This window comes from Rhodococcus sp. IEGM 1379, assembly GCF_030056815.1.
Taxonomy (GTDB): domain Bacteria; phylum Actinomycetota; class Actinomycetes; order Mycobacteriales; family Mycobacteriaceae; genus Rhodococcus_F.
Window position 1 is genome coordinate 1 of the sequence record NZ_JASHKR010000020.1, and the last position, 57,671, is coordinate 57,671.

Here is a 57,671-nt window from a genome sequence, read left to right on the forward strand (position 1 = left end):
AAGTAACTGTTCGACTCACGCTGCCCGAAAATCATGTGCGTTCCTTCCTCGAAGTGTTCGACGACGATGTGTTCACGAACCGCTGAACTGTTACCCGGCAAATTTCTTCCGGCGAATTTGTAACGCTTCGTTTGTCCCCGACGATTGACACGCTAACCCCCAGAAGCGCCGTTTGGGTTACCTCTGATGAAACGATTCGTCGAGAAATCCCGATCTGGGCAACTTTCCGTCATATCGACGACAATTATTGTCTCTCGCGCCAGTTCCCTGACCTGCAATATGTCGGCTTTCGTCCGATCCTCAGGTACGACTCACCGGTGGAGAAAAAAACTTTCTACCTGTTCTCACACTTTGGGATCATTACGGTAGCAAACAATGCGCAGCGACAGGTTTCGATTCCGCCAATGCGTGAAAAGCACTAGTACAGGCTATTTTCCCAACCCTCGAACGCGTACAGCAGAACCTTTGAACAGATGTCCAAATTGGTTTGTAGCAATCAGACAAATCAGCGCGAGTCCGGCACTGGTTCCAGGTTTGACTCCGAGTACCGTTTCGGGCAGAGCACAGACTGGGCAGATCACATGCTGCCCCGAGGGAACTGGAGTCACTCATGACCGACAAAGTCGTCCACAATGTCGAAGAAAGTCGCTTCGACGTCTACTCCGATAACGAACTCGCAGGGTTTGCCGAGTACAGCGAGTCGAACGGTGTGCGCGACTTCCATCACACCGTGACCTACCCAGAGTTCCGGGGTCGCGGCCTCGCAGCCGTCGTTGTGCGCGAGGCACTCCACCAAACACAAGCCGACCAGAAGAAAATCGTCCCCTCCTGCTCCTACGTCGAGAAGTTTGTCGCACAAAATCCGGAATTTCAGGCACTACTACAGGACTGAGGTTGTCCCAGAGGTAACCAGGACAGTCATCTGCCTGAAACGGAAGGAATGCCCGTGCCCGTCACACCTCGTCGACGGCCCACGGGCGCACCGGGCCGCGCTCGCTACCTTCCGCTGGTTTTGATCAACCTCGCGACGCTGTTCTCCGGGATCGGAAACGGCATCTCCATCGTGGTGATCCCGTGGTTGGTCCTCGAACGCACCGGACGCGCCTCCGACGCAGCCATCGTTGCCGGGGCGGCAGCTGTGCCCCTACTCGTCGCGAGCCTGTTCTCCGGAACCTTTGTCGACAGATTCGGCCGACGACGCACCTCGATGGTCTCCGACGCATTGTCCGCGGTATCGGCGTCGGCAATTCCACTCTTCGCCGTTACCACCGGCCTGAGCGTTCCGTTGATTGCCGCCCTGGCTGCTCTCGGGGCCACGTTCGATCCGGCAGGCATGGCGGCCCGAGAATCGATGTTGCCGGCGGCTACTCGCGCGGCCGGCTGGAAACTCGATCGGACCAACAGCCTCTACGAGGCCAACTACAACGTCGCCTATCTGATCGGGCCCGGAGTCGGCGGAGTCCTGATCGCGATGATCGGCGCTGTCACGACACTCTGGATCACTGCCGCCGGATTTGTGTTCTCGATAGTGGTCGTTGCCTTCATCCGCCTGGCCGACGCCGGAACACCCGAGCAGGACGCGCGCCCGGCGTCGATCTGGCACGGCACACTCGACGGCCTGAAGTTCGTGTGGAACAACAAGATTCTGCGAACCCTGGCCCTGGTCGACATGGCGGTAGTGGCGCTGTACATGCCCGTGGAAAGCGTCGTCTTTCCGGTCTACTTCACCGAACTCGATCAACCCGCGCAACTCGGTTCGGTTCTGATGGCTTTGGCTGTCGGTGGGATTGTGGGAGCCCTCGCCTACGCTCCGCTCGCACCCCTGATGTCTCGTCGTTTGATCATGATCTGTGCCATCGGAGTACTCGGTATCGCGATGCTGGCGATGGCGCTGCTGCCTCCACTCTGGGTGATCCTGGTGCTGGCAGGCCTGCAAGGCCTGGTGTACGGCCCGGTGGGCCCGATCGCGAACTACGCCATGCAATCGCGAAGCCCGGAGCACATGCGCGGACGTGTTGTCGGCGTGATGACGTCGACGGCCTACGCCGCCGGACCGCTCGGATACTTGCTGGTCGGCCCGTTTCTCGATCAGTTCGGCATCTCGGCAACCTTTGTCGCTCTGTCAATTCCGATTGTTGTCATCGCCATGGTGTGCACTGCCCTTCCGGTGCTGCGCGAACTCGATCGCTAGTGAAATCCCATCACGTCATTGCCCCAGGCCGTGCGCAAGCCCTGATCCGGATCGTGGACAAGCGAATCCGTCGTATCGATCAACAAAGTCGATCGCTTCTCTTCCTCGTACGGCGCCCAATGTTTGGAGCCGTCGAGTGCCGCCGGAACGGCGTGTCTGGCAAATGCGAGCCACCGACGCTGGATGCGGCCGGCAACCTCCAGAGCAGCCTTGCGGCCACCCAACCAGAATGTCGGGTCGACATTCAAAGTACCGAAATTGCCGAATACATACGGTAATTCGGTAGCATGCCCCGCACCGATCCGAGCAGCCTTCAGCATCGGAGTTGCATGATCGAACCGATACACCCACGTCGGCGAGTGTCGGCAGTGCGCGTCGGCAATCCACAGCGTCGGCATCCGAAACGCCGCGTCACGCGAAAGCGCCAGCGCACCACTCGGTTTGGTGTGATCCGGGTATACCGACATGATCTCGGCCAATCGCGTCGGCGAGATGTCCGGATGATCGTCGGCCAACGCTTGGAGCATCGCCTCCACCGACTGCGCACTCACCGGCATCAGCGGCGACTTCATGAACTTGAAGATCGACGCCTCGTCCTTGTTGGAGCCGATGATCAACGGAATCCTATGGGCGTACCCCTTCTGAAACGCTGCAACGGGATAGTGCGGCACCAGATCCCGATCCACCACCGGCGCCATCGCCAGGGTTCCCGGCATCCGAGTCGGGACTTCGTTGACCAACTCGTCGCCGGCCTTGATGATCAAATCGAGGTCCGCCGTGATGAGCGCGCCGACGTCGTCGACAGGTGTCGACATCAGCTCGAGAAAGCGACTCGCCACCGACTTTGCACGCTCGCGGCCGTAAACCGATGTGGCCGGAGGACTTTGCGCGATTGCCCGATGAAACAGCCCTTCGGCACTCGGGCACGTCATCAGCGTCGTGATCGAACCCGCGCCCGAGGACTCACCGAATACCGTCACCTCATCCGCATCTCCACCGAACGCGTCGATGTGATCACGAACCCACCGAAGCGCCGCAATCTGGTCTCGCAAACCACAATTCGACTCGAACACCACATCGGGCGTCGAAAAGGAAGACAGATCCAGAAATCCGAGCGCGCCGACGCGATAGTTGAACGAGACGATGACAACGTCGCCCGTCTCCGCCAGGTGCCGTCCGTCGTAAATCGTCTGGGCTGCCGAACCCAGGCAGTACGCACCCCCGTGTATCCACACCATCACCGGCCGCGGTGTGCCGTCAGGGCGTGGGGCCCACACATTGATCGACAGGCAGTCCTCGTCGACGACAAAGGCGCGATCGATCGGAACCGCCGGGCTTTGCCCTTGCGGCGCGATCGGGCCGAATGCATGGCAATCTCGGATGCCATCCCACGGTTGCGGTGGGCGTGGCGCCCGGAAGCGGTGCTCACCGGTCGGAGCGGCCGCGTAAGGCATTCCCTTCCACACAAAAACCGAACCATCGGCATATCCCCGGACGTCACCGTCCGGCGTTCGCACGACCACGGTGTTGTCGTCTGTCTGCTCCGGTCGAATATCAGTCTCCATGCCGCAGTCTCCTCACGACCTCACCTGAGAACAAACTGCTCCAAATCTACCAATTTCCGGCAGGTGGGGACGGACCAACAGTTCCGACGGTGTTATGGTCGCCTTGTTCTGACACGGGGTGCTCCGCATGGGCGGGGCTGAGAACACACCCGGGAACCTGATCAGGTAATGCTGACGAAGGGATGTCATGGCTACTACACAGCCTGCATACAGTTCTGCCGAAAACACGGCGTCGCTCGACGATTCGGGTCGTTTCACCGACAAACTCTGGGTTGAAATCACGACACTGCGCGCATCGATCGACTCACTCGAGTTCCTGCGTCGACTCGGCGACGGAACCCTCCCGCTCGACGCTTTCCGACGGTACATCGAGCAAGACCAGCTCTACCTCGACGGATATTCCAAGGCGCTGTCCCTGGTTTCTGCTCATGCACCGGATGCGCAGGCCGCCGGATTCTGGGCCAACTCGGCGTCCACCGCCGTCTCCATCGAAGCGGCGCTACACGAGGGCATGCTCACTGGTGGCGTCCTACCGGAATCAACCGGTCGGTCCGAGCATTCGCAAGCCTGCTTGGGATATGTGTCTTATCTGATCGCGACTGCAGCCACGGCGCCCTATCCGGTCTCCGCGGCAGCGGTACTCCCCTGCTTCTGGATCTACGCCGAAGTCGGGCGCGCTCTGGCTGCGTCGGCACGAGAGGTACTCGACGCCGATCCGTCACATCCGTACGCGCAGTGGGTCACCACCTACGACGCTCCGGAGTTCCACGAGTCCGTCGCACAAGCTCGGGCGCTCGTGGACGCAGCCGCTGAATCCTCTACCGAAGCCGATCGCGCCGCGATGAGCGAAGCGTTCCGCATCGCGAGCCGGTACGAGTTGATGTTCTGGGATTCGGCGCTGAATCAACAGCACTGGCCCGCGTCATGAGGTTGTTGCGCCGCGCACTGGCAACAACAGCCGCGATCGCCGCCGCAATGACTGTGATCAGCGGATGTTCCAGTGGCACAGAATCATCCGACGGCATTCGGTTTGCGCTCGACTGGACGCCCAACACCAACCACACCGGACTGTACGTCGCGATCCAGGAAGGTTACTTTGCGGACGCCGGCCTCGACGTGTCGATTCTCCCGTACAACAACACCTCCCCCGATACCTTGGTGGATGCCGGCAATGCCGAGTTCGGGATAAGTACCCAGAGCCAAGCCACGTTCGCACACGCGGCCGGTGCCGAAACTACCGCTGTCATCGCACCACTTCAGCACCGCGCCACCGGAATCGGCGTCAAAGCCGATCGCACGGACATCACTCGTCCGCGTGATCTCGACGGAAAGATCTACGCCGGTTTCGGCGATCCCGGCGAGGTCGAGACACTGCAGCAGGTGATTCGCAACGACGGCGGCACCGGTAACTTCACAACGGTCGCATTAGGAACATCTGCCTACGAAGCGGTGTACTCCGGAAAGGCCGATTTCACGGTGTCATATTTCGCCTGGGAAGGCCTCGAGGCCGAACGCAACGGAACTCCGATGCGCTACTTCCAGTACACGGATTACGGATTCCCCGACGCGTATTCCATTGTGATCAACGGTAATCAGAAGTGGCTGAAAGATCACCCTGACGAGGCCGCCAAGTTCGTCCAGGCTGTTCAGCGTGGATATCAAACGGCCGCCGACGATCCCGATCGCGCTGCCCAGGATCTGATCGACGCCAACCCCGGCGCCTTCACCGACGAGGACCTCGTGCGGGACAGTCAGCGGATGCTGGCGGCAGACTTCATGAAGGACGCCGACGGTGTTGTCGGGCGGCAGAACCTCGAAACCTGGTCCGGTTACTCGGGTTTCCTCTTCGACAACGGACTTCTGGCGGGCCCGGATGGCAAAAAGCTGACCCAGGAGCCGAGTTGGTCGGAGTATTTCACCAATGAGTATCTCGCCGCGCCCTGATATGGCCGGCCGAGTGGGATCCGTCGTACGGCGAGCGCTACCCGCGCTCGCCGTCGTTATCCTGCTTGTCGCGGCTTGGCAGATCTATGTCGACGTCAGTGACATTCGGCCACAGGTTCTGCCATCGCCATGGCGAGTGTTGTCGCAGGGCTGGGACCACCGTGAGGTGATATCCGGCCATGCATTGTCGACGCTTCAGGTGACCCTCATCGGGTTCACCGTCTCATTGGTACTTGCGTGGATTCTGGCTGTGGTCGTGGACTTTTCGCCGTGGCTTTCCCGCGCACTGGTGCCGTTGTTCGTCGTCTCACAGACCTTACCGATCATCGCCATCGCTCCCCTGATGATCATCTGGTTCGGTTTCGGTCTGCTGCCGAAGATTCTGGTGATCGCCTTGGCAACGTTCTTTCCCATGACGATCGGACTTATCGAGGGCTTTGCTGCCGCCGATCGAGACGCCGGCGCACTGCTACGAAGCATGGGCGCATCGCGGTGGCAGGAGTTTCGGTACGTCCGCCTGCCCTCGGCGATTCCTCGCTTCTTCACTGCTTTGCGCATCGGCATCACCTACGCCGTCGTGGGTGCGGTGTTCTCCGAATACGTCGGAGCCACCTCCGGTTTGGGCATCTATATGAGTACGCAGAAGAATTCGTTCCGTACAGATCTGGTATTAGCCGCGGTACTGGTGACTGCGCTCATCAGCGTCACTCTGTACTTGTTGACCTTCGCTGTAGAGCGACTGGTTGCGCCGTGGGCGCTGAGTGAAAGGGCGCGCGCATGAGTCCCGAACGCATTGTCGACGTCGCCTCGCTCAGCAAGGAATTCCCCACTCGTGGGAAGTCTCGACAGGTTCTCGATGCCGTGTCCTTCCATGCTGGTCCCGGCGAATTCGTCTCCGTCATCGGACCGAGCGGCTGCGGCAAGAGCACAATCTTCAATGTCCTCGCCGGTCTCGAAACACCGACCTCGGGAACAGTCACCGTCGGCGCAGCAGATTCCGGATCGGAAGTTCTGACCGCATACATGCCACAGAAGGACCTACTGTTTCCCTGGCGGACGGTACTCGACAACACAACGCTCGGCCTCGAAGTACAGGGCGTATCCAAGAAGATTGCCCGGAGCATGGCTCGTGAACTGTTCTCCGCCTTCGGCTTGTCGGGCTTCGAAAACGCAACTCCGTCACAACTGTCGGGCGGAATGCGTCAGCGTGCTGCCATGTTGCGCACCGTCGTGCAGGGCAAGCCGGTGCTTCTGCTGGACGAACCTTTCGGGGCTCTCGACTCGTTAACCCGTACCGAGATGCAGTCCTGGTTACAGGGCGTGTGGCAGCAGTATCGGTGGACTGTCCTGATGATCACCCACGACATCCGTGAGGCGATCTATCTCTCCGACCGCGTTGTTGTTCTATCGGCCAGACCGGCGACGGTCAAGCGCGTCGTCGACGTTGCACTTCCACGCCCTCGTGAGTTGGACATGATCACCTCGCCGGAATTTGCGGCTATCGAACGCGAACTCCTCCAGGTGTTGCACAGCGAGACCCTGGCCTCGCTGTCCGATCAGACCTCCTCAAAAGATTACTGAGAATGAACTGAGAGTGCGGGAGTTCACCGCGCGTTCATGTCAACAGATACCGGCCTTCCCCTCGCCACCCCGCCTTGGCCAGCCAAAACCAGGAAATTTCAGCAAGATTGGCTAGAGAAATGCGAATTACTGCCCGTTGTGCACACCACCGAACTCTCCAGTAACGTAGTGTGGACCGCCTACGCAGCCACTCACCAGAAGGTAACTGATAGGTAAAGTGCAGCGTGGCAGTACCAAAACCGCAACAGATTTGGAAAGGGACAGCGTGAGCACACTGCAGTCAGGTCAGAGTCTCGGAGTCGGCCAGGAACTCAAGTCCGACAACGGTTCCTACGCCCTCACCTTGCAGGACGACGGCAACCTTGTTCTCTCCGAGAACGGCCAGGCCGTCTGGGCCGCCGGCACCAACGGATCGGGCGGCAACCGCGCGGACGTGCAGGCCGACGGCAACTTCGTCATCTACAAGGACGCGGATGCAGTCTGGGCATCGCAGACCTCAGGCAACGAGGGCGCTTCACTCTCCGTCCAGGACGACCGCAATGTCGTTCTGTCGGCCGGCGGACGCGTCCTGTGGTCCACGGACACCGCTGTGGCAGCTCCGGTTACCGAGCCGACGCCCGAGCCTGCGGCCGCACCGGAGCCCGAGCCGGCTCCCGCCGCTCCGGCAGCGCAGACGTACACCGTCGAGGGTGGGGACACCCTCTGGGCAATCGCCGAGCGCTTCTACGGCGACGGCAACCAGTACCAGCGCATCGCGGATGCAAACGGCATTTCCAACCCGGATCTCATCAACGCCGGCCAGGTTTTGACCATCCCCGCCTAGGTCTCACCGGCTCATCTGCCCCGGGTATCGACGTTCGCCGATGCCCGGGGTTCTGCATTTCCCGGCAATTTTGTGTTGCACGACACACTTATCGGTATCCCGATAAGCCGCTTTCGCTGTTCCGCCTGTGTCCGGTTTCGCCTACAGTACTCACGTACTGCTCCCGAAGGTCAGGTGAACATGAAAGACAGAACAGTCATGATCGGCACTCTCACGGTGGCCGGTGTTTCTGTAGCTTCAGGTCTCGTCTTCGGAGGAGCAGCAGGCGCTTTTGGCGCCAGTGGCCCCGTCGTCACACCGCCCGCGCTGGTTTCGACGGTCACTGCCGATTCGCTCGCAGACTTCGAACCTGCAGCGTTCTACAGTTCCATCGCCGTGTCGACCATCGCGATCCCTCCGACGCCGACATGGGCCGTTGCAGCTGAGACCACCGCACCACGCAACCAGCCCTTGAACGTGGACGTTGCGCCCCCCGCACCAGCAGACCCGACTCCCACGACAGCACCTCCTGTCACCAGTGCCGTTGCACCTGCGACCAGCACCGTTGCACCTGTGACCAGCACCGTTGTGTCGACGACTCGAACGACCACCAAATCCACAGTGGCTCCGACAACAACGACGCCGAAAGTCACACCCGTCACGACTACCTCGAAAATCCCGGTCGTGACTATCGAATTGTCACCCGAAGACTGACCGGCTATTCATCACGAGCCGCGCCAGCGACAAGCAGACCGGCCGTGATCGGCGTTACACCGCCGACCTGCGAACACCGACATTGTCGGCCCCTCGCGTTACCGTATAGGTCTCAGCGTTGTGGAAGGAGGTGACTGATGGCCGTGCACGGATTCGATCTCGATCTCAGTGTTAACCGAGCTTGGACGGAGTTTCAAGCCCGCCTTGCCGATCACATCTCGATCATGGCCGACGGCGATGTCCTCGCTGTCGAGTCTGCGGTCGCTGCCTTCGACCCCGCTGAGGGCGGCGCTCCCTGTGTTCAGTTCTTGATCTGGGACAACAACATGGTGCGGTGCGAGGTTCCCTCCAACAACTTCCTGCACCCCAAGTTCGCACTCGACGACGCCGGCCTCCAAGCACTCGTCGACCTCGGCTGGGCTCCGCCCTCCGAGAATCCCGAAACCGACAACAGTTCACCGGCCTTCTGCGTCGATAAACGACAAAGCTGGGCAGACCAGTTAGCCTCGATGACCGTCGCGGCGTTCCGCACGGTGTTCGGAGTCCAGCACCCGGCATTCCTGTCCAGTGATCTCACCGGCAATCAGCAGACACCGGATTTTGATCCGTCGATCACCACCGTCGACGCAATGCCGATCCTCGATCCCACCGCGGCCTACACGCCACACGACGTCGACCACCTCAAAGAGCTGGTCACACTTGCCCTCATTCCCATGCTCGGCAATCTTCCGGAGCGTGACGGCGACGGCGACATACCGATTCGTGTCGGATCAACCGTCATGTTCATCGGCCCACTCGCGGATTCCCTTGACGTTCAACTGTTCTCACCCCTCGTCCAGGACATCAGCAACCGCACACGGGCCGCCGAGGTCATCGCGGATCTCAACCGAAAATGGTCCCGCATCAAGTTCGTCTTGATCGACGACAGATTGTCGGTGTTCCTCGAAGTCGCCGGCTCACCGTTTGTTCCTAAACACCTCACCGATACGTGCGCGTCGTTGACGTCGTTCCTGCGGAGCGTCGACGACGAATTTGCGGCGCGGATCGGTGGAGAACTGTTCTTCGCGAACAAGAACGGCGAAGTAGGCGCGCTGCAGCCAGAACTTTCCTTCGAGGATTTGCCGCCAGAGCTCGAGACTCTGCTTCACCTCGACCTTGATGTCGCCGACGATCTCGAAGCCGTCGCCGATGTCTGTGGCCGCGACCGCGACCTGATCCTGCAGTTGCTCCATGTCAGCAACGAATGGCAGATTCAGTTGCGAGGCCAAGCCGCCGATGCACAAAGTCGTGATGATGCCGAAGAAGCCGCAGGATTCTCAGCTCAGGTGACTATGTGGGAACGCATGGTCGACCGCCTACGCGGCGCACTGCGCCTGACTGTGCTGCCCAACGCCAAGACGGATCCGCCGGCAAAACCGCAGCCTGAGCAGATGGAACTGTTCGCCGATCCCAGCCAGCAAACGCTGTTCGACGATCCGTCCTGACGCTGCAGACGCCCTATTCGAAGTGTGACTTGAAAATTTGGCCGTGAACGCCGACGGTTCGGTCTACCACCTGCGAGACAGTGAAATCGGCTGCGGCAGAAAGATATGCGTACGCTGTTGCTCGATCCATTCCACGGTCATGCTCGAGGAAGTCGAGTGCGTTGACCACCGCGCGGCGCATCGCGCCGTTCAAATCGCTGTTCTGACCGTCGACCGAACCGTTGGGATCGGATAGTCCGATCGGAATCCAGGCCTCGTCGGTTTCGGCAAACGGATAGTTGTAGGCCACTGATGGTGCGTCGCCGGAACCCTTCTTGCACACGCTCAGTCGGAAGGTTCCGCGCAGTGAGCCCTCCATTGCCGTCAGTGCGGCCTCACCGTCACCCATCGACATGTGCGGATCACCGACGTAGAACAGTGCACCTTCGGCAAAGACCGGGAGGTAGAAGGTCGACCCGACGCCGAGGTGCCTGATGTCGATGTTGCCGCCGCCCAATGTCGGTGGGATGGAGTTGGACGTCGGCGATGTCGGGTCTTCGTCCGAGGAGTAGGCCACTCCCATCATGCCCATGAACGGGCGGAGCGGAAAGCGAACCTTTGTGTCGCCGAAGGGCATAACACCGTTGCCGTCTTCGATTGCGGTGAAGGTGGAGACGCCCCCGTATTGCATCGGATCTTTTGTTGCCCGCCCGTCGGTGGCGACAGGTGGCATGACCTCGTCCAAAGTGATTCCGGCAGGGGCTTTTCCGTCGGCGGTAATAGCGAGCGCGCCCTTGCCATGCCGGCTCGAGACAACACCGTACGGCACACGTGGAGTTGCTTCGAGTGTCTCGATCTTGAGTACGTCGCCGGGCATCGCACCTTCGACGAATACGGGACCGGTGACAACGTGCGGACCGTCTTTGTCGAAGTTTCGCTCGGTGCGGTTGTATTCGGCAGCAACGGCTATCGCGTCTTCGAGCACGTCCTTCTCGGAAACGCCTTTCCCACCGAAGTATTCGAGCGGATTACGTCCCTGATCCTCGAGAATCCCTTCATGCGACAACGCGTCGATAGTGACGGTTTGTCCCGATCGCATCCGCATCACTTCACGGGAGTGAATGTTGGGCACGTATCCCCAGAGCACGTCGGCGGGATCAGAACTCAGATAGTGATCGCCACTGATCGTTCCGCCTCCGGGTTGCAGGATCGGCACTCCACCGGCGAACGGCATTGCCGAGGAAGACGATCCGAGTGGGGCCGCATTGGAATGCGAGCAGGCGGATGCAACCCCGGCCACCCCGACACCGGCACCCAACGCCGCGACGGCGCGCATGAATCCGCGCCGCCCGAGCCCCTTGGTCAGATCCTGAGCTGCTGTACGGGCGAGAGTGTTGTCCATCGAGAATCCTCCGACTTGCGTGGCGATGTGTGGCTGCGGAGAAAACTAGACGGGCTTTGTTACTCGTTTATTACCATTTCGTGGCGAAGAGATGCCTTGGTTCGGAGCGAACCTCAGCGTCGACGAAGTCGCCACAGCGAGGTAGTTTCGCGCGCGCGAGCCGCATGGAGGGCGTCAGTTCGATCACTCACTTTGGCATGGGTCGGTTTGACGTCGACGCGGTCGATCACCGTCAATCCGCCCGCAGCGATCATCGCGTGCAGTTCCGCCCGCGTCCGCAGTCCGAGATGTTCGGCGATGTCGGAGAGAATCAACCACGCCTCACCGCCGTCTTCCAGATGATCGCCGACGCCGGCCAGGAAACCGTTCAGCATTGCGCCGGCTGGATCGTAAATCGCGTATTCGATCGGTGACGTAGCCTTGGCCGGAATCCAAGGAGGATTGCAGACCACCAGTGGCGCAACACCTTCCGGAAACAGGTCAGCTTCCACTACCGCCACCTGATCGTTGTACCCAAGTCGGTCGATGTTGGTGCGTGCGCATTGCAGGGCGCGCGGATCCTGATCTGTCGCAACTATTGCTTTGACACCGCGGCGGGCGAGCACGGCCGCCAGCACCCCGGTGCCGGTTCCGATATCGAAAGCCAACTCGGTGGACGGTAGTGGCGCAGCTGCCACCAGATCGATGTACTCACCGCGTACCGGCGAGAACACTCCGAACGCCGGGTGAATCCGCGCATCCAATGCGGGAATCAGTACGCCTTTGCGATTCCACTCGTGGGCACCGATTGCGCCCAGCAGATCGCGCAGTGAGCGGACCGACGGTTGACCCGTGACCCCGAACGCCTCCGTGAATGCCTCTTTCGCATCCGGCGCGCGCCGAAGCGGAATCATAAGGTCCGTGTCGAGAGGAATCAACAGCATGCCGAGAATCTGGGCGCGACGCCCCTGCCCCTGGCGGTGAAGGTGAAATGCTTGCGCAGGATCATCCGATCCGCGACGCGGTTTGCGATCGATCCGCGACGCAATCGCCTGAGACAGTTGGCGCGCGTTGTGGAAATCGCCACGCCAGAGGAGAGCTGTTCCCTCACAAGCCAATCGATAGGCGTCGTCGGCCTTCATGGTGTCGTTGGCGACCATCACCCGCTTGGGTGCGGGAGCCCCACTGGTGGAACCCCAGAGCGCACGGTGCTCGGTGTCATTCTCGGTCCACACAACATATTGTTCGGTCATCAAAGCCCTTCCGGCGTCGGACATGGAGCGGATAGGGCGTTCGACGCACTACGGCCGGTCTACCGGCTCGTGTGTTCCAGTTCTGCACATCTGCTTGTCTGGTGTCCACACTAGCTGGGACCGGCCGAGTTTCCGACGTTGCGCGCGCGGAATCAGTTCTGCTTGTGCAACGCAACAGCCCGTGCAATACGGGCCTCGGCGACGGCATCTGCTGCGTCGCCGGCCAGAATTCCGTCGGCTTTCGCCTTAGCGAAGATCTCTGTAACCGTGTCGAAAATCTTCTCGACCTGATCCTTGACCTGCTGCGCTGTAAGGTCTTTCAGCTCACCCGCTACCTGAATGAGGCCGCCACCGTTTGCCACATAATCGGGAACCCACGTGATGCCACGCTCGCTCAGAATTGCCTCAACCTCGGGTACTGTGAGCTGGTTGTTGGCTGCGCCGCAGATCACGTCGGCGGTGATTGCGCGGGCCGAGGCGTCGGTGAGCGTCGCCCCCATCGCACACGGTGCGTACACGTCGAGATCAGCGTCGATGACGCTGCCCACGATCGTCACCTGCGGGAAGTCATTCTTCACACGGTCCAGTGCTGCCGCGTTCACATCTGTTGCCAGTACTGCCGCGCCGTCGGCCAGGAGGAGTTTGATGAGCTCGTAGCCGACCTTGCCGGTGCCCTCGACTCCCACGGTCTTGCCCGCGAGACTCCGCGAACCCCAGTGCGCCTGCGCTGCCGCCACCATGGACTGGAAGACGCCCAGCGCGGTCATCGGGGCACTGTCGCCCGAGCCGCCGACCTTCGCATTGCGGCCCACCACAAAGTCGGTTCCACGACCGATGATGTCGAGATCGTCCGAGTTGGTTCCGACGTCGCCTGCCGTGATGTACCGGCCGCCCAGAGTCTGAACGAACTTTGCGTAGGCGCCGAGCAATTTTTCGGACTTCACCGCTGCCGGGTCGCCGATGATGACGGCCTTTCCGCCGCCAAGATCGACGCCCGCAATGGCCGCCTTGTAGGTCATACCGCGCGAGAGCCTCAAAACATCTGTGACAGCCGCGGATTCGTCTGCGTACGGGTAGAAACGAGTTCCGCCGAGGGCCGGACCCAGCGTCGTGGAGTGAATCGCAACGATCGCCTTGAGCCCACTCTCCGGATCCTGGAAGAAGCTCACCTGCTCATGCGGATAGTTGCGCAAGTAGTCTGCGCGGTCGAATACGCCGGCACTGTCGTCAGAATTGTGGGTAGCAACAGAGTTCACAGGCTCGGCGGTGAGAGTCATTGTGGGATAGACCTTTCCGAAGGATATTCGTGGCGCAGACATAAGATCGAGTGCGAATCACCGCAGGTACAGTGATAATCGAAAACCAAAGAAGGTTCCGCTGAGCGATTCGTGAAACCAATGCTCTTCCTGAGGTACGATTTGGTCAATACAAATCTCTTGAACTAATCAATTCGATCATTCAGTGACCGTCATCACTAAGAAGAGGTTCGCAAAGTGCTCAGCATCGACAAGCTCGACGTCCAGTTGCTCGGATTGCTCAGCAAGGACTCGAGGATGAGTGTGGCCGAGTTGGCCAACTCTCTGGGCGTAGCCCGAAACACCGTGCAAGCGCGAATGAAGCGCATGGAATCCAGCGGGATTCTCACCGGATTCCGCCCGAATCTCGATCTCCCCGAAGTGGGCATTCCCATCCAGGCGTTTGTGGGCCTCGAACTGGAACAGGGCAAGATCAGCGCGATCGCGAAGAGCCTTGCCGAGTTGCCCGAGGTCATCGAAATTCACGCCACAACCGGACGTGAAGATCTCCTGGTGCGCGTCGCTACCTCCACCCACGCTGCCCTGCAGAAGTTGGCGGAGCAGATCGTCAGCCTGCCGGGCGTTACGCATTCCACCACCACCATCGCGCTCACCAACCCACTTCCCTACCGGATTCAGCCACTACTCGAACACCTCACCAATGACGCCGGTTGGGGTCGTTCCACAGCCTTCCCTCGACAGCAGGACTGAGACGAACTGTCGCGACGACGCGCGGCAGTGCAGTAGTTTTGTCGTTATGAGTGAAATTCAGGGACAGCGCATCGCGTTCATTCAGGCGACGTGGCATCGCAACATCGTCGACCGTGCACGCGATGGATTCACCGACGAGATCGTAGGTTTGGGTTACGCCCGCGATTCTGTCGATTTCTTTGAGGTTCCCGGAGCATTCGAGATCCCGCTGCACGCTCGCCGTTTGGCACAGACAGGCCGCTACCAGGCCATTGTTGCTGCAGGCCTCGTCGTTGACGGTGGAATTTACCGCCACGATTTTGTTGCGACGGCCGTCATCGACGGTTTGATGCGCGTGCAGTTGGACACCGATGTTCCGGTCTTCTCTGTCGTCCTGACGCCGCACAATTTCCACGAGCACGCTGAGCATGTCGACTACTTCAGCACCCATTTCGTGAAGAAGGGTGCCGAAGCCGCTCGCGCTGTAGACGCCACGGTCAAGTCTTTGAAGGCCCTGCCCACCATCTAATCGTTCCAAGGTCTCGCTGAGTCGGATGCCGTCCGACTCAGCGAGATTTTTTGTGCCTACTTGGGAGTCTCAGCCGTTCTCAGGGTCGTTGCATTCGATGCGTCGACGGACTCGTAGCGGTCGACGCATTTCTGGAAGAAGTCACGCATCTCGGTGACGACTGCGATGTGGCTGTCCAATGACTTCTCGAGAGAGTCGCACCCGCCGACTGCCTTCAATGAAAACTTCCTCCCCAAGTCGATCCCCGATTGCAAGGTTCCCATCCCTGAGACATCCGTCAGATCACTCAATCCCAATTTCATAGATTTGAACTCCCCCAGCAGAGCGTCGCATGCGCCTGTCACATCTCGTGCGACGTTGGAATCAACAGCCAACCGCGGATCTTCAACGTTTTCAGCCCACTGCGACCAACTCATCTTTTCCCCTCGTTCGCATTCTCAATCGTGAAGTTTGATCTCTACTACTCGACGGACCGCACTGATATCAACGCGGCAAGTAACTTTCGAGATCGGCGGAAGACCTCATTGCCACTACACACGCCGATTCTTGCGGCCTCGACTCTATCGTTTGAACACGTATCCAGACTGATCCTTGATCAGCTGGGAAGACTACGTAGCACCCTTCGTCTACAGCGTCCGACGCTTTCCGGTACTGGATGGCCTTCCGGTCTCCGATTTCTACATCAGCTATGTCGACATATTCCGGATTCTTCTGTATGTCTTCGATCGTGTATAGCGTCGAAAGTATGGACAGTCCATACCAAGAAGCGCTCCATCTGCAGATCTTCCACCCAGGCTGCTCAATACCGAAGACATCAGCCTCCTCTGTCGCCGGATCAAGCCCAACACCCCCGATCACTGAATCCGGAATGTCCGTACACGGATTGAACAGTCCTTCTTGACCGGATGCGGGCTCAGCTACCCCCTCCATAGCTGAGCCGCACCCTGCCAGGGCCCATACCGACATCCCCGCTACCAGCAGTCGAAGTACCCCCCTCGATGCTCGCATCGCTCCCCCTTCGATATGGACTCACTATATTTGATGCGCCGACAACCCGATCGGTTCCCGCAACCGACAAAATCGCAGGTCCCGTGGGCCTGTTCACTTCCAGCGCACCTACAGCGATTGACGATGCTCACGGCAGTCGCATACTGGAGTGGTTGACCACAACTTCGGGAGGGCACCGAGTGAGCACACCGAAAGCACCGGCCAAACCAGCGATCCTCAGTGTCGACGACGATCCTGGGGTTTCCCGCGCTGTTGTCCGCGACCTTCGCAAGCGGTACGGCGAGAAATACCGGATCATTCGTGCCGAATCAGGCGATCAAGATCTCGAAACGCTTCGAGAAATGAAACTGCGCGGGGATGCAGTCGCTGTCATCGTTGCGGACTACCGTATGCCCGGTTTGAGCGGAATCGAATTCCTTGAACAGGCAATGGATCTCTACCCCGTCGCCAGACGCGTCCTACTCACTGCCTACGCAGATACCGATGCCGCGATCGACGCCATCAACGTCGTCGATCTCGACCACTACCTCCTCAAACCGTGGGATCCGCCGGAAGAGAAGCTCTATCCGGTCATCGACGCTCTCCTCGATGCTTGGGCCAGTTCCAGTCACCATCCTGCGGAAGAAACGAAAGTCGTCGGCCATCGCTGGTCCGGACGATCCTCCGATGTTCGAGAGTTCTTGGCGCGCAATCAACTTGCGTATCGGTGGTACATGTCGGACGAGCCCGAAGGGCAACGCCTTCTCTCCGCCGCCGGTGTCGACGCATTGAGCCTTCCTATCGTCATCGCACCCAATGGGGATGTTCTCGTCGAGCCGACAGACGCCGAACTCGCCGACAAACTCGGACTGAGCACCACCTTGTCCGAAGATTTCTACGATTTGGTTGTCATCGGCGGTGGGCCAGCCGGACTAGGTGCTGCGCTGTACGGAGCATCAGAAGGACTACGAACAGTTCTCATCGAACGACGTGCCACCGGCGGTCAGGCCGGCCAGAGCTCTCGCATCGAGAACTATCTAGGATTCCCCGACGGCGTATCGGGAGCTCAGTTGGCCGATCGCGCACGTAGGCAGGCAACAAAGTTCGGCGCCGAAGTCATCACTGCCCGCGATGTCACGGGTCTCGAAATCAACGGCTCTGCCCGCACGGTTCGTTTCGACGACGGCACGTCCGTCGACGCGCATTCGGTCATCTTGGCGACGGGTGTTTCCTACCGCCAACTTTCGGCCCCGGGACTCGATACGTTCACCGGTAGGGGCGTGTACTACGGATCCGCCGTCACCGAAGCCGCTCGGTGCAGTGAACAAGACGTCTACATCGTGGGCGGAGCCAACTCGGCAGGTCAAGCAGCCGTCTATCTTTCACGCGGTGCTCGCTCGGTCACCATTCTCATTCGAGGTACGTCCCTCGAAGCATCCATGTCGTACTACCTTATTCAGCAGATCGAAAAGAATCCGAAGATCTCCGTCCGCGCCTGCACCGAAGTCGTCGGAGCTGAAGGCGACGATCACCTCGAACGAATCACCCTGTTGAACAGAGCAACTAGCGAAGAATCGACCGTCGACGCACAATGGCTGTTCATCTTCATCGGCGCTGCCCCACTGACGGATTGGTTGGAGGACGTAGTCGTGAGAGACCGTAACGGATTCATCGTCGCCGGCCCCGACCTTGCCGCCGATGGCGTCACGCCACAAGGTTGGCCACTCGACCGCGCACCCCACCACCTCGAAACCAGTGTCCCCGGAGTCTTTGTCGCCGGCGACGTCCATGCCGAATCAGCCAAGCGGGTCGCGTCGGCTGTCGGCGAAGGAGCGATGGCCGTGATGTTCGTCCACCGCTATCTCGCTCAACAATAGGGAGATTCGATGTCTGTTCCACCGTGCAGCCCAGAGCTACTTCGCACACTGTTCTTGTTCGAGGAACTTACCGACGAACAGCTCGAAACACTCTGCCGGAGCGGTCATATCATTGAGATTGAGCGCGGTCAGGTCTATCTCGAGGGCGAGCCTGCATCATGCTTTTACGTTCTCATCGAGGGCGAGCTGATCATGTCGAAGCTCTCCGGCGGCGAAGACATCGAGATGGTGCGGACGTCACAACGAGGCGTCTACTCCGGCGGTTGGACGTCATATCTCGGAGACCTTGTGCCACAGATCTATTCAGCGTCACTGCGCGTAACCAAACCGTCGACGTTCTTCGTTCTGGATGCCGACAAGTTCGGAGAGGTGGTGCGCAAGTGGTTTCCGATGGCAGTTCATCTACTGGAAGGTGTGTTCTTCGGCAATCAGAACGCCCGCCAGATCATGGATCAACGCGAACGGCTTCTCGCACTCGGATCCCTCTCCGCGGGCTTGACCCACGAACTCAACAATCCTGCCGCTGCAGCAGTTCGGGCAACTGCATCTCTGCGTGAACGCGTCGCTGGAATGCGTCGCAAACTTGGCATGATTGCCACCGGCGCCTATGACCACGAATCGCTCGTCACACTCATGCATATGCAGGACGAAGTCGCTGAAGTAGTCGCCAAGGCTCCGACGCTCACACCCCTCGAGGCGTCGGATCGCGAAGACTCCCTGGGCGAATGGTTCGAGGAGCATTCAATCCGGGAGGGTTGGGATCTTGCGCCGACCTTCGTACAAGCTGGCTTGGACACAGACTGGCTGGAGAATGTTGCTGCGGCAGTCGATGAATCGGTTCTCGAGGGCGCGATTCGCTGGCTGAACTACACGATAGAATCCGAACTTCTCATGAACGAGATCGCTGATTCCACCACGCGAATTTCCACGCTTGTCGGTGCCGCCAAACAGTATTCGCAGATGGACCGTGCCCCTTTCCAGACCATCGACGTCCACGAATTGCTCGACAGCACCCTGATCATGTTGGGCCAGAAGATCGGGGATATTACCGTCGTCAAAGAGTACGACCGGACTCTGCCTCCGATCGACGCGTATGCAGGTGAACTCAATCAAGTGTGGACCAACCTGATCGACAACGCTGTTTCCGCGATGGACGGGTCCGGAACACTCACTATTCGCACAAGTCGGGACGGCGATCGAGTGTGTATCGAAATCTGCGATACCGGATCGGGAATCCCCGACGACGTCATCGACAGAATCTTTCAGCCGTTTTTCACTACCAAACCTGTCGGTGAGGGAACCGGTCTGGGCCTTGATATTTCGTGGCGAATTGTGGTCGGCAAGCACCACGGAGAGCTTCGGGTCACCTCTGAGCCTGGGGATACCCGATTCCGTGTTCTGCTGCCCATCTCCGGGCCTGAGCGCGATCCTCTCGACGACGCCGAGTAGCGCGAGCAAGTCTGGGCGCGCACGATGGATGACGCAACGTCAATGCAACGAAGGGCTGAACCATGACCGACGGACTTCCAGTAGGTATCGAGCCGAGCGTGCCGCCCAGCGGTACAGGGTGCGTCGAATGTGACGCTGTAGACGGGTGGTGGGTTCACTTGCGCCGCTGCGCGCAGTGCGGTCATATTGGATGTTGCGACTCGTCCCCTGCTCAGCATGCGAGCACTCACGCCGCAGCGACCAAGCATCCATTTATGCAGAGTTTCGAGCCTGGCGAGGATTGGTTCTGGAGCTTCGAAACCCAAGAGGCCTACGCCGGCCCCGAATTAGCATCGCCCACTTCACATCCCCTGGAGCAGCCGGTTCCAGGACCGGCCGGCCGAGTCCCCGCTGATTGGCAGGATCACATCCACTGACTCAGGTCGGTGGACCAGCATTTCTGAGCGAGTCAGCATTCGCCTGCTCTTGCGCCACCGCGTCGTCGATGCACTTCTGGAAATACGCCCGCATGCCATCGACTGCCGCAATATGACTCTCCAGTGCATTCACCAGCGAGTCAGTACCGCCAAAGGCCTTGTCCTGAAACTTCTTCTGGAGTGCGGGGCCTGAAGCCAACGTGCCGAAACCGTCAAACTGGTTAAGGTGCCTCGCATCATTGGCCAATAATTGGTACTCACCGATCAAAATCTCGCAAGCCTTCACAATCGGTCGAGCCACATCTGGATCTAGCCCGAATTCGCCCCCAGGATTTTGCACTGGCTCCTCTTTCTCTCAATCAAACGCTCTGACAGTGTGTCGGTTCAGCCCGACTTTGGAATCAATGGAACGATCACTTTCGCTGCTCGCTCAACCAGGGCGCAGGGCGTTTCAGGCCTGACTTCACCAAATTTTGCTCCAACACGGATCATCGCTGTGGCTGCAGAAGTCGCGAAGGCAACGTTGCACGCCGAGTCCCCGTCGTCGTTACGTTCCTGATAGATCATGAGCTCCCGCCCGCCTGCTTCGCCTCGACGCATATCTCTGATCGCCGTATTGCTCTTTACATCTTCGAGTGAATGCTTGGTTGACGTGAGGCCGAGAAAGAACCATGAGCCGTCCCAACTGCAGACATTGAATCCATCAATGTGAGTGTCTACGAGGTCAACCCTCTGAGTTCCCGGATCGACACCAACCGTCCGTAGGTCGTCGTCACTCAGAACTGCACAAGGATCGAACATTCCGATCGTGTCGACCGGGAACGCTTCACCCTCAACCGTCGAGGAACAACCCCCAACTAGCGCGGCTACGGCGGCCACTCCAAACGCAGTCCGACAAGCGCCCAACAACCCCACGGAATTCCCCCTGTCGACAAACCTCACAGTCTTGGACGTTGAACAGACGCGCCTGGTTCCCTCTCATTGCAATCCATTGCAACCCTTCACGCCGAGCCACAACTGCCCTAGCGTTGATCTACCAGCGGATTCACAATGAAGTGAGGTGCGGATTAATGAAGGCAGCACGGTTCCACGGGCAGAAAGACATCCGAATCGAAGACATTCCCGAGCCCGAAGTTCGGCCTGGGACTGTCAAACTGAAGGTTGCGTGGTGCGGGATCTGCGGCACCGACCTCCATGAGTATCTAGAGGGTCCGATCTTCATTTCAGCGCCCGGGCACCCTCATCCCCTCTCTCATGAGAATGCGCCAGTCACGATGGGACACGAATTCTCGGGCACCGTCGAAGAAATCGGTGAAGGTGTCACAGATGTCGAAGTCGGTGAGAACGTCGTCGTCGAACCGTATTTCGTGTGTAATGAGTGCGCTCCCTGCAAAGCAGGGAACTACCACCTGTGCACACAGATGGGTTTCATCGGTTTGGCCGGCGGGGGTGGCGGACTCAGCGAGAAGGTTGTCGTCGACCGGCGTTGGATCCACAAGATTGGCAACATCCCTCTCGACGAAGCCGCATTGATTGAACCGTTGAGCGTTGCCCACCATGCCGTCGTTCGGAGTGGTGCGAAAAGTGGCGACACCGCGATAGTCGGTGGCGCCGGACCGATCGGACTCCTCGTTGCGGCAGTTCTCAAGGGACTCGGTGTAACTACGATCGTCACGGAACTCAGCGATGCGCGCAAAGACAAGGCGCTGTCCAGCGGTGTGGCGGACTACGTTATTGACCCGAGCACTGAAGACGTCAAAGCACGCGTACTCGAAATCAGCGATGGCATCGGCGCCGATATCGGATTCGAATGCGCGGGGGTCAACGCAGTCCTCGATACGATGCTCGATACCGTCAGACCCGCGGGAGTTGTTGTCAACGTATCAATTTGGGGTAAGCCCGCAACCATCGACATGCAGAAGCTCGTACTCAAAGAGATCGATCTACGCGGAACCATCGCCTATGTCCGCGACCACGAGGCTGTCATCAAGATGGTTCAAGACGGGGTTGTCGATCTGGCACCGTTTATCACCGGCCGAATTCAGCTCGAAGATTTGATCTCGGAAGGTTTCACAACGCTGATCGAACACAACGACACAGCCGTCAAGATCCTGGTTCGTTCATAGCCAAATGAAGGCACGGAAGCGGTGAGCTCCCCTGTTACTCACCGCTTCCGCCTTTACGACGCTTCCCGCTCCTCGCTGACACACAGCGCGGAGTACTTCGCGAACGCGTCTTGCAAGGTCAAGGACTTCCGCCTGGCTGCGATATCGCGAGGCTTGGCCTGCGCAGCACATCGTCGGGCATGCTCGATCACAGCTTCACGTACGACGCTGGATATGTCCGCGCCGGTGAGCTCCTGGAGGGTCTCGAGCGCCCTCAGTTCCTCTTCGTTAAATCTCACAGTTACCGATCGTCTAGCCACAATCAGGATGCTACTTCGAGTCACAGCCAAATTGGTGAGCTACGTTCCGATGAAGCCTGAAAATGCACCACTCCAGGCGAATTGAGTTCCAATCACGCTGGCCAGAAAGCTCCGAGCGCCAGAGCTGTCGACGGGACCTGTGTCGTCACCCGACGGTCTCTTGCCACCGAATGCATGGAATAGCAAGCATAGGAGATGGATATCCTTGCCCTCGGCGCTCTAATCGATCTATGCTTGCAAAATAAAGCATAGGAGCCAGGATGGGCCACCCACGCAGGAGCGCACCAAATCGAAGTAGCCCTATGCCTGAAATTGCACGCATAGGTGAGAAGTTTGCCGAACGCCGAGTCCAGCTACGCCTCACTCAGCAAACACTTGCTGATTTGGCCGGCGTCTCTCGATCCAGCGTTCAGGCTCTCGAATACGGTACCGGTTCCGTAAAATTGGCGTCGGTCGTCGAGATCGCCGACGTACTTGGCCTGCGCCTACAACCGATGACAATCGCAGAAACCGAGTCGCATCGATGAAACGACCTCCCGCTGACTCACTACGCGAAGTCGAGAACGCAGACGTTTATATCAACGACACGCCCGTTGCGACACTAACGCGAAACACTGACGACTCCATCCAGTTCGACTACAACGCAGCAACGCCCACAAACTCCTCGATCCGCTCCCACTCCGTCTCATGGTCATTGCTCATCGACGGACACTATCCCGTGGTCACGACCGCGGGTGCAGTTCCTCCGTTCTTTGCCGGCCTACTACCCGAGGGCGTTCGACTCGGCGCAGTGGTGTCATCGACCAAGACATCTGTCGACGACCATCTGACACTGTTACTCGCCGTCGGCGCCGACATGATCGGCAACGTGCGGGTCGTGCCCACCGGCACTACCCCGCCGGAACGACTACCGATGTTCTCCCCTGAACGAGACACCGACTTCCGCAACATCTTTGGCCGCCTTGCTGGTTCCGTCGACGAGGACCCAGTTGCACTTGCCGGCGTCCAACCCAAGGTGAGTGCCAACATGTGGTCGGTACCGACGAGCACTGCCTCCGGTCCCGCGATCCTCAAACTCACTCCACCCACAGGGTTCCCGTCCCTGTCGGAGAACGAACACTTCTTCATGGAGATGGCAGCGGCATGTGGGCTTCGCGTACCACGCACTCGACTTCTGCACGATGCCGTTGGTCGAAGCGCCCTCTTGGTCGAGCGATTTGACCGAGTCAACGGTCGCCGCATCGCACAGGAAGACGCCTGCCAAGTTTCCGGTCTGTATCCGGCCTCGAAATACCGGCTGAAGACTGAAACTGCAATCACTACTTTGACCGACGCTTGCACGGACGGCGGCGGTTCCAAAGCTGCTGCAACACTGGAACTACTTCGTACAGTGGCTTTTTCATGGCTAATCGGAAACGGTGATCTACATGGAAAGAATCTGTCGATCTACGCACCAGATGAAATCTGGCAACCGAGTCCGGCATACGACCTACTCAGCACTCAGCCGTACACAGGCTGGAACGACCCCATGGCAATGAATCTGTACGGACGCGCAAATCGTTTGACACGCAGCAACTTCATCGATGCCGGGCACAAGCTCGGACTTCGCGAACGCGCGGTCACCCGAATGCTCGACGCCCTTGTCAACGCTGCGCAAGGCTGGCCTGAGCGTTGTACCGAAATCGGATTCGATCGCAGGACAACAGAACTCTTGACCGACCTCCTTCGCCACCGCATGACAACTCTGACGTGACCACCACTTCGATCGGAACCCGACATGAGCATTGACCACATCGTTTCAGCCGTCGGCAGCACAGCCGCAGACAAGATCAAGGCCGGCCTGGCGGCTATCGCTCAAACATCGAGCAACGCAACAACTCTGACCATAGATGGCGTCACAATTGACGTTCCGCCATCCGTCGGCGATGCAGTTGTTCAGCTTCTGACCTACCTCGCTAAGGGTGACAGCGTCGCGCTCGGCCCCGTCGCCGAACTACTCACTACATCGCAAGCTGCCGAAATCCTCGGCGTCTCAGACACATACGTCCGCAAGCTCGCCGACGCGGGGAAACTCCCGATCGAGCTGCGCGGAACCCACCGTCGGTTCCGACTCGATGACGTGATGGCCTACCGGGAGCAGTTCCCCAAGCGTTCCTAGCTCTTGGCGTACATTCCTTCGATCTCTTTGGAGAAGCGGTCGACGACGACGTTGCGCTTGATCTTGAGCGTTGCTGTCATTTCGCCGTCTTCTTCGGTGAGATCGCGATCGAGGATGACAAACTTCTTGATCGACTCGGCATGCGAGACAGCCGAATTGGCATCATCGATGGCCTTCTGCAGTTCGGCGCGAAGATCTTTGTCGTCACGCAGTTCAGCAACGGTGGCGTCGACAGGCTTGCCGTTCTCGGCCTTCCACTTCTCGAACACCTCAGGATCAACCGTCAACAGCGCCGTGATGTATGTCTTTCCGTCACCGACGACCACGGCCTGCGAGACGATGGAATGTGAGCGGATGCGATCTTCCATCGGGCCGGGTGAGACGTTTTTGCCACCGGCCGTCACCAGCAGATCCTTCTTGCGACCGGTGATGGAAAGGTAACCGTCACTGTCGAGTTCACCGAGATCTCCGGTTCGCAACCAACCGTTGTCAAAGGTATCTGCGGTTGCCTTCTCGTTCTTCCAGTAGCCCTTGAATACCACTCCCCCGTTGAGCTCGATCTCACCGTCCTCGGCGATACGAACTCCGTTGCCGCCCATGGACCGTCCGACGGTTCCGATCTTCTGAGCACCGGGGATGTTGACGCAGTGGGCTGCCGTGGTTTCGGTGAGACCGTAGCCTTCGTAGATCGGGACTCCGAGACCGCGGAAGAAGTGGCCGAGTTCCGATGTGAGTGCGCCGCCGCCCGAGATGGCGAACCAACATTCGCCGCCGAGAGCTGCGCGGAGCTTCGAGTACACAAGCTTGTCCGCGAGAGCGTGCTTTGCCTTCAGAATCAGCGAAGGACCACCCTTGTCGAGTGCTTGGCTATATTCCTTGGCAGTTGCTTCTGCGAAGGCAAAGATCGCGCCGGGCACCTTGCCGCCCGACTCCGCTTTGCGGGCCGCGCCGTCGCGAACCTTCTCGAAGACACGGGGAACGCCGAGAATCGTGTTGGGCTTGTATCGCTCGAATTGCGTCGTGATGGTACCAAAATCGGACCAGTGGGCCTGCGAAGCGCCGGCTTCGAAAGTGGCCAACGACACGGCGCGCGCAAGAACGTGCGCAAGGGGCAGGAAGGTGAGGACTCGGTTGCCGGGAACGGCAACCTTGCCGATCGAGGCGGTGAGAATGCCGCGCACCTCGGACAAGAAGTTGCGGTGAGTGAGGACGCACCCCTTCGGGCGTCCCGTCGTCCCGGAGGTATAGACGAGCGATGCCAGATCGTCAGCCTTGATTCCGTCGAGTCGCTTCTTCAGTTCTGTACCGTCGACGTCGACGCCGCCTCTAGTCAGCGTCTCGACTGCGCCGGCGTCGATCTGCATGACAGCCTTGAGGGTGCTCGGCGCATCCTGAAACAGTTTTTCGTGAGTCCCGGTCTCGACGACAGCCATGACAGCTTCGGAGTCTTCGAGGATCCAGCTGACCTGCCCCTGCGAGGACGAATCGTAAATCGGGACTGTCGCAGCGCCGACCGCCCAAATGGCGAAGTCGAAGAGTGTCCACTCGTACCGCGTCGCCGACAGCAATGCGACGCGGTCACCGGACTGGACTCCGGCAGCGATCAGGCCATTCGCGACGCCCGTGACCTGCTCGGCAAACTCCTCAGCCGAAACGTCGATCCACGTGTCGCCGTTGGGCCGCGAGAACACCGTGAGGTTCGGGGTTCGCTCGGCGTGTGTGAAAACCGTGTGCACCACGGACTCGTTATCGGAGATGACGAACTGGGCTTTAGCGCTGTAGTCACTCACAGGTTTTCATCTCCGTTGGTCTGCGATTCGGTACTGATTCTGAAACGGTGAAGGGCGCGGGCAAATTCTGCGATCTCGGACTCCGACCAATCCTGCAGCCTGCTGGTGACTTGGTCGAGTCGACGCGCGTCGGCGGCATCAAGATAGGTGCGGCCTGCGTCCGTGAGGTGCAGTGGGTTGCCCTGGCGAACAGGTCCGGGGTCGGCAAACACCCAGCCTGCGTCGATACATCCGCGTACTTGCCGCGAGATGGTGGAGCGGTTGACGCCGAAGACGTCGGAAATCTCGGTAGCTCGGCAGCCGTCGTTGCGGCCGATAAACGAGAGGAAGGAATGTTGCGCGATGGACGGCTGATCATCGGATTGGCGATCGCCTGTCATCAGCTGACGCGTCAGGTGCACCAGCTCGTCATGGACGGCTGGTGGGCCGGTGAGCGATTTTGCCCCTGTGTGTTGCACTGAGCAACTATAACGCCAGTCCCTACGCCCAACGCAAGGTGACCGCCACCACCGACAGCAAAAAGCCTCGGTGATGGCGGTCAGCGCTTACACCAGATCTTCGCCGTTGCGGCGAGCTTCCATCCAGTCCTTGATGAATCCCCGACTGATGACCGCCAGGACAACAGCGACCAACACAGGCCAGATCAGGACGTAGATGGTCAGTAGAGCTGTACTCATTCGTACTCCTTCAGTTTTGAGGCGACAGCTATCTGCCGGACACACCCAGCTCGGAAACATCGTCACGCGGATCCGTCTCGGGATCCTCCTCGTCGAAGTCACCTGTCCGCTGCTTGATCAACTCGAAATCGAATGTCTCGCTCTGGTTCACCGACATCGCGAAACACACGACGGTACTGACGGCATAGGCGACCAAAGATCCACTGAGCGTGGGGTAATCGTGGAGGAAGCCGATCGCGAACGGCGCCGAGATCAGGATCGCCAGCCCGCCGACGATCTGCGCAACCTTCAGCCCGAAGAATCCGAAGGCCATGAGCCCCAGCACCACTCCGATACCGATCACGGAGACGATGTCGAAGAGGATTCCAATCACACCGTCCATCGGCACCCAACTGAAACGCACCGGCAAGAACGCCGCGAGCGCTACGAGGACCGACACGGTGAAGGCCTTGTTGGTCACCTTGCCCCAGTAGAAACTCGCGATGACGGGGAATACGAGCGCACCCCAGAGAGCTCCGACAAATACCAGTAGATCCAGAATGCTCAATTGCAGACTTGCCAATGCAATCGCGACAGCCGTCGCGACGATCATTGTCACTCGACCGATGAGCAGCATCCGTCGCGGATTGGCCTTACCGGCGACGGTCTGGCCGTATACATCGGTCATCATGATCGACGAGAGTGCCGCCAGATCCGAGTCCGCCGTTGAGGACAGTGCTCCGATGATCATGACAAAGAAAACAGCCAGCAAGATTCCCGGCAAGTACGACGCCGCCATCTGCGGAATCAAGTTGTTGACGTCGCCGCCCATCGGCTCGACGCCGAGGTACAACGCGAGAACACCGAGCATGCCGACGCCGATTACCGTTGCGCCGTAGCCCACTGTGGCGGTGATGAAGGTGGGCTTGATCAGGTCTTCGCGGACCGCGAACAATCGCTGCGCGATGGTCTGGTTTCCGATTGCGTACGCAAGTACAGCAGCGATGTACGGCGCGCCTTGCTCGAAGAAGGCGACACTCGAGAAGAAGTTGCCCTGCTCAGCAGTGAGGTTGCCGGCGCCGCTCTCGAAGGCTGTAGGGAATCCTGCCGCGAAGAAGATGAACGGCACCAAAACGACTACCGCGCCGAGCATTCCGATCAATTGCACAAAGTCGGTCAGTACCGAAGCACGGAATCCCGACCACAGTGTGTACAGCAGAACACCCAGCGCAACGATGAAGACGCCCTGGATGAAGTTGAACGGGGACAGCAACGAAATCAGCAGACCACCAGCGAGGAAGTTCGACATCAAACTGATGACACTGCCGACGATATTGGATCCCGCAAGCATGAGCTGGCTGGAGCGGCCGTGGCGCGCATACATAACTTCGGCCAAGGTGTGGGCCTTCGGCGCTACTTTACGAATTCGCTGCCCGAACGGATAGATGAAAAGAATCATCAACGCGCCCCACAGTCCGTAATGAATCGGACCTGAGATTCCGTAGGTATATCCGGAGGTGGCGGATGCATACATCGACGACGCCCAAATCCACGTGGCCGTCATACTGGCAGCCGAAACACCGAATCCCAATTTATTGCCGGCGGTCATAAACTCGTCGGCATTTTCCTGCTTCTTACTGATACGAAGAGAAATGAGAAAAGTTCCACCGTAAAAAGCCACCAGTAGTGAAACAATTACCAACGTACTGAACTGGACCATATCGGATCCTGTCACGTCACATCCTTCGTTAATAATCGACAGAACAATGCGTAAAGATCCCAGTTTCGAATCCTTACGCTCTGTTGCTGCACGTCCGAGGAGTAACCGTCATACCAAAACCGGTCACATATTCAATTGACTAACAACACACAATCGTCGAACGAAAACCTATACCTCCATTGAGCGAATGCCAGAGAGCCGAGCCGACGCATAAGGTCAATGCGTCGAACATTGGGGCGGATTCAAGCTTTTGGCTCGACCATCCAAATTCAGCAACTGGAAATTGACCATAGCATGACCCTAGTTTTACGACACAAAATCCAAATTTGCCAATCCCTCGAAATTCGAGCATTTCACTGCCCAAAAAGTGCTTTCTTCCAGCGCATATAACAAATCCATATCGAATGAATCAGTCCACGATCCGATCCGTTTGACCTCGAATTTTTCAGCTACATCGACAGGACTATTCGCGCGAACCCGCGGCCCCATTCCGGATCACACGGAACGTCTCGATCGAGCGGGTTCGCGGCGATAGCGCCCATCATTCGCAGATACAACAGGGTGCCCCTCGCGACCGACGTCCAGTCATCGTCCTTGAGTTTGGTTCCACTCACCGTACGCCAACCCAGCGCAGCCAATCCCTCGATCATCACTTCATTCCGCTCGGCCTCCGATAGGCCAGCGGCCAATGTGAGTAACAGGATTCGGCCAGCCTCCTGCGCAAGCTCACCCTTCCCCAACGGCAGCACCGCGACGATATGCCTCCACAACTCACCTTGGTACGCGATCATCGATGTACCGAGTCTGATGAGAATCAATGTGCCTCTGTGCTTTCGGACCAACTTGAGTATCTTCGCGACTTCCAATAACTCCGAGAGCTGTGCACTACTACCGGAAGTGGTATCGATCCACTCACTGCCCCAATCGAGTTCGTCGCGAGCTGACGCAACCTCTTCCGGCGGAAAGCATCCGGATGCAGTCAACCTAATGCCGTCTCCGTTGGCGTGATTCAGCAACCAATACAGATGGGTCAGCGCACCCCAACCATGGTGTCCACTGCCGTGTTGACCTCGTCCAAGACGAAGCGCTCGGAATCGAAACCTGAGTCGTTCGTCTGCGCTTCCAGGAACTCTCGATAGCCAATCGGACCGCCACAGTCCTCGGGAGGGCACGCCCGTGCTCCGCCGAAGCAATACGGTGCAGAAAGAGGACCTCGTTTGACGATCTCCCCGAGAACCAGCATGTGGCTCCACCGCGCCTCAAAGTTGTACTCGTACCGCAGGTGGACCCCCACCTCGAACAGCACCTCGTCGAGACGCACTTCGTCCTCGCCGAACTCGTCTTCGCTGTCTATCCCATCGCACTCGATCACATCCCGCATGAGGTACCGGTCGGGGCCGACGCTCGATGTGCGTTTCATACCTACCCACTGATGTTTGTGTTGGTCGCCTCACCCCATCAGTGCCTGCACAGCCGAATGCAGTTCGTCGAGTTGGATATTCGACGGCACTGAGAATCGCCGCCAGATGGGCGGCGTGACACCGTCGAGTTCGATCGTCACCAAGTAGTTGACAACCGTCCGGCCACCCGACTCTCCGGGCGCCGGCCGCTCCTCGTTGGAGGTCGGCACCAACTGCAGGTGTGATGATTTTCGAACTCGTCGAATCGTCATTGATGGAGACTAGGACAGCCCTCCGACACGTTCGAGATCATCTCTGCTGCAACGATGTCGGCTTTGTCGGGCTCTGACTCACCCTGACAATCTCGCCTGCTCGGCCCGCACAAAATCTTGCTCAGTTGGCGCCGCGGCCGACTCCCATCCGGTTTCAACGGATCCTGCGTCGGACTCTTTGGCATGACTGCGCCTCGCGTACTCGTCGAATAGGTCTGACTTCTTCGCGAGCGTCGCGCGCATCATGACGTCGACGCTGTCCTTGGCCAGTAGTCGGTGCACCTGCACCGTCCGCACCTGCCCCATCCGGTGAGCCCGCGCAATGGCCTGCGCTTCCGTGCTCGGTTTCCATTGCGGCTCAGCCAGAATGACGACGGACGCGGCCTGGATGTTCAATCCGACTCCCCCGGCTTCGATCTGCGACAGCAACACAGCATGCCCCGCGTGGGCCGTAAACTCGTCCACCAGTCGCTGCCGCTCAGCTGTTGCGGTTGCGCCGGTGATCGGTCCGAACACCTTACCCGGCAGCGAGTCTCGAATGATGTCGAGGACTCCACGAAAGCACGAGAACACCAATACCTTCGCCTCGTTCTCCGCAGCTTCCTCCACGATCTCGACCATCCGCTCGAGCTTCGCGGACCCTGAGCGCGCTGCGGGCGCGTAAGCCGCTTGACGCATCGCCATGAAGTTGCCGCTGTGCACCGCAGACCGGTACGCCGACGCATCCTTCGCTCCGAGTAGCACCCAGTCCTCGACCTCGATCAATTCGGGAAGTTCGGTCAGTACGTCAATCTGGTTGCGGCGCAGATATACCGGAGCAACGATCTTTCGAAATCCCGTCGCACCGGAGAGACCGTCACGGACGTGGATTTTCCCTGCGACAGCCGGCTGAACGTAGCTCACGAGGTTCTTGAATTCCTCGACTCGATTTTCCATCGGTGTACCGCTGAGAAACACTGCCCATTCGCAAGAATCGAGCACAGTCCGCACTGCGCGGGCACGTTGGGTAGCGGGGTTCTTGATGAAGTGCGCTTCGTCGACGATCAACATGTTCGGGGTAATGGTCAGCGTCAGCGCTTTGAGCGTATCGAAGGTGGTTATGGCGACGCCGCCCCATCGCGCCCACTCTCCGAGATCGGCGTCCCGCTCGCTACCGTGAATCTGCCACGGCCGCAGTGTGGTGTGCTTGGCCGTCTCGTTCATCCAGTTGCTGACAACACTCGCCGGACACACAACCAAGACGTGACGCTTGTCCTGCGTCGCCAAATGCGCCGCGACAGCGAGGGCTTGAACTGTTTTGCCGAGGCCCATCTCGTCGCCGAGAATCGCCTTGCGTCGGGACAGTAGGTACTGCGCGCCGAACGCCTGATATCCGCGCAGAAACGATCTCAGGTGTGTCCGATCGAGCGTGACGCGGTCTGCCGCATTCACCAGGTCGCGGGAAATGAAGCCGTGCGTCGCCTGTGCTTCCTCGACTGTGCCGACTGCGACGAACTGACTCAGCAGTGCGTTGATTGTCGCCGCATCGCGCTCGTATTCGATCCACTGGTCGTCATAGCTCGGTGGCGGGTGAACGATTGCGAGTAGCTGCGCCCGTAAATCCTCGAGCCCAGGGGCCGACGCAATGGCGATGATCTGCTGAAGTGCTGCTTGTGCTTCTGCTCGCTTGGCTTTGCCCGAGAAGAATCGCGACAACCTGCTGCCCGCGCGCTGCGCCGGCACCCGCAGCGGATCAACCTGCTCTTTCAGAGACGTGATCGGACCACGCACTTGCTCAACTGCAGGTTCTGCATGCCGCAGTGTGAGCAACAGTCGCAGAATCTCGGTGTCTGTCTTCGACTTGCTATCCGGGTTCAACCGGAATCGCGTCTCCGAACGCACCCGCTTCTGCTGTGCGAGTGCTTCGGTGTGGATAGCCGACGCAGATTGGGGCCCGATGCCGGGCACCGTCCCCAGTGTCGCCGCCGACGAGTTCGCGACATCAGCCACCGTCCGGAACCGTGACTGCGCCAGACCGCCCATCCGGGTGCCCTTAGGTAGGGCGTCCTTGAGGGATTCCGCGGGGATCGCGCGCAGCGCGGCATCGATCTGGGCATCAAGCGCCCGAGTGACGGCGCTCGCAATCGATGCACGCACCGTGCGCGGCGTGTCGAGTGCCTGCTGCACGAGAGCGAAGAGCGCGTCGAGTGAGTTCAAAGTCTCATCCACATCGGACATGATCCACTAGCACGTTTTCAGTGCGCGCCGACTACCGTGGACCTGACATTCAACGCATAAAAATAGTGTCCAGCCCATGCTCGGGACTGGCACGGAACTGAGGATCCATGAGCGAGAACGACACCACCGCCGACCAGCCCCTTCACATCGACGGCGCTATGGCCATCGCAACGGACGAGCGTGACGAGTTGATTCGCTTGTGCGTCAAGTCCCTCGCCGAGATGTTCGGCAGCGAGCCCGCAACCGACGACGACGGCGACATTGTGGTGCCCGTGCATGGCTTCGTCGTCTACGTGACCGTCGCTGACGACGGCCCGCAGATCAATGTGTGGTCCTCGATCGTCACCGGCCTCGGCAACCCGGCCCATGCTGCAACGCAGCTGATCGAACTCGCCCAGGAATGGCCGCGCCTGCGCTTCGCATTCAGTGGCGACCACCTCCTGGTCTCGACCATCCTCGACGCGGACCCATTTGCCCCGCAGCATCTGATCAACCTGGTCGACGAGGTTCACGAGTTCACCCACGAACTTGACGACGATTTCGCAGCATCCTTCGGCGGCGCCCTCGACTGCGATGAGGATGACGACAGCTACGCGGGCGAATGCAACGTCGGCGGCTGTGGCGACGACTGTGACTGTGCATGTGGAGATGACGCCGACGCAGTCGACGGCGAGATTGGCATTACGGCAGTCACGCCGACTAGCAAGTAGCGCAACCGATCTTGACTACCGAGATGCATGCGCGTTGCGAATTATGCAGCGCGCGTGCATCTCTGCGAACGTTTGGATCACGCAGGGACTGGTTGTGGTAACCGCAGCATCGAGAACACCAACCTGCCGTCATCCATCCAGATCAGCTCCGACGACCAAGACCAACAACTCGACCCGAGCACTCCGTTGGATCGCTTGCGCCGTTACTACAAAGACCCGCCAAGGCCACCGAAAGCTGTATTCGCGCAGTAATTTCGACGTAGATTTTCGACACGATTTATCAGCAGACTCGACCGACTTCAGCCGGCAGACTGAAACTTCTGATAGCTCAACGCGAGCAACTCTGGATCCGGCCGCTCTGTCCGCGAGGACGGAATCATCATCAATTTCTGCCCGTGCCGTTCCTTGAGGCCATATTCAAGCATCGGACCGTCGATCTCGACGAGAAGATCCTGCCTGATCTCGACCACAAGATCGGGACTAATGCCGAGAATGTGTACATCGAAAGCAGCGTGATGGATCTTGCACATTGCTAAACCATTTCGTACCGAAGCGACACCAGCCTCATCCGAATCAGGTACGATATGTGCCGCGTCAAGCAACGAGCTGTGCCCCAAAGCGCAAACAGCACAGCGTGTTTCGTAGGCTCGCATCACTGTCGCACGGAAGACAGGCTGGTGCAGTCGTCGCTTCGTTTCGGAAATCAAGTATCGGCGCAGATGGGATTCAATCGGCGAATCCGTCATGTGAAGATCACGTGCAAATTCGGTTGCAACCACGAACTGGTGAAGAGATACTTCTTCTGCGACAAGAAATACGGGAAAGATCGGTTGGAACTGTCCCGGCCCGACACCGAAGAACCAGATCAGCGGCACCTTCTGCTCCATCGCCGCACGCAGCCCGCGATTGTCCTGGTGATCCGGGTCCACACCGCTCCACTTGTACCGGAGAAAGCCATCGGCTCCGACTGCGTCCTCATATGGTCGATCGGCACCTTCGCGACGATAAACTGTGCTGATCGAAAGAGCGGACGATAGTTGGCGTGGCTTGCGGATGCCGCGTTGGGGATCCATCAATCTGAACATTTCGCCGTCGATTGTGAAATCAAGCAGCTCTTGCTTGCTGATGGAGTCGAGTCCATCGTTGGTCCGCACAGTGAGGAACTGCATCGCTTCGCGACGCAGGCGCGTATCGAAAGCCTCAGGGCCATGCGCGATGCTCACAATGTCAGTCACGCAGGCGTCCTCTCCCCCGTATGCTCGTGCATACGCAGCGGCGTTCACGCTATCGGAGGTCATGAACACGATCCCAGTCACCACGCCGGACAACAGGAAATATGTCGCCGAGACGGGCGGATGTCAGCCGAGGCTGTTCGACACCTAGCGAACCTTCCGACTGTTATTCGACCGGTTCCTGGTGGCACCTATACGACCAGCCCATATCTTGCGGGGTTCCCGTCAAGTAGGACCTGCGTCACGCACCAAACAAGCGCACGGTAAACATGAAGGACATAGAAACAAATTCCCTTATCGGTAAACGAGGTACGACAGATGAACGGTGCAGTTGCCATCGGTGATGGCATATTCCAGATTCCAGTCCCCATCACAAATAACCCGCTGGGCAATACGCTTGTCTACGCGATGGAATCTCCCAACGGTTTGATCCTCGTCGACGCTGGTTGGGGCGATGACAACGGCTGGCAAGGCCTCAACGCCGGCTTGGCGGAGATCGGTCATTCGGTCACCGATATCGAGGGCGTTGTGGTGACGCATTTCCATCCTGACCACACGGGACTGTGTGGCCGGGTACGCGAGGCGTCGGGCGCTTGGATCGCCATGCACGAGGACGATCACGACCTCTTCAACAAGATGGCTACCACTCGCGATGACGACTGGATGGCACATCAACTCGGCAACATGACCAAGGCTGGAGCCCCGGAAGCCGATCGCGAAGCTTTCCGGCATTCAGCCGCCGAAGGAGATTCTCCGGTCGGCATCGAGTCTGCTCCCGACCGCATTCTCTCGGACAACGAGATCATCGCTCTGACCGGCCGCGGACTCCGCGTCGTCTACACCCCCGGACACACGCCGGGCCACGTCTGCTTCTACTTGGACGACGCGAATGTCATGTTCACCGGCGACCATGTCTTGCAGAAGACGACCCCGCACGTCGGAAACTTCACGTATCCCCTCGAAGAACGTGACGGACTGGCCGATTTCTTCGCTTCACTGCGACGCGTCCAGACCATGGACATCACACGCGGACTTGGCGCTCACGGTATTCCGATCGACAGTGTCGGTGGCCGCGCGGGCGAACTGATCGAGCACCACGAGGAACGCCTCGAACACCTACTCGAGGCTTTCGCGGATCAGAAGCTGACAGTGTGGGAGGTTGCGGCTCACATGAAGTGGTACAAGCCGTGGTCGGAGATTTCTCCGATGGGCAAGACCATGGCGTTGTCCGAAGGTGCTGCGCATCTGCGCCATCTGGTTGCGCGCGAGCAGGTTTCGCAGGTTCCGGATACGGACCCGGCGCTGTTCGTTCGTACGTACTAGAGACACGTCAGGGCCGACAAAACTTGTCGGCCCTGACTTTTACTCGGATTCTGCCCGGTCGATGATTCGCGTCGCCGCAGACCGCGGAACTACAACCACCGGAACCGGCGAGTAGCGCACGATTTTCGCGGCGCGCGATCCGAGGAACACCCGGGCGATGGGGCCGGCTTGACTTGAGCCGACGGTCAATACGTCGCCGCGATCCCAGTCGATGTCGTCCAGCACCTCGTCCCAGTTGCGGCCATGACCCACTACGGCTTCCATGGTGTCGGGCGTCTGCGGCAAAGCTCTAACGCGTTCGAATGCTGCGCTCGTTTCCCGCTCGACAACGTCCACCCATTCCTGGACCACCTGCCAATCGCCTTCGGTACCGAGTGTGGTCGGGTATTGGGCGGAGGAACGAACAGCGAAGGACGCCAATCGAAGTCCGGCATTGACCCGGGCGGCAACTGTCGCGGCAGCGAGTACCAGATCGTCTTGATCGGGAGTGCCGGCATAGGCCGCAGTGACTCGTCGCACCACGTCGCCGTCTTCGGCCCGAAAACCTTTCGGCGCCAGCGCAACCGGGACGTCGGAACTGTGAAGCAATCGAGATGTCACACTGCCGAGTGCGACGCGACCGAAAACGCCGGCGGACGACGAGTCCAGAATGATCATCTTCGCGTCGTGCTCGTGAACGACATCGAGTAGACCCCCGGCGGTGGAGTGCGCTTCTCGAACGACGTATCGCGCGTCGATGTCAGCGGGAACTGTGGCACGTGCCTGTGTCAGTGCTTCTTCGGCGTCGACGCGCGTCATTCCCGACTGCGGCGACAACGAAATCACCGAGCAGACGACCAACGGTTCACCGAATGATCGCGCCAACAGCGTTGCCAGTTGGATGGTTCCGATACTGCTGCTATCCGGTGCGTAACCGGCGACGACAGTCATGACTCGACCTCGAATCCCTTTTGCTCACCCAACTTGGAGTGCTTCATGGAGTAGGCGAAGTACCAGATGATCGCGACGGAAACCCAAACCAGGAACACGTAGATCGTGACCGTGCGGAGGTCCTTGATGATCCACAGGCAACCCAAAATCGACAGAATCGGCGTCACCGGGTAGCCGGGAACCTTGAAGCTACGAGGCAGATCCGGATCGCTGCGCCGCAACAGAATGACGCCCACCGAGACGACGAGGAACGCCACCAGCGTACCGATACTCGTCATCTCGGCAAGGAAACTGATGGGGATGAATCCGGCCAGAATACTGATGACGATACAGACGATGATGGTGTTGGGGACCGGCGTGAGCGTCCGCGGGTTGACCTTGTGGAAGACGGACGGAATCATGCCGTCGCGGGACATCGCGAACAAGATTCGAGTCTGACCATAGATGACGACGAGCGTGACACTGCAGATCGAGACCACCGCTCCGGCGGCCAACAATGTTCCCGGCCAGGTCGATCCGGTGACATCCTCGAGGATCGCGGCCAGTCCGGCTTCCTGTCCCTCGAATTCGTCGGAACTCTGTGCGCCGATCGCCACGACCACCACTGCGACGTACACCGCGGTGACCGCGACCAAAGCGATGAGAATTGCCAACGGCAGATTACGACGCGGATTCTTGACCTCTTCACCGGCCGTCGACACGGCGTCGAGGCCGATGTACGAGAAGAAGATGATGCCCGCAGCAGACATGACGCCGCTGAATCCGAACGGAGCGAAGTCCGCGAAGTGGTTGCTGTTCCAACCCGCGATACCGACGACGATGAAGAGAAGCAGAATTCCGAGTTTGATCGACACCATGATCGCGTTGGCCTTGGCCGATTCACTCGCACCGCGAATGAGCAGGACTCCACACAGTCCCACGAGGATAACGGCCGGCAGGTTGATGATGCCGCCCTGCTCAGGAGCTTGGGACAGAGCTTCGGGGATCCGAAATCCGAAGAGATTACCGAGCAACTGATTGAGATACTGCGACCATCCAACCGAGACAGCAGCAGCGGAGACCCCGTATTCGAGGAGCAGACAGGCGCCGACCGCCATGGCCGGTAGCTCTCCGAGCGTCGTGTAGGCGTAGGAGTACGACGAACCCGACGCTGGGACAGCTCCGGCCAACTCGGCATAACAGATTGCCGTGAGTCCGGCGACAACACCGGCAACGATGAAGGAAATGATCACTGCTGGTCCCGCGACCGGAACGGCCTGGGACAGGACGAAGAAGATGCCCGTACCGATAGTGGCGCCGATTCCGAACATCGACAGCTGCACCAGCCCGATACTGCGAGTCAGCTCACCGCCTTCGGTGTCGGCGCCGGTCTCCTTGTCGATCTGTATAGCAGGCTTACGCCGAAATATGTTTTCGACGACGGTAGCCATCGACGCTCCTCTCGAGTGACTCGTAGGAAACTGATCTATCTCCTAGAGCACCCGTAAGCGTTCCACTCCACAACCACCGATGCAAAGTGGTCAAGCACGGACGTTGTCGGTAGCCGGTGCGAGTATCAATTGATGACAACTTGTGGCCCCGATCAGCATGTATTTATCGCGCTCGGTACGCCGTGGCTGGACGCGGCGGTAGCGTTTCTCGAGCCCGAAGCTGACGTCAATCCTTGGAGCGTCCACGGCGACATGGCCGCGGGCGACATCCTGATCACCCTCCTCGATACCGAACCCCAGACGGTGCTCTGTGTCGAAACCTTGACCGCTCCGTTCTCTGACGGCATGGCACGTGTCGAGGTCGACTCGTTCAGCCTTCCGCTTGTTCTCCACATCGAGAAACGGCTCGCCATCGCGTTCCCCGTGGAGACGGGACAGATCGACGACGCAATGGGCGATGAAATTCTTCAGTCGCTCGAGTCCGACCGCTACTCCCCGTTCGGGGAATTCGACGCTCTGGATCCGACTTCGACGGCGGCGCATGCCCGCACACTCATGGAGGACCGCGGAAGGTGCACGGCCTGCTACGAACCGCTGCAGTTGAAAAAGTACCGATCCGGCGACATCGTCCATTTCCATTCAGCGACGCGTGTCTTCCGGCTGCACCAACTTTGTCGAATTCATGGTCACGAAAAACCCGCCGTGCCCGGAAGGCAGGGCCAATCGCACTGCCAGATGTTCCCCCGGAATGCCTGCTTACCCCTTCGCTCTCCATCCCTGGACATCCAATACCGGCTGTGTCGTCGGTCCGGACACCCCGAAATGGCGTTGCCTCGCCTGCAACCAGTCGTGGGGGCAGATGTTCACGTACCCAGAATCCAGCGAGGTCACCTAGCTCCACGCCTGGCGGCCCAACGTCAGATATGAACGGCCGCCAGGCCTGAAATTATCGATCAGTTCGCGGCAAACCCTGGCAGCCGCTCAACGTCCTCGATGATCGAGAACTCGGACGCGTCGCCCTTGATGATGCGACTGGACTCACCCCGGACGTCGACGGGTACATCGCCGGCCAGTGTCACGCGGTGAACACTGCGCGCCTGGGTTCCGTAATCGGAGACGCCGTAGTGCTGGGTGGCCTGGTTGTCCCAGATCGCCAGATCACCCGGAGCCCACGACCACCGAACAGTGTTTTCCAACTTGATGATCCGTGCCTGCAGCAGCTGGTAGAGAGCTACCGATTCCGACGGCTTGAGTCCGACGAACTCCTTGACGAAATGCCCCAGAAGTAGAGTCTTCTCCCCCGTCACCGGGTGGATGCGGACCACCGGATGCTCCGTCTCGTAGATCTCCCGCGTGAATTCACCGTAGTTGGTCACGCGCTGAGAGTTACCCTGCTGCACCTTGTCCACGATCTCGGCGTAGTCATAGGCATTGGTATGCACCGCCCGCAGGTTCTCGACCAACACCTTGAGCGAGTGCGGCAGCTGGTTGTACGCAGCGGTCGTGGACGCCCACGTGGTGGCTCCGCCGTACTCGGGAATGGTGGTGGGGCGCAAGATCGACGCCTTCGGGATGCGGTCGATGAACGTGACATCGGTATGCCAACTGCTGGCGGCGCCGTCGAGTACCAACAGCTTGTTGTCCTTGGACGTGAGCGTGGGGTGCGTGGTGGTCTGGGTGCCGAGGGTTCCGGCAAATTCGTACTGAGACACGTCGTCGAGGTGCTGCTGGCCGCGGAAGAACACAACCTTGTGCGCCGCCAAGGCATATCGAATTGCGTAGGCCGTCTCTTCGGAGAGATCACCGGAGAGGTGAACTCCGTCGATCCGGGCTCCGATCAGCTCTCCGACCTTGTGGACGGTGATGCCGCCGGCGGCGTAAATCTCTTCGGGTGTAAGGGTGACGCGCTCGAGTTCACTGATGGACATGAAATTCTCCTTGGGGAATCTAAAGTGAAAGAAGTTGGTGTCGAACGTGCGGATAGGTCAAACCGCAACAGTCAGGTCGAGCGCCGCAAGTGCACGTTCCCGTCCTTCGCGCTGACGTCGCGGATCCGGAATCGGAACCGCCGCAACCAATTGCCGGGTGTAGTCCTGACGCGGTGAGCGAAATACCTCTGCAGCGGGGCCCTCTTCGATCAATTCCCCGCTGCGAAGTACCGCTACCCGATCGGCTACCTGATGGACAACGGCCAGATCGTGGCTGATGAACAGGCATGCGAAGTTGTATTCCTCTCGTAGATCGGCAAAGAGCGACAAAACATCGGCTTGAACGGATACGTCCAGCGCACTGGTCGGCTCGTCCGCCACCAGCAGTCGTGGCCCCAGCGCCAGAGCGCGAGCGAGTGCAACCCGCTGGCGTTGTCCACCGGAAAGCTCACTCGGTGCCCGCTGCGCAAAAGACCTTGGTAGACGCACTGATTCGAGCAACTCCCCCACCCTGTTTCGCAGCAAAGCGCCGGTTGCAAAGCGATGAACCTCGAGGGGCTCTCCGATGCTCTGTCCCACCGAACGTCGTGGATCAAGCGATGCCGCCGGATCCTGGTGGATGAGGGCCATGCCCTTACGCAGGCCTCGCAGGTTGGTCGCCGAGATCGTCCCGAGATCCGTGCCGTCGAAGCTCACACTGCCACTGCTGGCCCGGATAACCCCGAGAGCTGATCGTCCGAGAGTTGTTTTTCCCGAACCTGATTCGCCGACCAACCCGACAACCTCACCGGGACGCACACTCAGGCTCACACCGTCGACGGCCCGAAACTCCTTGTTACCCAACCTCGACGGGTAGACGATGGATACGTCGTCGAAACGCAGGATCGGAGCGGCAAGCGAGTCTTCCAACCCTTCGACCAGAGCGACGGCCGGCCTTACGTGCCCAGCCTCCGGCAACCGCGGAACAGCGGCCAGCAGAGCCTTCGTATACGGCTCAGTCGGTGCCGCAAAGAGATCGAAGACCGACTGCTCCTCCACCACCTGCCCCGACTTCAACACAAGCACGCGGTCAGCGATATCTGCCACGACGCCCATGTTGTGCGTGATGAGCAGAATTGCGGTTCCCGATCGATCTCGCAAATCTCGCAGCAGTTCCAGAATCTCAGCCTGCACCGTCACGTCGAGAGCTGTGGTGGGCTCGTCGGCAATGAGAAGATCCGGTGAACCCGACAGCGCCAGAGCAATGACTACCCGTTGCTTCTGACCACCCGAAAGTTGATGCGGATACCAGTCGACTCGTCTCTCCGGATCCGGAATCTCGACCATCTTCAGTAGTTCGATCGCTCGGGAACGTGCTGCAGCCCGGGAGATCTTGCCGTGGGCCCGCAGCACCTGGGCGATCTGCCACCCCACCTTCTGAACCGGATTGAGTGCAGTCTGTGGTTCTTGGAAGACCATCGCAGCCTTGATACCTCGCACCTGATTCAACGTTGCCTCGTCGGCTCCAAGCACCTCCTCACCATCGAGTTCGATCGACCCACTCGCCTGCGCACCATCCGGAAGCAGCCCGAGAACGGCCCGCGCGGTCAGCGACTTCCCGGAACCGGACTCGCCGACCAGCGCGAGGATTTCTCCTTGCCTCACTTCGAGATTCACGTGATCTACGACGGTGGTCGATGGGCGTCGGGAATCGTCGGCGCCGAACGTGATCAACAGGTCCTTGATAGAGAGGACCGCTTGTTTCACAGCTGTACTCATCGCTAGTCCTTTTCAGTGTCGTAGAAGTTCAGCGTCGTGGAGTCAGATACGGCGGGCCCGGCCGAGAGACTGGGCAATAAGTAGGAAGCTCAGGACCAACGCAGACACGATCACCAGCGGTCCGACGGCGTAGGCCGGATTGGCATCAAGATTGGGGATAGCGCCGGCGATTATGGATCCCAACGACGGGTCCGGCGGGCGAACACCGATGCCCAGGAAACTCATCGCGCTTTCCGCAAAGACAGCAACGGACATCGAGAGGGCAATCTGCACTCCCAGCGGTTCGATGGCGTTGGGCAACACATGCTTACGGAGCACCCACCATCGACCCGCGCCGATTACCTCGGCCGATTCCACGAACGGCAACTCCCGCACCTTGAGAACTGTCGTGCGCACCAGACGCCCGAACAACGGTATTTCTGCAGCCACGATCACGGCAATGACCGGGCCGACCCCAGGGCCGGTGATCGCGACCAACGTAATCGCCAGAATCAATAGTGGGAAAGCAAGAATCACGTCGAAGATGCGCTGTGCGATGACGTCGGCGACGGGATTGATACTCGACACCAGGCCGGCCAGTGAGCCGATGATCGCACCCAGTGGAACCGCGACCAGCACGATGACGAGGTTGATCCGGATGCCGTAGAGAGAACGAGTGAAGACGTCACGGTTCACCTGATCAGTTCCGAACCAGTGCTGGGCACTGGCGCCCAAGAGATTTGCGCCCTCGATCTGCTCGTTGGGTCCGTAGTGGGTCAGCAGTGGTGCTGCAATTCCCGCTGCCGCGATAACCAGCAGAATCACGACGCCGGCCAAACCCTGACCGTGTGTCAGCGCCGCAAGCACCGGCCGCGATCGACGAACCTCAAGGTCGACGGGATGGTCGACAACAGTCATGATTGCCCTCCGATTCGGATCCGTGGGTCGAGGTAGGCGTGCACGATGTCCGTCACAAGCTGAATCAAGACAAATATCGTGACCGATAGCAGGAGAAGCACCTGCACCACCGGGTAGTCGCGTCGGCCGATTCCCTGCTCGATCAACTGACCGATTCCCGGCCAGGCAAAGATTGCTTCCACCAGAACTGCACCGCCGAGAAGGTGGCCAGTCTGGATTCCGAGCACGGTGAGCATGGTCGGCAGTGCGTTACGTAACGCACTGCGCGTGACCAGGTTCCATCGAGACACACCCGCAGCCTGGGCAGTGATCACGTACTGCTGCGCCATCTCGGTACGCAGGGCTTCCGAGAGAAATCTGGTCAGGGCGGCCGCGACCGGAAGTGCCAGGCACAATGACGGCAGCACCAGATACTGAAGCGTGATGTCGGGATGGGCGAGGTACCCGCCTGGTGGAACGCCACCGGACGGCAGCACCGGAATCACTACGGCAAAGATGAGGACCAGCAGAACACCGGTCACAAAATTTGGCAATGCCACCGACAGAGTATTGAGAACGTTCACCGCCGATGTGAGCCACTTCTTCGGCCACACAACCACCGCCACACTCAGGATCAGGCTCAGCACCACCGCTACCAGCAATGCACTGCCGGCGAGAACTGCCGTATTGCCCAAACCTGCCAGCACCAGATCCGAAATCTGACCGCCGAGGACAAACGAACGTCCCAGATCCAGGGTCAGCACGTCACCGATCCACGAAATGTACTGCGCCGGAATCGACTTGTCGAGGCCGAGCGAATGGCGAATGGCTGTAATCGCTTCGGGCGTTGCATCCGGGCCGGCCAGCGCCAACGCCGGATCACCGGGCACGAGTCGCATCACCGAAAAGATCAGAAGTGACGCAAGAAAGAGAACCACCACCGCCGACGGTAATCGGCCGGCAACATAGCGAATCATGTTCTCCCCTAGGCCAGGAAGGTGTTGGCGAACTGCGGCTGACGGCCCTTTGTCCACGCAAGATCACGAACGGTGGATGCGGCTGATACCTGCGGGACCACCACACCGATCTCGATCAGGAACAACTCGTCGAGTAGTTGCGTTCCCAGATCGGCGTACAGCTTCTTGGCCGCGTCACTCGAACCGTCCGGCACCTGCCACGCCGCCTCGGCCGCAGCAGAGTACGCCGGCGAACTGAACTTGGACGCATTGTGCGCGGCGTTGAAGGGATAAGCACTGACAGTCAACGTCGACGGAACATATTGGGCAAACGTGTGATTGGTCAACCACAGACCCTTGAACTCGGCGCCGATCAACTGTTTGAAGAAGACCGTTGCCTCGACGGGATCCAGCTCGACGGTGATTCCAGCCTCGGCAAGATTGGCCTGCACTATCTGTGCTGCTGCCTCGAAATCCGGGCTGGCGCCGGCGTACGTCAACGGAATCGTCGGCAGCGCGCCGACCTCACTCACCAACCCGCGGGCCTTCGCAACGTCACGGGTGTACGTCGAGTTCTTGGCAGCGTCGTACGCCGGCGACGATTTCGGCCACGGCAGATTCACGGCGTAACCCGTGTCGCGATAGACCTCCGTCATGATGCGGTCACGATCGATCGCATAGGCCAAGGCTTTTCGCGTCCGGACGTCGGTCAACCCCTCGGCGGTCACGTTGGCGCCGAGATAGACCTGCAACTCGGCCCCGTCGAGCGAGGTCGTCTCGAAGCCGCTGGTCTTGGCCAGCGTCTGCGAGTCCCGGAAAGTCAACGACGCCGGAGAAACCAGCGCGACCTGGCCGGATTTCAGTGAAGTCAGACGTGCCTGCGAATCGGGAACGATGCGCGCTTCCACCCGGTCGAGGTACGGCCGTTCCGCAATCCAGTAGTTCGGGTTGCGCCCGAACGAGATTGCACTGTTCGGCGTCCGTGATACGAAAACGAACGGGCCTGTACCGATGAAAGATTCACCGGCTACTGCTTTGTCAAAAGTCTGCGAGTCGAAAATGGGTGCCAGGTCGAGCAAGTCGAAGATATTGCCGGTTCTGTGCGCCAGGGTGATGACCAGGGTGCGTGGGTCCGAGGAATCAAACCCGGTGATAGCAGCGGCGGTACTTCTGAGCTGGGCGGAGAACTTGGGATCGGCGTAGGTGCGAAGCGAAAACTCCGCGTCGGCCGCGGTGAACGGTCGACCGCTGTGGAACGTGACGTCGTCACGCAGATTCAGCGTCAAGGTGAGACCGTCGTCGGAAAGCTTCCAGTCCTTGGCCAGAACAGGTTGCGGCACTACGGAATCGAGCGGATAGCGAGTCAATGTCTCGTACACGAGACCTGAAAGGGTGACACCCGCCGTGGTGGTACTGGTAAGCAATGCTGATGGGCTGATGTCGTCCGGGATTGCCAGCGTCAGCGTGCCGCCGCGAACCGGATTCACGGATTCTTCGGCCCCGGAGCGCTGTTCGCCGACCGCCGACGAGCACGCCGCGAGCGAACCGCTACCGAAGATTGCAAGGGCAGCGATAGCACTGCCACGGAAAAAGGCACGGCGGTCGAGGCCGGCCGTCGAAAGAGTCGAGTTCACGACAGTTATGGTCCTTCGTACGAGGGTCCGCAGCAGCGCACTCGAGGTGCGGGCATGCGAGACGGAGTGTGTATCGTCCTGGCGGCCTCGAACACCCCGGTAAAGGGGAAGTGAGGGCTACACCAGCCGGTGTGGCGCTGAAAAGATCAGCGCAGACATCGCAGAGGGACGGACACGGTAAACCTTCCGGTCAGATTCAAGGCGCCTGCCTTGATAAACACACTTAATCATTTCCCTCGATACTGAGGACATAGTTGAACTCACCGTGATCTGAACTCATGAGTCTGCTTACCGCTCAACGGGACAGCACCCCCGGTGCCGCAAACCATCGCGATAGCGTCCGAGAAACCCAACGCGATACCTGAGGAGACCCATGGCGCCCGAAAGCCCGGCCGAGCAGATCCGAACCACCCTCGCGCGGATCGCACACCTCGCTGATACCGGAACCGTCGAGGACTACGTCGAACAGTTCACTCACCAGGCCGAATGGACGATGCCCGCCAACCCGGACCGCGGATTGCCCACACAGGTACGACGCGGCCGCGAAGAAATCGCGGCCGGCGTGCGTGAGCGTCGTAGCGCCGGAATTCAGGGTCCGGGCACGTTCACGCGCCACATCACCACCGCTATCGCCGTAGATGTCACCTCGGAGACAACTGCGCGCGCCGAGGCTGTGTGGACGTTCTACGTCGATACCGCTACTGCACCTCGCCTGAGCGGCGTCGGGAGTTACGCCGACGAGTTCGAACTCGAGGACGGCCGCTGGCGACTGTCGAAGCGAGTGATCTCGCGCGGCTGACCAGAGCTGCCGCGGACTCCCGAAGATCATCCCCAGTGCCTGATCCACCCCGAACTTCGGCGTCCGCGGCAGCCATAGCGTCGTTGATCACCGAAGTCAGACCCTCCCAGTCAACCTGTTCCAGAGCCACTCCTGCCGCCCCGAACTGCGGAAGATCCGGCAGCGGCGGCAACTGCGGTGATGCTACGGCGTCGAAACCACCACCCAGCCAGGTAAATTCGACACCTTCCAGAACCGTGTCCGATAGGGCCGCCGAATCGATCCCGGTCATGGCCTGTGCGACGCCACCCAACTCGGGAACTTCGACGAAGCGCACGCCAGGCGGATCGAACGCGTACACGATGGCGCTAGACCGCTCGGTGGTGCCATGCGGATTGGATGCGATGAGGCGGAACTGCCCGGATTGCTTCAACGTCAACCGATGTCGTGACGCGCTGACGTCGAGTTCTTGTACTTCGCCCCATGGTGTTTCGAGAGTCAACGCGCGATGCCCGTGCGCATCCCAGGTGAATTCGATGGATTGGTTCCGGATCCCGTGTTCCGGGACTGCCCCGAACATATCGATCGCCGGCGGCAGCGAATGAGAAACCGTCTGGGAGTACAAGAATGTGTACCAGTCTACTGCGGAGGGACGGAGTTCCGGATCCTGCCCGAGGCCGCGCTCGAACATGTCGATTCCATCGTGGTCGATGCGCCCTGATAGCGGTGACAACGGTGACGTGTTCAATCCTCCGGCACCGAGAATGTCGCGAAAGAGCAGCGCAAGCTTGAACAGATCAGTACCGATGTTCTGAACACTCTGTCCGCGAGCAATTTCGGGCGGAGTCATGCCGGGCGAATGAATTCCCGGCTCCTGCCACGACGAATCGGCGGCACGTACGAACTCCGAGCCGATCAACAGCACGTCGATGGGCGAATCACTCGCGACTGCCCGCAACGGTCCGATGTCCCCGAACACTATGCCTCGCGAATGAAGAAAATGAAGTGCACGCGCGATCTGGGCGCAGTAGGTCGACCGGACGATGATGTTGTCGGGACCCACAACAACCGAGGCCCCCACATCATGTGCGTGGCCTGGACGGATCAGCCAGTCGAGAGTCCTCGCAACCGTCGTCTCGCCCGAATATGGTGTCCGCACACGCTCCTCGAAGCGAGAGTGGACCACCCCGGTCAGGTATCCGATCGGGGTGCCGGCGGACTCAACCAGTTCGAGTGGCCACAGAAACGACGCGTCGAGCGTGGCGCGTTCCTCTGCGGTCAACTGCCCACGAAAATTGACGAGCGCACGAACGTTGGATGCAATCTCGTTACTCGGACTCGCGAATTCCCGGAAAAGGCAGCGGAATCCGCGACCGACACCTTGGGGGGCTTTGACCTCCTGTACCGGAAACCCTTCCGGCACATTGATACTGCGCAGGATACTCAGGTCCGCAACCTCGATACTCATTCCCGGCCTTCCCCTACATCCTCGCTGTCACGACACCGCATATCCCACACCCCGCATCACTGCACTCAAGGCAGCACTTTCGATCACGTCACCGCACGAACCGTCTCGCGACTCCAGTACTACACGCACCAACCCTTGTACGACCTTCAGGAACAACTCCGGCGACGTCGACTCGCCGGCCACCGTTCGACGCACATTCGGAGCGAATTGGTAGTGCACGGCGGGCAGCGATCCCATCGCACCCTCCCCGACCAACCACACCAATAACGGTGTTCCGGTGTTGATCCCGAGCTTGCCGGCGCGCGCCAGAACAACGTCAGCGGAACCGACGACAACCGACAGCACCGTGGCCGCCGGCCGCTCCCGGAAACCCGGATCGGTGGTGCCGTGAGCACAATCAACCAAGCTGTCGAAATACGCGGCGCCCTCGTCGCGAGAAACGCTGAGGGCAAACTGATCCGATAGGATCGGCCGACGTGCGCATTCGTCGCTGATCCAATTTGTCAGCGGTACAACATATCCGAATACCTCCGAGCTTTCACCATCACCACCGACAACACGAATATCGACGTGCGAGCGGACGATTTTTTCGATCTCAAGCTGGGCGCTCACTACTCCATCGACTCCGGCGGCCGCAGGTGCGAAGCCGGGCCAGCGGCCCACGTTGTTTCCGTCATCCAATGCGGCAACGGTCCGGGCGCCGGCGCACTACCGGTGGCCGGACTCTGCGGATAAGCTCCGCCGACGTGCGCCGCGGTGACCGGGGCCGACGGCGCAGCAACCCGACTCACCTGCGGAGCAACCGGATTCACCGGGGTACTTTCCGCTACTGCCGGCGCGGCGCTAGTCTTCTCCAAAACCACGGCGGAAGGGGATGATCGCGGAGCGGTGGGAGTGGCCGACGCCCGTTGCGGCGCCGGACTCTCCGTCTGGGTCACAGCTGCCGCTCGTGGCCTCGCCGGTGTGGCACCGCTGGTCGGCCGGATCCGCCCAGCCCCCACAAGTCCACGCTCCCATTCGCGCAGACGCTCACTCGACACACGCTTGGCGTGCCTACTCCACTGCTCTAGCGCTTCGTCAACCACTTCCGCCTGATGCGCCACCACAGTCTCATTGACCTTCAGCACTGTTTCCTGCTGCTTGCCGATGCGATCCTGCTCGGCTTCAAACTCGGCATCTCGCCGAAGTTCGCTTACCCGCTTGCGTGTATCGATGATCTCGGTGGCATCGCGCTTCTCTTCTTCCTCGAAGGCTTCAACCAACTCGTCGTATGCCGTTCGTGAACCCGCGTTGGACATCACTTTGAACAGAACCGGGAGAAGTTCAACCAACATGAAGAGAATCGAGACCGCCATGTGAGCCATGCCAGCGGTACCGTCGCTGCCGGACAGGTCGTTCAGAGCCTTGAGCCTGGCGATGATTCCGGTGTTGGCCTGCTCAAGGGCATACGAACCGTTCTGCGCGCTGTCCACCTGCGAACGCAGTGTCTCCACTGTCTTTTCGACTATCGGCAGATCATTCTCCGCGTCAGCGACAGCCCGCTTACTCTCCTCGAGGAGAACGCCTTTGAGCCGTTCGACGACAGCAGCCTTCTCGCCTTCTTTGACCTTGATCTGATCCTTAGTCGCCAACCATAGCTTCTCGGCCTCATCTGCCAATCGCTTCTTTTCGACGCACATCGCAGCGCAACCAGCGACTCCGGTGCCGGCTGAGCCTTCTTCTTCCGCAAGTGCTCTGGTGCGCGCAGCATCGTAATCGGCCTTCTGCTTCGCTGCAGTCGTCTCGAGCTTGTCGATCTCCGCTTGAACCAGGCCGACCTCCGGATTGACTGCCGGATCCGCGGTAGGCCCGGCATTGATCAGGGCACGCATTTGAGCCAGCTCAGCTTCGGCTTCGGTCAGGTCCGCACTCAACGTCGAATCCTTGAGTCCCGTACGCAACTCTTCCTGCGACGTGAGGATATTACGGTTGAGCTGAGTTTCGATTTCGCTCTCGAACACCTTCAGCATCAACGGCGTCGAGATGACAAAGCCGATGACGATGGCCAGGACCACTCGGGGCAACGCCAACATCAGACTGCGGCCGATACGCTTTTCGCCGGAGAGTCCGATCACCAACAACCGGTCGAGGTTGAGAATCGCCAGGCCCCACACCAAACCGCCTGCAATAGCAGTCCATCCGGTCGCAATGCCGGTAATCGACAACGCATAGGCAGCCGAAATCGTGGCAAATCCAGCCGTCGTCAGCAATACTGCGCCCATCGCGGTCTGCTTCGCTACCGAGCCCGGAAGTTTCTCCAGGACATCGACGCGAGAGCCCGCTAAGCGCGCAAGAAAGTACTTTTTCATACCGATCCATTTCAAGTCTACGAGAAGAGATATCGAGGGCTATTTGTTCGACTGACCGAACCTGGCCAAGGTGAGCGGAAAGAGAATGTAAATCATCGTGAGGGACAACAACATCGGCAAGGCCGTCGACATCTGCCACATCCGCACGTACCCGACAAACGAGTAGCACGAATCGGCAACTACCGGTCCGGTGAACGACTGAATGGTCTGGCAGGGACCGTATGACGGCCAGGTCGGAGTGGAACCGTAAATTGCCTGCGGCGTTGTAGCGCCCTGCCAACCGTCGGTCATCTCCGCCATGACCGACGGAGCTGCCATCGCTGTGAGGTCGCCTCGAAAGAACACTTGCACAGCCGGCACCGAAAGCAGTGCTGCAACAACGACTATCAGCAGGTACGCGGCAACCTGATACCGGAGACCAGGCGCTGCACCAGGACTGATGCTTTCCAGTCCAGATCGGATCCGGCGATGTAGTTTTTGCACAGAGAACAGTGCGATTACCGCAACGACATATCCGAGCGGCCTCCAGAGAATCGACCCCAGTGCGATCACCGAGAGCACAGGCATCATCGTGACCACCAGCAACGACGCAGAGTACGGATTGGTCAGCAGTCCTCGTAGATCGGCGGTGCGGCGGGAAGCGAGTTCAATCACCCGTGTCCGTCCACGATAACGCCATACGAAGTCGCCAGTTCTGCGAGACCGCCGTCATACCCCTGCCAGACCGAGCGCACTCGCCAGCGGCCGGCCCTCATGTAGAACTCACCGACGATCATCGCCTGTTCCGTGGTGCCGTGTACACACATAGAATCAACGATGGGAACTTCGTTGTCCGTCAACACCATTCGAAGCGGGTTCAATTGACTGAACGAGCCGCCACCAGTGATGACAACCCCCAGCGCAACACGGTGATACCGCGGGGCGAGGGCACCGAAATCGATGTCCACACGTTGAGTGTCGGGCTGCAGCGTGGCAAGTTTGACCGCTCCACCGCCGCCCACCGGCGTGTTGTAGAAGACAAAATCCTGGTCGCCGTTGACCTTTCGATTCTCGTCGAGGAGAAACGCCACGAGGTCGACGTCCAGAGAGTTCGACGCGGGCTGGGTCCAGGACACCGAGCATCCCCAACGCAATGAGTCCGGCGACAAATCTACCGCTTCACCCATGACAATCGTGCGAAACTCCGGTTGCAGTGCAACCGGATTGGATGCCAATTGGGGTGCTGGAACCGATTCCGGCAGCCTGATCAATGGTTCCGGTGTGTGCACTGTCGGCTCAGAAACAGGTCCGGCGGCCAATCGATCCCGCCACGCAACTGCTGCGTCGCGACCCAAACCGCCGGCAACAGTGCCGACCGCAAGGTTGAACAGTTCGGTCTGATCGACCAGAGCCCACGGTGAGTGTTCCCGGATAACCTCTGCCGCAGTTCCCATCGACTCATGCATCTCCGGCGATGACGCCACGGCGATAGCCAAGGGCCACAACCGATGCACGCTCCCGCTCGCAAATTTCTTGTCGATGGATTCCTGAAGATCGAGCGCGTCGTGGGCCGTCTCCAGATCGACCAGTACCGCCTCGGCTAGAAGTGACGCCTGTGTCACAGTCACGGATATCCCGCGCTCGGTCTGATGCGGATCAACCGACATCTCTCCCAGGCTGCAGTTGTCGTCCTCGCCGATCACTACGGCGCCGGATCCGTCCCACAGAGCCAAATTTGACACGGGAACAGTTATCAGATGGCTGTCATTGGCCACCTGAGCCGAGCCCACGGCGTGCTGCCAACGGAATTCGTCTGCTGAACTGGGCGCGCCGAGCATCGACACGGCGCCACTCCACAGCCGCCCGACCTGCAAGTCACGTACGCCGAGAACAACAACCGGACCGTCACTACGCGACGCATCGACCGCGTCGAGGAGCAAACTCAGCACACCGGTTCGCCAGGTACCGGGTTCGAGGAGAAAGTCTAGGATCTCCGCGCGCGTTACTGCGCTCGGACTCGGATCCGATTGGGTCATGACGTCACTGCCAGTGCCACACGCCGCGGGTTGCGAGCACCCAGCGGACAGGATCGAGGCAACGGAATGGTGTGATTCCACTGGCGTGCAAGCGATCTCCGACGGGAGATTCTCCCAACGCTGACACAGCGAAGTACCGGTTGGCCAACGGCTTGCCAGTGTGCGGCTGGTCCACCGACATCACCATCGGGGTGGCGTCCAGCTTCTTGAGCAAGCTGCGTACTTCCTGATTGAGAAGCTGGCCGTCGCCGTCATGATACGGCGCCGGCCGCAAGCTGAAGTCCCGGGAGAATGCCGCCCCCGGATTGGACATGATACGACTCCAGTCACTTCCTTCGACGCTCTGAAGTGCCTGCAGTGCATCAAATTTGGAAAGAATGATGGCCAGATTCGGTGTACCCAAACCGATAATGCCCAGAACCGTGCGCAATACGGTTCGGGGGTCGCCGCCCACCCGCTCCTGAGTAGGCACCAGATCGTGCAGTTGGTTGGTCACCGATTCGACCTTCAGCGGATCGAACATGAACAGCACACCGTCCGCGTGCGCGAAGAACTGCAGCCACGGAGCTCGTGCGTTGTCCTGATTCTCGAGATCCTCGCCGGCAACGTCGCGAACCACGAGGATCTGCGACACCTTGTTCCAATGGCCGAGACTGAAAATTAGCGGCTCACGCTGGTACGGATTTCCGGTGTGCGCAGCCGGGGTGGCTTCGAGGATTCCCCGAGCCTCGTACAACGGGGCCTCGTAGTGATCGCGATAGTTGGCTTCCGTAGTGCTATCGAAAGGCTCGACGACGGCGTTGAAGCTCTCACCCAGCAATTGAAGCTGCTTGATCAGCACCGCAATGTAAACGGTCTTCCCCGTGGCGCGCGCACCTGCCATCGCGATGCAGGTGACCTGTGCGTTGCGCCAGCCGTCAACCAGCACGTAATGGCACGTGGGGCAGACTTCGCGGACGGGTCCACCGAGCTCGAGTTCAGCGTATTGCGGCGGCGGTGCCCAGCTCGCGTGGGCGTCTACTGGCCGACGCAACTCGATGATCTTGCGGGAAAGCACCTGGCCGCCGTGATATGCGCTGGCAACCGGGTCTGCCTCGGTTGTCGTACCGGACACCTGGGTCCAGGCAAAATGGTCAGCGGTCAAGCTGACGAAGCAGCGTGGGCATTTGCTCACGGGAAACCACCGGTGGTCGAATCGGACATAACAGGAGACAATAGCTGGGAAACGATCCGAGCCAGTACACCCGGATCAGCGATGAGAGTCGCCACCGCGCCGGGCGAGATCACAGTGCAGTACGCCTCCGCTGGAACCGTCCCCGGTAGCGCATCGGACAACACCACTAGATGCCGAATCGCCGACGAGTCAGCCGTTGCCGCAGCAAAGTCCGCCGGTACCGCGTCGGTGATCGTGAAGACGATTCGCCGCGAGGCCTCGGCCGACGGCAGAGCACGTGTGGCCTGGAAGCCGACACCGAGCGGCGCCGAATCCAGGTGCCCCTGAAGCACGGGAAGGAGATCGCGCAGTACGCATTCAGGCACCGGGTGCGTCTGCGAGCCGAGCACGGACACCACCGGTGTCACATCGCCGAGCACCGTGGACACACCGGCCAGCAGATCTGCGACGGCAGCAACACTGGAATCATCGAAACGACGCATCATCGACATGGAACTGTCGATGTCGATACTCACCGAGTACCGATCCGCATCGCGAAGCCGATCGGTACGCAGAATTCCGCGGGCACTCGAGCGGGCCAGCGATGCCAATTCACCCAGGGCAACGTCGACTTCAGTTCTCCGCGCAGCAATTTCGAGCGAATCAGCACCTAGCGTGACGGTGGCCAGATCGGCTCGATGCAGACCGGAAACATCCATCGGCCGAAGCTCCGCGCGATCGGGGTCGTGATCATTCTGGCTGTCGACGCCGATCGTCACCCGCAGGACAGTTCCCTGAGGAAACGCGACAAGCCCGTTGCCGGGGCGAGCCGAAATTGTGATGACGTCTGCAACGCGAGGAAGAATCATCAACCCCTGTCGAGGATGCACAGCACCAGTTGATTGGCCGGATTCCGCAGTGGCCGAAAGTTCGACGCCCACTCCACCCGCATCGGCGCTCACAGCCAACGGTCGGCGCGGAAGTTCTACTCTCCCAGATCCATCGAGCACATATGCGGGCATCAGCCTTTGTCCTTTCCGAACGTACGAGCAATAAATCCTTGTGAAGGAGCCTGTTTCGCCTTCGCCGTGACCAAATAGTCGAACCATTGCCACGCATGAGGCCGGTATCTGTCGACGTCCACCGGCGGATCGACTGGCGGCCGACGACGCACTTCGTCACGAAACATGTCAGCGATCGGCGACAGACTGTTGCGGTCGACGCCATACAGATCGGCCAGCGATTCACTGGCCAGCGACTCCAGGAGTCCGTTTCCGTTCTTGCTTCCGAGTCCGAGACTCGTCAGGAGATCCGGAGTTGGGCGTTCCGACTCGGGGGCTCCATCCGTCAAGAGCATCACTGTTACCAGCAGCCACTCCCGATCGATGACCCTCGACCGAATCAGCTCGGTGATATTGGCGCTGACGTAGTTGCTCGGCCCCAGAATCGATCGCCTCAACCCGGCGACCTGAGCGTCACCAACAAACGGCACAAAGGGCGCACCGTGTCTGTCGCGAGCCCATCGGGATGTAAAGAGCAGAACCGCGAGCCTGTCCAGGATATCGTTGGACAGTTCGGCAATCTCGGCTGCGTTCATGTGGCAGTAGTCGATGAGGGCGGGTCGCATCAGCCCTACCCGATACTGCAGTTCCCCGGAACCCTGCTCTGCCCATCGATCGATGAATCGCACCTGCGCCCAGGCCAATGCGGTTTCATCGCCACGCCGATTCGGCGGGGTGATGACCGTATCCAGCCGTTGAGCCTCCACGTCGGTACACAACAGATGTGCTGCGGCCGTCGCGAGTTCACCTGATCTCGGATTCAGGTTATGCGACAACATGATCCGCTGAAGGAACCGTGGCGCAATCACTCCGGGAAATTGTGCGGCCAAGTTCACGAGATCTTCGGCAAGAAGATGGGGGGAACTGAGCAATCTGCTCGCCGGTGAGGGCACAAACCCACCGTTGTAGGCCTCCCACAGAAGGCGCCACAAGGATTGCGGCACATAAGTTCCCCAACCGTCCGCACCGTGATCAGACGGCCCGGAAAGTTTCCGGAGCACCAAATCCGACGCCAACGCCACGGCAGACTCCGCGACGACCTCCGGGTGCACGTCGATTCGCCCATCCGTGGGCAGATCGTCGAACTGCAGCATCCATTCGATCACATCACCTGGTACGCGAGCGCCCAATGGTCGGGTTGCGAAGTACCCCGCGCCTTTTCCATCCGTGACGCATCCCCGAAGCAATCCCCGAAGCGGGGCATCGATCGCACCGACGCCCTCGATAAAGGACGAGGCAACCGCTTCATCGAACAACAGGGGCACCACTGCCCACTCGACAAGACTCTGCACGACAGTGACGATGGCATCATCGGTCACACCGGCGAACATGATCACATCCGCAAACCGAAGGATTTCCGTTTCGATGAGGAACCGATTGTCAGACTGCGCACGCGAATTCATGACACTGAGCCGGTTGAAGAAATCCTCTGCCGTTGCCTCTACCATGGTCAAGAGCCGACGTGATGGCCGAAATTCGAAGCGCCCCAACTCATCACGAAAGTTACACGGTCCGCTCGACCAACCCGGGACGCACCGAACGAACTCGAGGAACTGAAGCCAGCGCGCTTCGGACTGATCAGGTGTGCTGTTAGATATCGCCAAAATGTCGTGCAGAATCTGGGAGGGCTCGCGAGGCTGCATATTCGCGGGCGCCCATGCCGAGGCTGGCGCCAATCCCGTCAATCCCACCAATTCTGGTGCATACCCCTGTACTGGTACAGCTTTGGAGAGCGATACCGCTGCCGTATGCGGCGCAGGCTCGCATTGAACACGCAAGACCGGAGGCGTCGGAACATGATCGACTACGCGCTGCGCTTCGATGTGCGCATCACTGAAGTCACTGTCCCCCAACACTAGTGTCGCCAGGGGCCAAGCAGTTTCGGTGCCACGGACCGGGTTGGCCTCTGCAATCGCGTCCAACTTTCCCAGCGCCGTGGCTGCCGTGTCTGGATCCAGTAGCACTGTCTGCGCCAGTACCGACCATTCAGTGACCGGGACCAGGACATCACGGGTCGTCCGATGCTGTTCGACGTCCAACTCACCGAGCGACGGGGTTTCGAGTTCGCTGAGAACCACAACGTTGCTCGGAAGCTCCAATTCGGCCAGATCCTCGACCGGCACGCAGACCAAGTGCACGTTGAGGGCTTCGAGGTCTTCGACACTCGGGCGCCGCTCATAGGTCGAGAAGTAGAACCGCGACGCCGCCGACGCCGACATCAATGCGCTTACCGCACCGATCCACAGCGCACTGCGATCAGGATCTTCCACACCGAGCACGACTGTGCCGCCAGTCTCGACTGCGCACGCCACTGCATCGAGCAGCACGTACAGCACCCCACTCCTCCAGCCTCCGGGATCGAGGACGAAGTTCACGATCTTTGACAGATCCACGGCATCACCAGCCGGAAAGGTTTCGGTCGCAAAGATTTCCGAGCGCACTACCATTTCTGCGCCATACGGCATCAGCCATCCCGGCGAGTGCCAGAGTGAAATCGGCCTTATGAGCGGCGGCAGTTCCGGATTCCGGTCGACGAGCACGTGAACGAAAACGTTGCCCGGTCGTCCCGATGCATCGGAGCCCGCTTGTACCGAATGCCAGTACGCGACCGCTGCACCGTTCAACGGTCCGTAATGCAGACGCCGGGGCCGCGACTCGATCTGCTCCTGAGTCGGAAAGGCCGGGGGCGCAACAACAGTCTCGAGCCTGGTGTTGATTCCGGCACGCACCGCGTCCTGTTCGGACTCGTCGAGTTCCCCGACGACGTCCTTGACCTGCCAGCCGCCGAGCACCTGACCGCGCCCGAGAGCCGGCCGATCAAACGAGGTATACGTCAACTGCCCGAACCGCGGCCGACTGACACCCGCCAAAGGTTTTGTGTCATCTAGGTTTTCACTACTCATCCCGCCTGCCCAGCTGACGCGCCGCTGCCGTCGACCCAGAGCTTCTCGACGGCCGGGTCGATCAGAGCAAAGGTACTCCGATGGCTCGGCTGCAGATCTGCGAACAGCCGGATATAGCCGTAGAGGCCACGTACGTCAGCACTCCACGTCGCTCCCCGATCAGCACGACTGAGCTGGTTGGGCTGGAATTGCTTCGAACGTCCATGGCCGTCCGCTCCGGCAGCCCACACGTCAACGGCGGTACCGTCCATCGAGCTCAAAGGCAAGCGATTTGCGTTGTGCACCAGCATAAATGGCGGTGAACCATGCGTATCACGTTCCGGCGCAAGCGTGATATCGACGGAGCCGGCACCACGCGCGACAATGTCGTACTGCACTCGCAGCAATCCGGGA

Annotated in this window: 54 protein-coding genes, 1 pseudogene and 1 riboswitch (1 of these 56 running past the window's edge); of the genes and pseudogenes, 21 read left to right on the forward strand and 34 right to left on the reverse strand. The window is 59.6% G+C overall.

What is annotated here, in order from left to right; all coding sequences use genetic code 11:
* The first annotated feature begins 610 nt into the window (after window positions 1–610).
* Window positions 611–892 carry a GNAT family N-acetyltransferase gene (locus QM600_RS13775; protein ID WP_283262021.1) on the forward strand — a complete coding sequence of 94 codons (282 nt, stop codon included), beginning with the start codon at window positions 611–613 and terminating at the stop codon, window positions 890–892.
* A 48-nt stretch (window positions 893–940) separates the two neighbouring features.
* Window positions 941–2,191: an MFS transporter gene (locus QM600_RS13780; protein WP_502942971.1), complete on the forward strand. Its 1,251-nt coding sequence runs from the start codon at window positions 941–943 to the stop codon at window positions 2,189–2,191.
* Here QM600_RS13780 and QM600_RS13785 read toward each other — a convergent pair.
* Window positions 2,188–3,756 (reverse strand): carboxylesterase/lipase family protein, encoded by a 1,569-nt coding sequence (locus QM600_RS13785; RefSeq protein WP_283262023.1) that lies wholly within the window; start codon window positions 3,754–3,756, stop codon window positions 2,188–2,190. The two genes, QM600_RS13780 and QM600_RS13785, sit on opposite strands and share 4 nt — an antisense overlap.
* A gap of 104 nt (window positions 3,757–3,860) precedes the next feature.
* A riboswitch (TPP riboswitch) is annotated at window positions 3,861–3,956 on the forward strand.
* Between QM600_RS13785 and QM600_RS13790 the strand changes: the two genes are divergently transcribed.
* From QM600_RS13790 to QM600_RS13810, 5 genes are all read left to right on the forward strand, one after another.
* Window positions 3,944–4,684 carry a TenA family protein gene (locus QM600_RS13790; protein ID WP_283262024.1) on the forward strand — a complete coding sequence of 247 codons (741 nt, stop codon included), beginning with the start codon at window positions 3,944–3,946 and terminating at the stop codon, window positions 4,682–4,684. (Overlaps the previous riboswitch by 13 nt.)
* Window positions 4,685–4,731: 47 nt before the next feature.
* A complete protein-coding gene (locus QM600_RS13795) occupies window positions 4,732–5,700 on the forward strand; it encodes an ABC transporter substrate-binding protein (protein ID WP_502942975.1) in 969 nt (322 codons plus the stop codon).
* Window positions 5,678–6,481 carry an ABC transporter permease gene (locus QM600_RS13800; RefSeq protein WP_283262027.1) on the forward strand — a complete coding sequence of 268 codons (804 nt, stop codon included), beginning with the start codon at window positions 5,678–5,680 and terminating at the stop codon, window positions 6,479–6,481. The genes QM600_RS13795 and QM600_RS13800 overlap by 23 nt, the downstream gene beginning before the upstream one ends.
* Window positions 6,478–7,281, forward strand: a complete 804-nt coding sequence (locus tag QM600_RS13805) for an ABC transporter ATP-binding protein (RefSeq protein ID WP_283262028.1) — start codon at window positions 6,478–6,480, stop codon at window positions 7,279–7,281. The genes QM600_RS13800 and QM600_RS13805 overlap by 4 nt, the downstream gene beginning before the upstream one ends.
* Window positions 7,282–7,546: 265 nt before the next feature.
* Window positions 7,547–8,104, forward strand: coding sequence for a LysM peptidoglycan-binding domain-containing protein (locus QM600_RS13810; RefSeq protein WP_283262029.1), 558 nt, complete (start codon window positions 7,547–7,549; stop codon window positions 8,102–8,104).
* A gap of 359 nt (window positions 8,105–8,463) precedes the next feature.
* Here the strand turns inward: QM600_RS13810 and QM600_RS13815 are convergent, their stop codons facing one another.
* Window positions 8,464–8,745, reverse strand: a complete 282-nt coding sequence (locus QM600_RS13815) for a hypothetical protein (RefSeq protein ID WP_283262030.1) — start codon at window positions 8,743–8,745, stop codon at window positions 8,464–8,466.
* Window positions 8,746–8,934: 189 nt separating this feature from the next.
* On the opposite strand from QM600_RS13815, the gene QM600_RS13820 reads away from it, so the two are divergent.
* Window positions 8,935–10,281: a T3SS (YopN, CesT) and YbjN peptide-binding chaperone 1 gene (locus tag QM600_RS13820; RefSeq protein ID WP_283262031.1), complete on the forward strand. Its 1,347-nt coding sequence runs from the start codon at window positions 8,935–8,937 to the stop codon at window positions 10,279–10,281.
* 13 nt (window positions 10,282–10,294) lie between these two features.
* Here the strand turns inward: QM600_RS13820 and QM600_RS13825 are convergent, their stop codons facing one another.
* The 3 genes from QM600_RS13825 to QM600_RS13835 form a co-directional block, all read right to left on the reverse strand.
* The gene (locus QM600_RS13825) at window positions 10,295–11,662 is read right to left on the reverse strand and encodes an acetamidase/formamidase family protein (RefSeq protein WP_283262032.1); all 1,368 of its coding nucleotides are present in this window, start codon (window positions 11,660–11,662) and stop codon (window positions 10,295–10,297) included.
* A 113-nt stretch (window positions 11,663–11,775) separates the two neighbouring features.
* Window positions 11,776–12,894, reverse strand: coding sequence for a methyltransferase (locus tag QM600_RS13830; RefSeq protein WP_283262033.1), 1,119 nt, complete (start codon window positions 12,892–12,894; stop codon window positions 11,776–11,778).
* Between the two features lie 152 nt (window positions 12,895–13,046).
* Entirely contained in the window at window positions 13,047–14,171 is a 1,125-nt protein-coding gene (locus QM600_RS13835; RefSeq protein ID WP_283262034.1) for a Glu/Leu/Phe/Val family dehydrogenase, read from the reverse strand.
* A 216-nt stretch (window positions 14,172–14,387) separates the two neighbouring features.
* On the opposite strand from QM600_RS13835, the gene QM600_RS13840 reads away from it, so the two are divergent.
* On the forward strand, window positions 14,388–14,900 hold the full coding sequence (locus tag QM600_RS13840) for an Lrp/AsnC family transcriptional regulator (protein WP_283262035.1): 513 nt from the start codon (window positions 14,388–14,390) through the stop codon (window positions 14,898–14,900).
* Between the two features lie 46 nt (window positions 14,901–14,946).
* Window positions 14,947–15,408 carry a 6,7-dimethyl-8-ribityllumazine synthase gene (locus QM600_RS13845; RefSeq protein WP_283262036.1) on the forward strand — a complete coding sequence of 154 codons (462 nt, stop codon included), beginning with the start codon at window positions 14,947–14,949 and terminating at the stop codon, window positions 15,406–15,408.
* A 56-nt stretch (window positions 15,409–15,464) separates the two neighbouring features.
* Here the strand turns inward: QM600_RS13845 and QM600_RS13850 are convergent, their stop codons facing one another.
* Entirely contained in the window at window positions 15,465–15,824 is a 360-nt protein-coding gene (locus QM600_RS13850; RefSeq protein ID WP_283262037.1) for a hypothetical protein, read from the reverse strand.
* Between the two features lie 67 nt (window positions 15,825–15,891).
* Window positions 15,892–16,416: a DUF3558 domain-containing protein gene (locus QM600_RS29885; RefSeq protein ID WP_502942972.1), complete on the reverse strand. Its 525-nt coding sequence runs from the start codon at window positions 16,414–16,416 to the stop codon at window positions 15,892–15,894.
* 179 nt (window positions 16,417–16,595) lie between these two features.
* On the opposite strand from QM600_RS29885, the gene QM600_RS13855 reads away from it, so the two are divergent.
* The 3 genes from QM600_RS13855 (at window position 16,596) to QM600_RS13865 (ending at window position 20,137) form a co-directional block, all read left to right on the forward strand.
* Complete coding sequence (locus QM600_RS13855; protein ID WP_283262038.1) at window positions 16,596–18,272, forward strand: NAD(P)/FAD-dependent oxidoreductase; 1,677 nt, start codon at window positions 16,596–16,598, stop codon at window positions 18,270–18,272.
* 9 nt (window positions 18,273–18,281) lie between these two features.
* Window positions 18,282–19,721, forward strand: coding sequence for an ATP-binding protein (locus QM600_RS13860; RefSeq protein WP_283262040.1), 1,440 nt, complete (start codon window positions 18,282–18,284; stop codon window positions 19,719–19,721).
* A 62-nt stretch (window positions 19,722–19,783) separates the two neighbouring features.
* A complete protein-coding gene (locus QM600_RS13865; protein ID WP_283262041.1) occupies window positions 19,784–20,137 on the forward strand; it encodes a UBP-type zinc finger domain-containing protein in 354 nt (117 codons plus the stop codon).
* A 1-nt stretch (window position 20,138) separates the two neighbouring features.
* On the opposite strand, the gene QM600_RS13870 is transcribed toward QM600_RS13865, so the two are convergent.
* Window positions 20,139–20,477 (reverse strand): hypothetical protein, encoded by a 339-nt coding sequence (locus QM600_RS13870; protein ID WP_283262043.1) that lies wholly within the window; start codon window positions 20,475–20,477, stop codon window positions 20,139–20,141.
* A 44-nt stretch (window positions 20,478–20,521) separates the two neighbouring features.
* Window positions 20,522–21,079, reverse strand: coding sequence for a DUF3558 family protein (locus tag QM600_RS13875; protein WP_349307260.1), 558 nt, complete (start codon window positions 21,077–21,079; stop codon window positions 20,522–20,524).
* A 128-nt stretch (window positions 21,080–21,207) separates the two neighbouring features.
* Between QM600_RS13875 and QM600_RS13880 the strand changes: the two genes are divergently transcribed.
* Window positions 21,208–22,263 carry a 2,3-butanediol dehydrogenase gene (locus QM600_RS13880; protein WP_283262045.1) on the forward strand — a complete coding sequence of 352 codons (1,056 nt, stop codon included), beginning with the start codon at window positions 21,208–21,210 and terminating at the stop codon, window positions 22,261–22,263.
* Window positions 22,264–22,316: 53 nt separating this feature from the next.
* On the opposite strand, the gene QM600_RS13885 is transcribed toward QM600_RS13880, so the two are convergent.
* Window positions 22,317–22,541 (reverse strand): hypothetical protein, encoded by a 225-nt coding sequence (locus tag QM600_RS13885; RefSeq protein ID WP_283262046.1) that lies wholly within the window; start codon window positions 22,539–22,541, stop codon window positions 22,317–22,319.
* Window positions 22,542–22,864: 323 nt separating this feature from the next.
* Between QM600_RS13885 and QM600_RS13890 the strand changes: the two genes are divergently transcribed.
* Genes QM600_RS13890 through QM600_RS13900 form a run of 3 tightly spaced genes read left to right on the forward strand, consistent with a single transcriptional unit; the run spans window position 22,865 to window position 24,720 of the window.
* Window positions 22,865–23,089 carry a helix-turn-helix domain-containing protein gene (locus QM600_RS13890; protein ID WP_283262047.1) on the forward strand — a complete coding sequence of 75 codons (225 nt, stop codon included), beginning with the start codon at window positions 22,865–22,867 and terminating at the stop codon, window positions 23,087–23,089.
* On the forward strand, window positions 23,086–24,315 hold the full coding sequence (locus QM600_RS13895; protein WP_283262049.1) for a type II toxin-antitoxin system HipA family toxin: 1,230 nt from the start codon (window positions 23,086–23,088) through the stop codon (window positions 24,313–24,315). Before QM600_RS13890 ends, QM600_RS13895 begins: the two co-directional genes overlap by 4 nt.
* Before the next feature lie 24 nt (window positions 24,316–24,339).
* Window positions 24,340–24,720 carry a helix-turn-helix domain-containing protein gene (locus tag QM600_RS13900; RefSeq protein ID WP_283262051.1) on the forward strand — a complete coding sequence of 127 codons (381 nt, stop codon included), beginning with the start codon at window positions 24,340–24,342 and terminating at the stop codon, window positions 24,718–24,720.
* On the opposite strand, the gene QM600_RS13905 is transcribed toward QM600_RS13900, so the two are convergent.
* The 7 genes and pseudogenes from QM600_RS13905 to QM600_RS13935 all read right to left on the reverse strand — a co-directional run bounded on the left by QM600_RS13905 (window position 24,717) and on the right by QM600_RS13935 (window position 32,775).
* Entirely contained in the window at window positions 24,717–26,510 is a 1,794-nt protein-coding gene (locus QM600_RS13905) for an AMP-dependent synthetase/ligase (protein WP_283262052.1), read from the reverse strand. The genes QM600_RS13900 and QM600_RS13905 overlap by 4 nt on opposite strands.
* On the reverse strand, window positions 26,507–26,968 hold the full coding sequence (locus QM600_RS13910) for a MarR family winged helix-turn-helix transcriptional regulator (protein ID WP_283262053.1): 462 nt from the start codon (window positions 26,966–26,968) through the stop codon (window positions 26,507–26,509). Before QM600_RS13910 ends, QM600_RS13905 begins: the two co-directional genes overlap by 4 nt.
* A gap of 87 nt (window positions 26,969–27,055) precedes the next feature.
* Window positions 27,056–27,187 carry a putative transporter small subunit gene (locus tag QM600_RS13915; protein WP_283262055.1) on the reverse strand — a complete coding sequence of 44 codons (132 nt, stop codon included), beginning with the start codon at window positions 27,185–27,187 and terminating at the stop codon, window positions 27,056–27,058.
* A 28-nt stretch (window positions 27,188–27,215) separates the two neighbouring features.
* Window positions 27,216–28,886: a sodium:solute symporter family protein gene (locus QM600_RS13920; RefSeq protein ID WP_502942976.1), complete on the reverse strand. Its 1,671-nt coding sequence runs from the start codon at window positions 28,884–28,886 to the stop codon at window positions 27,216–27,218.
* Window positions 28,887–29,335: 449 nt separating this feature from the next.
* Window positions 29,336–29,869 carry a hypothetical protein gene (locus QM600_RS13925; protein ID WP_283262059.1) on the reverse strand — a complete coding sequence of 178 codons (534 nt, stop codon included), beginning with the start codon at window positions 29,867–29,869 and terminating at the stop codon, window positions 29,336–29,338.
* 47 nt (window positions 29,870–29,916) lie between these two features.
* Window positions 29,917–30,558, reverse strand: a pseudogene (locus QM600_RS13930) (plasmid pRiA4b ORF-3 family protein).
* A gap of 78 nt (window positions 30,559–30,636) precedes the next feature.
* Entirely contained in the window at window positions 30,637–32,775 is a 2,139-nt protein-coding gene (locus QM600_RS13935; protein WP_283262060.1) for a DEAD/DEAH box helicase, read from the reverse strand.
* Window positions 32,776–32,882: 107 nt separating this feature from the next.
* Between QM600_RS13935 and QM600_RS13940 the strand changes: the two genes are divergently transcribed.
* Complete coding sequence (locus QM600_RS13940; RefSeq protein WP_283262061.1) at window positions 32,883–33,485, forward strand: T3SS (YopN, CesT) and YbjN peptide-binding chaperone 1; 603 nt, start codon at window positions 32,883–32,885, stop codon at window positions 33,483–33,485.
* Between the two features lie 299 nt (window positions 33,486–33,784).
* On the opposite strand, the gene QM600_RS13945 is transcribed toward QM600_RS13940, so the two are convergent.
* Entirely contained in the window at window positions 33,785–34,783 is a 999-nt protein-coding gene (locus tag QM600_RS13945; RefSeq protein ID WP_283262102.1) for an HNH endonuclease, read from the reverse strand.
* A gap of 252 nt (window positions 34,784–35,035) precedes the next feature.
* On the opposite strand from QM600_RS13945, the gene QM600_RS13950 reads away from it, so the two are divergent.
* Window positions 35,036–36,040, forward strand: coding sequence for an MBL fold metallo-hydrolase (locus tag QM600_RS13950; protein ID WP_283262062.1), 1,005 nt, complete (start codon window positions 35,036–35,038; stop codon window positions 36,038–36,040).
* 39 nt (window positions 36,041–36,079) lie between these two features.
* Here the strand turns inward: QM600_RS13950 and QM600_RS13955 are convergent, their stop codons facing one another.
* Together QM600_RS13955 and QM600_RS13960 are read right to left on the reverse strand one after the other, a co-directional pair.
* Window positions 36,080–36,970, reverse strand: coding sequence for a universal stress protein (locus QM600_RS13955; RefSeq protein WP_283262063.1), 891 nt, complete (start codon window positions 36,968–36,970; stop codon window positions 36,080–36,082).
* The gene (locus QM600_RS13960) at window positions 36,967–38,400 is read right to left on the reverse strand and encodes an amino acid permease (RefSeq protein ID WP_283262064.1); all 1,434 of its coding nucleotides are present in this window, start codon (window positions 38,398–38,400) and stop codon (window positions 36,967–36,969) included. The genes QM600_RS13955 and QM600_RS13960 overlap by 4 nt, the downstream gene beginning before the upstream one ends.
* Window positions 38,401–38,532: 132 nt before the next feature.
* Here QM600_RS13960 and QM600_RS13965 point away from each other — a divergent pair, with 132 nt between their 5' ends.
* On the forward strand, window positions 38,533–39,327 hold the full coding sequence (locus QM600_RS13965) for a hypothetical protein (RefSeq protein WP_283262065.1): 795 nt from the start codon (window positions 38,533–38,535) through the stop codon (window positions 39,325–39,327).
* A gap of 26 nt (window positions 39,328–39,353) precedes the next feature.
* Here QM600_RS13965 and QM600_RS13970 read toward each other — a convergent pair whose 3' ends face one another.
* Genes QM600_RS13970 through QM600_RS13990 form a run of 5 tightly spaced genes read right to left on the reverse strand, consistent with a single transcriptional unit; the run spans window position 39,354 to window position 45,552 of the window.
* On the reverse strand, window positions 39,354–40,328 hold the full coding sequence (locus QM600_RS13970; protein ID WP_283262067.1) for a TauD/TfdA dioxygenase family protein: 975 nt from the start codon (window positions 40,326–40,328) through the stop codon (window positions 39,354–39,356).
* Between the two features lie 57 nt (window positions 40,329–40,385).
* Window positions 40,386–42,086, reverse strand: a complete 1,701-nt coding sequence (locus QM600_RS13975) for an ABC transporter ATP-binding protein (protein ID WP_283262068.1) — start codon at window positions 42,084–42,086, stop codon at window positions 40,386–40,388.
* Window positions 42,087–42,128: 42 nt separating this feature from the next.
* Window positions 42,129–42,983, reverse strand: a complete 855-nt coding sequence (locus tag QM600_RS13980; protein ID WP_283262070.1) for an ABC transporter permease — start codon at window positions 42,981–42,983, stop codon at window positions 42,129–42,131.
* Window positions 42,980–43,939: an ABC transporter permease gene (locus QM600_RS13985; protein ID WP_283262071.1), complete on the reverse strand. Its 960-nt coding sequence runs from the start codon at window positions 43,937–43,939 to the stop codon at window positions 42,980–42,982. Before QM600_RS13985 ends, QM600_RS13980 begins: the two co-directional genes overlap by 4 nt.
* Window positions 43,940–43,947: 8 nt before the next feature.
* Window positions 43,948–45,552, reverse strand: a complete 1,605-nt coding sequence (locus QM600_RS13990) for an ABC transporter substrate-binding protein (RefSeq protein ID WP_283262072.1) — start codon at window positions 45,550–45,552, stop codon at window positions 43,948–43,950.
* A 373-nt stretch (window positions 45,553–45,925) separates the two neighbouring features.
* On the opposite strand from QM600_RS13990, the gene QM600_RS13995 reads away from it, so the two are divergent.
* Window positions 45,926–46,351, forward strand: a complete 426-nt coding sequence (locus tag QM600_RS13995) for a nuclear transport factor 2 family protein (RefSeq protein WP_283262073.1) — start codon at window positions 45,926–45,928, stop codon at window positions 46,349–46,351.
* Here QM600_RS13995 and QM600_RS14000 read toward each other — a convergent pair.
* The 9 genes in view from QM600_RS14000 to QM600_RS14040 are tightly spaced (at most 39 nt apart) and all read right to left on the reverse strand, a layout consistent with a single transcriptional unit that may run on beyond the window.
* On the reverse strand, window positions 46,251–47,798 hold the full coding sequence (locus QM600_RS14000; RefSeq protein ID WP_283262074.1) for a protein kinase family protein: 1,548 nt from the start codon (window positions 47,796–47,798) through the stop codon (window positions 46,251–46,253). The genes QM600_RS13995 and QM600_RS14000 overlap by 101 nt on opposite strands.
* A gap of 27 nt (window positions 47,799–47,825) precedes the next feature.
* Window positions 47,826–48,410, reverse strand: a complete 585-nt coding sequence (locus QM600_RS14005) for a hypothetical protein (protein ID WP_283262075.1) — start codon at window positions 48,408–48,410, stop codon at window positions 47,826–47,828.
* Window positions 48,410–50,146 carry a DUF4407 domain-containing protein gene (locus tag QM600_RS14010; protein WP_283262076.1) on the reverse strand — a complete coding sequence of 579 codons (1,737 nt, stop codon included), beginning with the start codon at window positions 50,144–50,146 and terminating at the stop codon, window positions 48,410–48,412. The genes QM600_RS14005 and QM600_RS14010 overlap by 1 nt, the downstream gene beginning before the upstream one ends.
* 39 nt (window positions 50,147–50,185) lie before the next feature.
* Window positions 50,186–50,800: a hypothetical protein gene (locus tag QM600_RS14015; protein WP_283262077.1), complete on the reverse strand. Its 615-nt coding sequence runs from the start codon at window positions 50,798–50,800 to the stop codon at window positions 50,186–50,188.
* A complete protein-coding gene (locus tag QM600_RS14020; RefSeq protein WP_283262078.1) occupies window positions 50,797–52,161 on the reverse strand; it encodes a TerD family protein in 1,365 nt (454 codons plus the stop codon). The genes QM600_RS14015 and QM600_RS14020 overlap by 4 nt, the downstream gene beginning before the upstream one ends.
* Window positions 52,162–52,165: 4 nt before the next feature.
* Window positions 52,166–53,335 carry a TRAFAC clade GTPase domain-containing protein gene (locus QM600_RS14025; protein WP_283262079.1) on the reverse strand — a complete coding sequence of 390 codons (1,170 nt, stop codon included), beginning with the start codon at window positions 53,333–53,335 and terminating at the stop codon, window positions 52,166–52,168.
* Window positions 53,332–54,336, reverse strand: a complete 1,005-nt coding sequence (locus QM600_RS14030) for a hypothetical protein (RefSeq protein WP_283262080.1) — start codon at window positions 54,334–54,336, stop codon at window positions 53,332–53,334. Before QM600_RS14030 ends, QM600_RS14025 begins: the two co-directional genes overlap by 4 nt.
* The gene (locus tag QM600_RS14035; RefSeq protein ID WP_283262081.1) at window positions 54,336–57,278 is read right to left on the reverse strand and encodes a GAP1-N2 domain-containing protein; all 2,943 of its coding nucleotides are present in this window, start codon (window positions 57,276–57,278) and stop codon (window positions 54,336–54,338) included. Before QM600_RS14035 ends, QM600_RS14030 begins: the two co-directional genes overlap by 1 nt.
* A protein-coding gene (locus tag QM600_RS14040) for a SaeA-related protein (RefSeq protein WP_283262082.1) crosses the window boundary here: on the reverse strand, window positions 57,275–57,671 show its end. Its footprint extends 1,586 nt past the window's final position; the window shows 397 of its 1,983 coding nt (coding positions 1,587–1,983); its start codon lies off the right edge, out of view; the stop codon is at window positions 57,275–57,277. Before QM600_RS14040 ends, QM600_RS14035 begins: the two co-directional genes overlap by 4 nt.

What these genes read in the sequence shown, in the direction of transcription:
- QM600_RS13775 (WP_283262021.1), top strand. Translation starts at nt 611, where the DNA reads ATGACCGACAAAGTCGTCCACAATGTCGAAGAAAGTCGCTTCGACGTC.
- QM600_RS13780 (WP_502942971.1), top strand. Translation starts at nt 941, where the DNA reads ATGCCCGTGCCCGTCACACCTCGTCGACGGCCCACGGGCGCACCGGGC.
- QM600_RS13785 (WP_283262023.1), bottom strand. Translation starts at nt 3,756, where the DNA reads ATGGAGACTGATATTCGACCGGAGCAGACAGACGACAACACCGTGGTC.
- QM600_RS13790 (WP_283262024.1), top strand. Translation starts at nt 3,944, where the DNA reads ATGGCTACTACACAGCCTGCATACAGTTCTGCCGAAAACACGGCGTCG.
- QM600_RS13795 (WP_502942975.1), top strand. Translation starts at nt 4,732, where the DNA reads ATGACTGTGATCAGCGGATGTTCCAGTGGCACAGAATCATCCGACGGC.
- QM600_RS13800 (WP_283262027.1), top strand. Translation starts at nt 5,678, where the DNA reads ATGAGTATCTCGCCGCGCCCTGATATGGCCGGCCGAGTGGGATCCGTC.
- QM600_RS13805 (WP_283262028.1), top strand. Translation starts at nt 6,478, where the DNA reads ATGAGTCCCGAACGCATTGTCGACGTCGCCTCGCTCAGCAAGGAATTC.
- QM600_RS13820 (WP_283262031.1), top strand. Translation starts at nt 8,935, where the DNA reads ATGGCCGTGCACGGATTCGATCTCGATCTCAGTGTTAACCGAGCTTGG.
- QM600_RS13825 (WP_283262032.1), bottom strand. Translation starts at nt 11,662, where the DNA reads ATGGACAACACTCTCGCCCGTACAGCAGCTCAGGATCTGACCAAGGGG.
- QM600_RS13830 (WP_283262033.1), bottom strand. Translation starts at nt 12,894, where the DNA reads ATGACCGAACAATATGTTGTGTGGACCGAGAATGACACCGAGCACCGT.
- QM600_RS13835 (WP_283262034.1), bottom strand. Translation starts at nt 14,171, where the DNA reads ATGACTCTCACCGCCGAGCCTGTGAACTCTGTTGCTACCCACAATTCT.
- QM600_RS13845 (WP_283262036.1), top strand. Translation starts at nt 14,947, where the DNA reads ATGAGTGAAATTCAGGGACAGCGCATCGCGTTCATTCAGGCGACGTGG.
- QM600_RS13850 (WP_283262037.1), bottom strand. Translation starts at nt 15,824, where the DNA reads ATGAGTTGGTCGCAGTGGGCTGAAAACGTTGAAGATCCGCGGTTGGCT.
- QM600_RS29885 (WP_502942972.1), bottom strand. Translation starts at nt 16,416, where the DNA reads ATGCGAGCATCGAGGGGGGTACTTCGACTGCTGGTAGCGGGGATGTCG.
- QM600_RS13860 (WP_283262040.1), top strand. Translation starts at nt 18,282, where the DNA reads ATGTCTGTTCCACCGTGCAGCCCAGAGCTACTTCGCACACTGTTCTTG.
- QM600_RS13865 (WP_283262041.1), top strand. Translation starts at nt 19,784, where the DNA reads ATGACCGACGGACTTCCAGTAGGTATCGAGCCGAGCGTGCCGCCCAGC.
- QM600_RS13880 (WP_283262045.1), top strand. Translation starts at nt 21,208, where the DNA reads ATGAAGGCAGCACGGTTCCACGGGCAGAAAGACATCCGAATCGAAGAC.
- QM600_RS13890 (WP_283262047.1), top strand. Translation starts at nt 22,865, where the DNA reads ATGCCTGAAATTGCACGCATAGGTGAGAAGTTTGCCGAACGCCGAGTC.
- QM600_RS13895 (WP_283262049.1), top strand. Translation starts at nt 23,086, where the DNA reads ATGAAACGACCTCCCGCTGACTCACTACGCGAAGTCGAGAACGCAGAC.
- QM600_RS13900 (WP_283262051.1), top strand. Translation starts at nt 24,340, where the DNA reads ATGAGCATTGACCACATCGTTTCAGCCGTCGGCAGCACAGCCGCAGAC.
- QM600_RS13915 (WP_283262055.1), bottom strand. Translation starts at nt 27,187, where the DNA reads ATGAGTACAGCTCTACTGACCATCTACGTCCTGATCTGGCCTGTGTTG.
- QM600_RS13920 (WP_502942976.1), bottom strand. Translation starts at nt 28,886, where the DNA reads ATGGTCCAGTTCAGTACGTTGGTAATTGTTTCACTACTGGTGGCTTTT.
- QM600_RS13935 (WP_283262060.1), bottom strand. Translation starts at nt 32,775, where the DNA reads ATGTCCGATGTGGATGAGACTTTGAACTCACTCGACGCGCTCTTCGCT.
- QM600_RS13940 (WP_283262061.1), top strand. Translation starts at nt 32,883, where the DNA reads ATGAGCGAGAACGACACCACCGCCGACCAGCCCCTTCACATCGACGGC.
- QM600_RS13945 (WP_283262102.1), bottom strand. Translation starts at nt 34,783, where the DNA reads ATGACCTCCGATAGCGTGAACGCCGCTGCGTATGCACGAGCATACGGG.
- QM600_RS13950 (WP_283262062.1), top strand. Translation starts at nt 35,036, where the DNA reads ATGAACGGTGCAGTTGCCATCGGTGATGGCATATTCCAGATTCCAGTC.
- QM600_RS13955 (WP_283262063.1), bottom strand. Translation starts at nt 36,970, where the DNA reads ATGACTGTCGTCGCCGGTTACGCACCGGATAGCAGCAGTATCGGAACC.
- QM600_RS13960 (WP_283262064.1), bottom strand. Translation starts at nt 38,400, where the DNA reads ATGGCTACCGTCGTCGAAAACATATTTCGGCGTAAGCCTGCTATACAG.
- QM600_RS13965 (WP_283262065.1), top strand. Translation starts at nt 38,533, where the DNA reads ATGACAACTTGTGGCCCCGATCAGCATGTATTTATCGCGCTCGGTACG.
- QM600_RS13970 (WP_283262067.1), bottom strand. Translation starts at nt 40,328, where the DNA reads ATGTCCATCAGTGAACTCGAGCGCGTCACCCTTACACCCGAAGAGATT.
- QM600_RS13975 (WP_283262068.1), bottom strand. Translation starts at nt 42,086, where the DNA reads ATGAGTACAGCTGTGAAACAAGCGGTCCTCTCTATCAAGGACCTGTTG.
- QM600_RS13980 (WP_283262070.1), bottom strand. Translation starts at nt 42,983, where the DNA reads ATGACTGTTGTCGACCATCCCGTCGACCTTGAGGTTCGTCGATCGCGG.
- QM600_RS13985 (WP_283262071.1), bottom strand. Translation starts at nt 43,939, where the DNA reads ATGATTCGCTATGTTGCCGGCCGATTACCGTCGGCGGTGGTGGTTCTC.
- QM600_RS13995 (WP_283262073.1), top strand. Translation starts at nt 45,926, where the DNA reads ATGGCGCCCGAAAGCCCGGCCGAGCAGATCCGAACCACCCTCGCGCGG.
- QM600_RS14000 (WP_283262074.1), bottom strand. Translation starts at nt 47,798, where the DNA reads ATGAGTATCGAGGTTGCGGACCTGAGTATCCTGCGCAGTATCAATGTG.
- QM600_RS14010 (WP_283262076.1), bottom strand. Translation starts at nt 50,146, where the DNA reads ATGAAAAAGTACTTTCTTGCGCGCTTAGCGGGCTCTCGCGTCGATGTC.
- QM600_RS14020 (WP_283262078.1), bottom strand. Translation starts at nt 52,161, where the DNA reads ATGACCCAATCGGATCCGAGTCCGAGCGCAGTAACGCGCGCGGAGATC.
- QM600_RS14030 (WP_283262080.1), bottom strand. Translation starts at nt 54,336, where the DNA reads ATGCCCGCATATGTGCTCGATGGATCTGGGAGAGTAGAACTTCCGCGC.
- QM600_RS14035 (WP_283262081.1), bottom strand. Translation starts at nt 57,278, where the DNA reads ATGAGTAGTGAAAACCTAGATGACACAAAACCTTTGGCGGGTGTCAGT.